Below are 57671 nucleotides of genomic sequence, written 5' to 3'. Positions count from 1 at the left end.
TGGTCAGAATGCTAAAATTTCTGTAGAATATCAAAAATCTTTCGATCAACCAAAACACATGGACGACATGATAACAATACAAGCAATGATATTATTATAAAAAAAACACAAGAATTAACACAAAAACACATTATTTATGAGCGAAACTGCTAACAAAAAAACAATCTGGAAAGTAATTGGTGCTTCCTCTATGGGAACGCTAATTGAATGGTATGACTTCTTTATTTTTGGAAGTTTAGCTGTTGTAATTTCTACTAAATTTTTTCCCGCTGATAATCCTACAGCAGCCTTTTTATCAACCTTAGCAACATTTGCTGCTGGATTTGTTGTACGTCCATTTGGCGCATTATTCTTTGGTCGATTAGGAGATATTATCGGTCGTAAATATACGTTTATGGCTACTTTAGTATTAATGGGGGGAGCAACTTTTTTGATCGGATGTATTCCATCTTACGAATCAATCGGGTTTATCGCACCTTTATTAGTATTAATCTTACGTTTATTACAAGGTTTAGCACTTGGAGGCGAATATGGAGGTGCTGCAACATATGTAGCAGAACACGCACCAAACGGAGAAAGAGGATATTGGACTTCTTGGATACAAACGACTGCTACAGTTGGTTTATTTGTTTCGTTATTGGTTATTTTATTAACGAAAACATTATTATCAGAAGAACAATTTGACCTATGGGGATGGCGAGTTCCATTTATTTTATCAATTTTGATGGTTTACGTCTCATATTTGATTCGTAAAAACATGGATGAATCGCCAGCTTTCAAAAAAGCAAAAGATGAAGGAACAACTTCTAAAAATCCTTTGAAAGAATCTTTCGGGAATCGTTACAACATGAAATTCGTTTTATTAGCACTTTTTGGAGCTGTAATGGGACAAGGAGTCGTGTGGTATACAGGTCAGTTTTACTCGATGAGCTACATGAAAACGGTGATGAATGTAGAATCTGATCAAGTAGATTCTTTGTTAGGAATTGCTTTATTATTTGGTACACCTTTCTTTGTATTCTTTGGATGGTTGAGTGATAAAGTTGGTCGAAAATGGGTGATGTTAATCGGAATGATTGTCGCAGTATTCTCGTATCGACCAATTTACGAATCAATGTATCAAACAACAAATCTTGAAAACAAGGAAGTGATTGCAGCACAAACAATTGAAAAAACTGAAATCAAAAATATTGACGAAAAATCTGATTCTATTTATACAATTCAAAAATCATTTACAGATGGTACAACTTACAAACAAGTTACAACGCGTCATTTAGAAAATGGTCAAGCAAAAATTGTGGCTGGAAAAGTAAGTGAAATTGTTAAAAAATCGACACATATTAATAGTGGTGATAAATGGAAATTAGTTGGTCTTATCTGGATTCAAATTATTTTTATCACAATGGTTTATGGTCCAATTGCTGCGTTCTTAGTAGAAATGTTCCCTGTTAAAATTAGATATACATCAATGTCTTTGCCTTACCACGTAGGAAACGGAATTTTTGGAGGTCTTTTACCTGCTGTTTCTACTTATTTGGTAACAAATGCCAAAAACAACGGAGATCCACAGTTTTACTTAGAGGGTCTTTGGTATCCTATCGGAATTGCGGCTGTTTGTTTTATCATCGGAGCAATTTATATCAGTAATAAAGACAGAAATGTTAACTAAAAAACTAATTAAAAATGGAAACAATTAAAAAAATATTAGGAATCGTTTGGATCGCATTATCACTTGTTTTAGCCTACTTTTGTATCATGGAATTTGGAATTCCAAAATTATCATCAGGTTCGCAAGATGATTTAGTATTCGGAATTATTATTCTATTTGTCCTTACACCAATTATTGTTATTGGAATGGCTCTCTTTGGCTATTATGCATTACTTGGTGAATACAGTGAAGAAAAAATGTAAAAAACTATACACGAAATCCTCAACACATGTTGAGGATTTTTTTATATAAATGTATTTTCAATAAACCTTTTTATTAAATCCATAAAAAACAAATCATAAAACGTTAATATCTTTTTAAGAGTTTTAGCATAGTTTATGTCAATTAATTTTAAAATCAACAAAGGTACTCGAAGTTAAACTGAAATATAATTCAAATACAAAAAGCCTTGCAAATACAAAGCTTTTCATTTATAATATAATTTCTAAAATTGTTTTATATCTGTTCTTTTTCCGTGATAGAAAAGTATTTTCCAATGTTCTGTTTTCGCATCAACTTCCCAACGCAAACGATCTTCCATCGCTTTTACACCATCTGCATCATTCTTGAAAGCGGCATGATATTTAAAATAATTTAATTGAGGTAGATTGTCAGCTCCATAAAATACAATTTCATCATTTTCTTTGATCCAAAAAACTTGTTGAAAAGGAACGTGTCCTCCTGTAACTTCGAATTTGATATTATCCGTTATATTTCCACTATCATCATTCATCCATACAATATTTTTGAATGATTTTAACTTTTCTAAACGTTCATAATTATAAGAATTATCTGTTTGAGCAACCGCATAATCATATTCGCGTTGTTGAATATAGATTTTTGCATCAGGAAAATTACATACAAACTGCTCTCCTACCCAACTTCCTATACTGTTGATATGATCTTTATGTAAATGCGAAATTAATACTTTCGTAATTTGATTTGGATTAATATTATGTTCGCGTAACTTTCTTAAAATAATTGGTTCGCAATCTATTTCAGTTCCGAAACCACAATCAATCAAAATATTTTCTTCTCCAACTTTTACCAAAAATGGACGAACAATCAAATTATATCCGTCAGCGGGATTTTTAACATCAATATCATCACCTAAATAATGAAACTCTTTTTTTGCATCAACATGAAAAACACCTTCTAAAAGAGGAATAACTTTCATTTACTTTTATTTTTTACAAAGGTAATTTGTTTAGATTTTTCCCACAAAAAAAGGCTTCCAAAATAGGAAGCCTTAGAGATTATATGATTCAAATTTTATTTTACAATTGTCATTTCATCAACGATGTGTTTTGCTCCAGCAAATTTATCAACAACCCATAAAACGTAACGAATATCTACAGATATCGTACGTTGTAATTTAGGATCGAAGATAACGTCACCAGCCATTGCTTCAATGTTTCCGTCGAATGCAATACCGATTAATTCACCTTTACCATTCATTACTGGAGAACCAGAGTTACCTCCTGTAATATCATTGTTTGATAAGAAATTTACGTGTAAATATCCATCTTTATCTCCATATTGTCCATAATCTTTTGCTTTCGCTAAATCTAATAAACGTTGTGGATTTTCGAATTCTTCGTCACCTGCAATGTGTTTTGCAACTGTACCTTCTAATGTTGTGAAATAGTTAGAAGCAACATCTGGTTGACGTTTTGGATTTGTACTTTTTGGTAAATTTTGAATAGAACCGTAAGTTAAACGTAACGTAGAATTTGCGTCTGGATATAAGATATTTCCAATTTTAGACTCACGTAAACCTTTTACCAATAAACGGAAGTTTTTAGAATAAACATCATTCAATTTTGCTTGTTCATCAGTTTGCTTAGAAGCTCTTTCTACTAAAGCATTTGACAAAACATATAAAGGATCTTTTTTCAAGACTTCTACATCTGGAGAAATTAAGAAATTCTCAACTTGTTTTTGATCAGCGAAAAAACTTCTTTCAACAGCATCATTTACATAAGCTGTAAAGTTCTTGTTATTTTGTTTCGCTAAATCAGCAACATAAGGCGCTAAACCAGCTTCGCTCGCTTTAGAAGCATACAGATTTAATTGAGCAGCCAATAAATCTTTTTCTAAAGGTAAATACATTTTTTCGTAATAAGCATTGATTGCATTCTGAATTTTCGGACGCATTTCATCACGTTTTGCATCATTCGCTGCTGCATAGTTTTCTAATGCTTTTCCAATAGAATATGGCGCACTTGCTAAAGTTGAGTAACGCAATAAAATGTTGATGTAATTGTTATGACGAGCATCTAAATTTGTTTTCGCATAATAATTATTCAAATTCGAAACAACATCACCAAATTCGGCTTTGTTTGCTCCTTTTTGAGCCCATTTATTGAATTTTTCTTCTTCTTTTGTTTTCTTCGCAACAGTTCCGTGAAGTTTTAAAGCTTCGATCATTCCATCACGATTTTTCCAATAGTTCGCAACTCCAGCATATTTAGAAGCATAATCAATATTTACTTTTTGATTTTGCTCCATATATTTTTTCATTTGATCCATTGTAACTTTAGAAGCTTCAACCCAAGCAGGATAAGCGTACTCTACATTTTGAGCAACACCTTGCGCTGGCATCCAACGATTTGTACGACCTGGGTAACCTAAAATCATAGCGAAATCATTTGGTTGATATCCTTTTAAAGAAACTGGTAAATGATGTTTTGGTTGCAACGGAACATTGCTTGTAGAATAAGCTGCAGGATTTCCATCTTTGTCACCATATACGCGGAACATAGAGAAATCTCCTGTGTGACGTGGCCATTCCCAGTTATCTGTATCTCCACCATATTTTCCAATAGAACTTGGAGGTGTTCCTACTAAACGTACATCTTCATAGTCTTGGTAAACAAAATAGTAATATTCATTTCCTTGAAAGAATGAACGAACAGAAACAACATATTTTCCGTTTTCACTGTTCTCTTTTTCAATTTTTGCAATCTCTTGGTTAATCGCTTTTTCACGATCTAACTCAGACATTTTATCATTTACAACCCCTAAAATACGTTTAGAAACATCATCCATGCGAACGAAGAAACGTACTTTTAAGCTTTTTGGTTTTAACTCAGCAGCTTTGTCTTTTGCCCAAAAACCATCTTTTAAGTAATCATGTTCTGGAGCAGATAATTCAGCAATAGCACCATAACCACAGTGGTGATTTGTCAAAACTAAACCTTGACCAGAAACTATTTCAGCAGTACATCCACCACCAAATTGTACAATAGCATCTTTTAAAGAGTTATTGTTGATACTATAAATTTCTTCTGAAGTTAATTGTAAACCTTGTTTTTGCATATCACGGTGATTCAGACGTTCGATGAACATCAAAAACCACATTCCTTCGTCAGCTTTCACTTTAAAAGGAAAAAGCATAACCACTAAAAGCGTGGATAATAAAATTTTTTTCATTAGTTGTTTGTCTTCAATTTTACGATTTGCTAAAATAATTGATTAATTGAAGTTCTCCTAATCTTTAAGTATTTAATAAAGTTTTACTGAGGTTTTATTGTTAAAAAAGATTATTTTTATTTAATTAACACAAAATTTGAATCGTGAAAGTAAAAATTAAAATCATTAATCTACTTTGGGTTATGATTGGTTTTATAGAACAAAAAAAGTCCGAGAAAATCTCGGACTTTTTACTTTATATCAAAACTTAATTAAGCTTCTTTATTATCTTGAGTTTTATCCTCTATTTTCTCAGCTGGTTTAGCAGGTTTTTCCGTTCTCTCTGGTTTTGGCAATAAAGCTTTACGAGATAATTTCATTTTCTTTTTATCATCGTAACCTAAGAATTTAACATCAATTTTATCACCGATGTTTACAGAATCTTCAACTTTTTCAAGACGTCTGTGCTCTAATTCAGAAATGTGAACTAAACCTTCAACTCCTTTTGCAATCTCTACAAACGCTCCAAATGGTTTGATAGATTTTACAACTGAATGATATGTTTCACCAACTTCTGGAACGAAAGCAATTTGTTTGATTCTTTCTACAACACGATCGATGTTTTCTTGAATCACACCATTGATTTCTACACGTCCTGTTGTCTCTAACTCAGTAATTGCAATAACTGTTTCAGTTTCTTTTTGCATTTCTTGAATTACTTTTCCTCCAGGTCCGATTACTGCTCCAATGAATTCTTTAGGAATTTCAATTACAACAACTTTTGGTGCATTTGGTTTCAATTGTGGACGAGGCGCTGGTAAAGTTTCTAATAATTTACCTAAAATGTGCTCACGACCTTCTTTTGCTTGTAACAAAGCTGTTTCCATGATTTCCATAGATAATCCTTGTACTTTAATATCCATTTGACAAGCTGTGATACCGTCTGCAGTTCCTGTTACTTTAAAGTCCATATCTCCTAAGTGATCTTCATCTCCTAAGATATCAGACAATACTGTAAATTTACCTGATTTAGTATCTGTGATTAATCCCATTGCAATACCTGAAACTGGTTTTTTCATTTGTAAACCTGAATCCATAATTGCTAATGTTCCTGCACAAACTGTTGCCATAGAAGAAGAACCGTTAGATTCTAATACTTCAGAAACGATACGAACTGTATAAGGACAATCGTCTGGTAACATTTGCGCTAAAGCACGTTGTGCTAAGTTTCCGTGACCAACTTCACGACGAGAAGTTCCTCTTAATGGACGAGCTTCACCTGTTGAGAATGGAGGGAAATTATAGTGTAAAAAGAATTTTTCGTCGAAGTTTGTTACAACTCCATCAACCATATTAGCATCTTTAGAAGAACCTAAAGTTACTGTAGCTAATGCTTGAGTTTCTCCACGTGTGAAGATTGCAGAACCATGAGTTGATGGTAAATAATCAACTTCTGTCCAAATTGGACGAATCGTTTTTGGATCACGTCCGTCTAAACGAATTCCTTCGTTTAAGATTAATTGACGTACAGCTTCTTTTTGTACATCGTGGAAGTAAATGTGAGCAAAAGGAGTTACACGAGCTAACTCTTCTTCATCTCCTTCGTATTGAGCTAAGAAATCTGCTTCAACTTGAGCAAATTTATCACCTCTTTCGTGTTTATCAGATGGATGTTTAGCGATATCATAAAATTTATCATATCCATAAGCCCATACTTTTTCGCGAATTTCTTCGTCGTGTGTTTCATGGCTATATTCACGTTTTGGTAAAGATTTACCTACTTTCGCTGCTAAACTTTCTTGTGCTTCAATTTGTTTTTTAATCTCAGCATGAGCAAATTCAATTGCGTCTAACATTTCACGTTCAGAAATTTCGCTCATCTCCCCTTCTACCATTACAACAGAATCTTTAGAAGCACCAACCATAATGTCGATATCAGCTTGATCTAACTGTTCTTTTGAAGGATTAATCATTAACTCACCATTTAAACGAATAACGCGAGCTTCTGAAATTAATGTGAAAGGAATATCTGTAATTGCAATGGCTGCTGATGCAGCTAAACCAGCTAAAGCTTCTGGCATTACATTTTTATCGTAAGAAATAAGTGAGATCATAACCTGAACCTCAGCATGGAAGTCTTCTGGAAACATTGGACGTAAAACACGGTCTACAAGACGCATTGTTAATACTTCATCGTCTGATGGTTTTGCTTCTCTTCTGAAGAAATTTCCTGGGATGCGTCCTGCAGCGTAAAATTTTTCTCTATAATCTACTGTTAAAGGTAAAAAATCTACACCTGGATTTGCTTCTTTGTTTGCTACAACTGTAGCTAATAACATGGTGTCGCCCATGCGTACAACCACAGATCCGTCAGCTTGTTTTGCTAATTTCCCTGTTTCGATTGTAATTTCTCTTCCGTCTGAAAGAGTAATTTTTTCTGTGATCGCCTGTGGAATCATTCGTCTTCTTAGTATTTAATTCGTCTAAAGTTAAAGCCGTTTGCTTTAACTGCATTATATAAAGATAAATATCTTATTTTAATTTATAACAAAAAAAAAGGCAATTTCTACGTAATTGCCCTTTTATATTGTGTTTAAAATTACTTACGTAATCCTAATTCAGCGATAATCGCACGGTATCTTGTGATATCTTTTTTCTTTAAGTAGTTTAATAACGCTTTACGCTTACCAACTAACATAACTAATGATCTTTCTGTATTAAAATCTTTGTGATTTTTTTTCAAGTGACCAGTTAAGTGGTTAATTCTGTAAGTGAATAATGCGATTTGCCCTTCTGCAGATCCTGTATCTGTAGCAGATTTACCATGCTTTGCGAATAATTCGCTTTTTACTTCTGATGTTAAGTACATGCCAATATTATTTAATAATTATTATGTAATGAGGTGCAAATGTACAACTATTAAATGAAATATTAAACTTTGTACAAAAATAAAAGTGACCGATTGGTTAATTCGGTCACTTTTTAAAAATTTGGTTTAGTTTGATTTAGATAGATAATAGAAAGTGATGTTTTAATTTTCTACTAAATCAAATAGGTTTATTTGTTGTAAAAGACTAGCTTTCACAATTGTTGGTTAATAGGTTAAAAGTCGGCTTGTTTCAATAATTAATCATAGGTTAGTTAATAATTATTAAAATAGGTTTAGGTAGTAAAGATTAATCTTCTATAATTCGTATTTTTTTATTTGTTATTATTTTAATCGTATAAACTACTTTTTCGTCCGCAGTTTGTATTGTCATACATATATTGTTAATAGCAATTATCACACCTTGTACATCATCTTCGATGATAATTCTTTGTCCAATTTCAAAATTTCTATTGGTATAAAAAGACAATAATAATCTGTAAATAACGTCTTTTGATCCTAATCCAAACGCAATTGCCAATGTCAAGAACACCGATCCTAAGATTAAGAATAAATTATTCGTAATTAAATCTGTATTAACTCCAGCTTGATTTAATGAAGTAATAATTGTAAATATCAAAATGATATAAAAAATGATATTACTAACCGGTAGTGCATTTGTATTAGATTGTATATAAAAGTTGTACAACCTAATACAAATGCACTACCGGTTTATATTATCTATTTATAGTTAACCTTCTTTATCTTTTTTGTTCGGTTTGTTAGTTGATTTTTTTCCGATTCCGAAGAAATTTCCAGTTGTGCTTGGATATTTTACTGAAAACAAATCGGCTACTTCCAACGATAATTTTATTAAAGCAACATCATCCATAACTTTTTGCTTTATTGTTTCTGGAAGCTTCTCATTGGCTAGCATAGTCTTAAAAGGGTTTTCCATTTTACAATGCCTTATAAATTTTTAATAAACGATTTTTTGCTCGATTCAATCTCATCTTAGTTGCACTTTCACCAATCTCTAAAGTTTCTGAAATTTCTTTGATTGAAAATTCATCTTGATATTTCATCAGTAATATAGATTTCTCTTCTACATCCAACTCCTTTAGGGAACGCATTAGTTTTTCGATTTTAATTCAAAAATTTCTTTGTCATCAATAATTTCGTCATTATAGTTATCAACCAAATCATCCATCACCGAATAATTTTTTCTTTCTTCTTTTATCTTTCGTTGCACATATTGACACAAAAATTATATGTAAAAGAATATAACCAAGTAGAGCTATTTGGTCACTCATTTTTTTATTTTTTTTAAAAAAATTTTTAAAATAATCTTAACTTAAACGAATATCTATTTAAAATACAATAATATACAAAAAAAAACCGACAAATAAAAATTTATCGGTTTTTTATGAATAATAATTAATTACGAATTATTTCTCCAAAACATCTAAGACATCTTGAAAACCTCCTCCATTAAAAATTTCGTCTACACCTTGCGCTTGCAAATATTGTGCAGCTTGACCTGAACGGTTACCGCTTCTACAAAAAACTACTATAGGTCTTGACATTGCTTTAAATTCCTCTACTCTTGTAGGAACTTCTCCTAATGGAATATTGATTGCATTTGGAACAAATCCATCTGTATCCAATTCAAAAGGCTCACGAACATCCACTAATGTTACATTAGCATTGTTTATTGCTTCAACTGTTGTCATTTTAATAATTCTATTTCTATTTTTTATCCAATCAATAATTTTGCCAAGCATCTTACCAAATTCTAATACGGTCTTTTGGTGCTTTGTACAATTTATCTCCTGGTTTTGTTTTAAACGCATCGTGGAACGCATCAATATTAACGATTGGTCCAAAAGAACGGTAATATCCAGGAGAATGTGGATCTGTTTTCACTTGATTTACTAAAGCTTCGTCAGTCGCTTTTGTTCTCCAAATAGTTGCCCAAGATAAGAAGAAACGTTGTTGCGGAGTATATCCATCTATGTTTCCGTAAGTTCCTTTATCTTTTAAATACATTTGCAAAGCATCAAAAGCAACAGAAGCTCCTCCTAAATCTCCAATATTTTCTCCAGATGTAAAAATTCCATTTACATGTGTTCCTGCTACTGGTTCGTAAGCATCATATTGTCTTGCTAAAGCACCTGTTGCTGCTTTAAATTTTTCTTCATCTTGAGGTGTCCACCAGTTCACTAAATTTCCATCTCCGTCAAATTTAGCTCCCGAATCATCAAATCCATGAGAAATTTCGTGACCAATAACTGCTCCAATTCCTCCAAAGTTTACAGCTGCATCTGCTCTATAATCATAGAATGGTGCTTGTAAAATTGCTGCTGGGAATACAATTTCGTTATTTGTTGGATTAAAATAAGCATTAACTGTTTGTGGAGACATTCCCCAACGTGTTTTATCTACTGGTTTTCCAAAATCTTTCAAATTATCTTGGAATCTCCATTGACTGTAAGCTAAATTATTTTCAATTAAAGATCCTCCATTTTTAATTGATTTAACTTTAAATCCTGAATAATCTTTCCATTTATCAGGGTAACCAATTTTAACCGTAAATTTATTTAACTTTTCAATTGCTTTTACTTTTGTATCCTTTGACATCCACTCTAAATTATTGATGTGCATATCAAACGATTTAAATAAATAACTAATCAATTCTTGCGCTTTTGCTTTTGCCTCTGGTGGAAAATTATCTTTCACATAAATTTGTCCTAATAACTCACCAACTGTTCCATTTACATAAGCCAAACCTCTTTTATCTAAAGCTCTTTGTTCTTTTTGACCAGATAATTTTTTACCATAGAAGTCAAAATTAATTTTTTCTAATTCAGTTGTAGAAGAATTAGAAAAAGAATCAATCAATTTGAATTTCAAATAATCTTTGATGATTGGTAAATTCTCTTGATTTATGATTTTATCTAAATTTTTGTAATAATCTAATTCACGGATGATTACTTTGTCAGGATTAATTCCGAAAGACTTTACAAACTTCACTACATCAACATTCTTAGAAAAAGCTCCTGCTTCCGATAATGTTACTAAATTATAAGATTTATTTGGATCACGGCTTTCTTCAACAGTTTTGATATATTTTGCCATCATTTTCTCGAAAGCAACAATTTTTGGTCCTTTTAAATCACGAGTTTTAGATCCTGTAAAAGGAAAAACTTGATCGATATATTGATTTAAGTTAGCTAAAGTTTCAGTATTTTTGGCATCCTCTTTTTGGTAATATGTTTTACCTAAAGTTAATCCAACACTTCCTAAATAAACAGCATTTTGCGTACTATTTTTCATATCAGTATAAACAGAAACACCATAAAATGGATTCTCTCCAATTGGAGTAACTTCTGTTAAATACGCTTGTAAATCTGTCAAATTTTTGATTGCATCAATTTGCTTAAAATATTTCTGAATTGGAGCAATTCCTGTTTTATTTCTAGCTTCCATGTTTGTGTAAGCTGAGTATAAGTCAGAAATTTTTTGTTCATTAGAATCTTGAGCATATTTATTATTCAATAAATCTTTTACCAATTTCAAAGAAACCTTATCTGTATTCTCTCTCAATTCATCGAAACTTCCCCATCTTGCTCTATCAGATGGAATTTCTGTAATTTTCATCCAATTACCATTTACATAATTATATAAATCATCTTGTGGACGAACAGACTTATCCATATAATTTGGATTAAAAGCCTGATATGATTCTTGCGCAATTGCTAAAACAGAAGTACATGCAAATGCAGCAACAAATAGTTGTTTTTTCATATTTCTACTAAGTATTTTTGATATGATATGTCGAAATTAATACGACCTTTGTTACAAATTTACTAAATAAAGTATTAATTATTCGTGCAATTTTTGACACTTTTGAAGAGGAAGATTAACATTTTTAAAACTTTCAAACCAAAACTCTTTATCATTTAAGATATTTTATATTGTAAAAAGCTTATTAAAACAGAAAATTTTTCTATATATATCATTCCATATTTATATATTTAACAAAAAACAATCGATTTCTTTATTAATATCTAAATATTATTTTACTATATCCATATTCAATAGAAAATCTTTAAATTTGGAACCAAACAAAAGTAACTTTTTAAGATGGAAACCAATACGATTTTGATCACCGGCGCTTTAGGACAAATTGGTTCTGAATTGGCTGAGAAATTAAAAACCATTCATGGAAAAAATAATGTAATTATTTCTGATATACGTGATCCTAAAGATGTTGATTACGACGGAATTTACGAAGTAATTGACGTAATGGATGCTGATCGAATAAAAGAAGTCATTGCAAAACACAATATTAAAACTGTTTATCATTTAGCGGCTCTACTTTCTGGTACAGCTGAAAAAAATCCAATGTTTGGTTGGAAATTAAACATGGACACTTTGCTTACTTTCCTTGAATTAGCGAAAGATAAAGTAATCGATAAAATCTTTTGGCCTTCTTCTATTGGTGTTTTTGGTCCAGATACACCAAAAGACAATACACCACAAAATACAATTCAAACTCCTTCTACAGTTTATGGCATTTCCAAATTGTCAGGAGAATATTGGTGCAAATGGTACCAACAAAATCATAATGTAGACGTTCGTTCTGTTCGCTTTCCTGGTCTTATTTCTTGGAAAACTCCTGCTGGAGGTGGAACTACAGATTATGCAGTTGATATTTATTACAAAGCAATTGAAGATGGAAAATATACTTCTTTCTTGAAAGAAGGAACTTATTTACCAATGTTGTATATGGATGATGCAATAAATGCCATTATTGAATTAATGTCTGCTGATCCAAAACAATTAGGTGAATTTAAATCTTATAATTTAGGAGGTTTAAGCTTCGCACCAGAACATTTAGCAGCAGAAATCAAAAAACATATTCCAAATTTCACAATCGATTATGCACCAGATTTCCGTCAAGCTATTGCAGATTCTTGGCCGTCTTCTATCGATGATTCTGTTGCAAAAGCAGATTGGGGATTTGAACCAAAATTTGATATCGATAAAATGACAACTACAATGTTAGACAATTTGAAAATAAAATTAGGTAAAGCTTAATTTTTTCTTACAATACAATATTTTAGGAATGCTCTTTGATAATTTTTGGTTAAAAAACCACAAAATATGTCAGGAGCATTTTCTAATTTAAAAAATATCGTCCATCTACTAAAATCTGTTAATTTAGAGCAATTAAATAAAATTTCTCAAAAAGTAGATTTACCTCTTTTAATGGAAAACTTTTCTAAACTTGATGATAAACAACTTCAAGGAATGATGAAAATGTTAAATCCAAATAAAAAACACAAAGAACTTCCTCCAATTGATGGTGATTTCTACGATGTTTTTCACACTTTAACTCCAGAACAGCGTGAATTACAATTAAAAGTAAGAGCTTTTATGGAAAAAGAAGTTAAACCAATTGTTAATGATTATTGGCTTCGCGATCAATTTCCTTTTGAATTAATTCCAAAATTTAAAGAACTCAACATTTGTGGCGTCACTTATGATGGTTATGGTTGTCCAAATTTACCTTTTATTATGGAAGGCGTTTTGGCTATGGAAATGGCTCGTGTAGATGCTTCGATTGCAACTTTTTTTGGCGTACAATCTGGTTTGTCTATGGGATCAATTTATATGTGTGGATCGGAAGAACAAAAAGCAAAATGGTTACCACAAATGCAAAAATTTGATAAAGTTGGAGCTTTTGGATTAACTGAACCCGAAGTTGGTTCTGGTGCGGCAGGAGGTTTAACAACAACGTGTAAAAAAACAGAAGAAGGTTGGATTTTAAACGGTCAAAAGAAATGGATTGGAAATGCGACTTTTGCAGATTTAGTGATTATTTGGGCAAGGGATTTAGATGATGGTGAAGTAAAAGGTTTTATTGTCGAGAATAATAATCCTGGCTTTTCTGTAGAAAAAATTAAAGGAAAAATGGCTTTACGAATTGTTCAGAATGGCTTGATTACTCTGAAAGATTGTTTAATTACAGAAGAAAATCGTTTACAAAATGCTAATTCATTTAAAGACACGGCAAAAGTATTGCGAATGATGAGAGCTGGAGTTGCTTGGATGGCAACTGGATGCGCTCGTGGAGCATATGAAAGCGCTTTGGATTACACTCGAAATCGAAAACAATTTGGAAAACCAATTGCTTCTTTTCAAATGATACAAGGACATTTGGTAGAAATGTTATCTAATTTAACAGCAATGCAAACTTTAGTTTTTCGCTTATCTGAAATGCAAGACGAGGGAATTTTACTAGACGAACACGCATCTTTAGCTAAAGTTTTTTGTACAATGAGAACACGCGATGTCGTTTCACGAGCACGAGAAGTAATGGGCGGAAATGGAATATTATTAGAGCATGACGTCGCTCGTTTTGTTGCCGACTCCGAAGCCATTTACAGCTACGAAGGCACAAAAGAAATCAATTCGCTTATTGTAGGTCGATCTATCACAGGATTTAGCGCGTTTGTATAAATAAAATTTAAAAATCCCAATAAATTAATTTATTGGGATTTTTTATCTACTTTTTGTTCTCCAAAAAAGTTTCAAAAGCTTTTTCGAATTCTTCTAATGTGATTAAATGTGTCATTTCAGCATCAAAAATCTGTTCGATATTTCCGTTTTGTTTTTGAAGATTTTCTACAAATTCAATCTGAAATTTTGGTTCGATCACATCATCTTTTAAACCTGTAAAAATTAAATTTGATTGTGTTGGAATTCCTTTTAATAATTGTTCTGGCAAAAATGGTTTTAAACGTTCTACTGCAATTACAGCAGGATTAAACATCAAAACTGGAACATTTAATAGTAATCCCAAATAATAACTTATCATTCCGCCTAAACTTGTTCCTGCAATAAATTCGATTGGTTCTTTTGTAAAATATTCTACCAAATCTTGAATCAAAGTTGGTGCATTATCGTAATCAATTGTTGGTGCGTAACATTCTCCCAAAGAATCTAAATATTCTCTCTTTTCATCTGTTACAAAACCTTGGTAGCCGTGTAAGTATGCAAATTTCATTTGTTTAAAATTTTAATAATTTGATACTGAAAACTTTCAGTAGTTAATGTAAAAATACTAAAAAACCCTTTCCGAAAATTTCAGAAAGGGTTAAAGTTATATAAAAAATCTTTTTAGTTTACTGATTCAGTTTCCTCTACAGATTCTTCTTTTTGAGTATTTGGTAATTCTCCTTTGAACAAGAACGAAATAATTTCTTTGTTCACTGTGTCTAACATTCTTTGGAAGATATGGAAAGATTCTTGTTTGTAAACAACCAACGGATCTTTTTGTTCATAAACCGCATTTTGAGACGTTTTACGTAAATCATCAACATCACGTAAGTGCTCTTTCCAGTTATCATCAATCAAGCTTAATACAACTGATTTTTCGAAATCTTTGATTAAAGTTTTTCCTTGAGATTCGTATGCTTCTTTCAAATCACAAACAACTGTCATTTGACGAATTCCGTCTGTAAATGGCACTTGAATACGAGAGAACATATGTCCTTGATTTTCGAAAACATTCGAAATTACTGGGAAAGCTGTTTCTGCAACATATTTCATACGTGCTTTGTAATCTTCAATTGCTGCGTCGTACGTAATATTTGTTAAATCTTTGATTGATTTAGATCTAAATTCATCTTCTGTAACAGGAGTTCCCATTGTAAAGAATTTAATTAAATCTAATTCATATTGACCAAAATCTTCGAAATCTTTGTTAGATTTTACAACAGAAGCTGCAACATCATAAATCATGTTTGCAATATCAACTTCCAAACGATCTCCGAACAATGCATTGTGACGACGTTTATAAATTACTTCACGTTGTTTGTTCATTACATCATCATACTCTAACAAACGTTTACGAATACCGAAGTTGTTTTCCTCCACTTTTTTCTGTGCACGCTCGATAGATTTTGTAATCATAGAATGTTCAATCACATCACCATCTTTATGTCCCATACGGTCCATTAATTTTGCAATTCTTTCTGAACCGAATAAACGCATTAATGAATCTTCTAATGAAACGAAGAATTGAGATGATCCTGGATCTCCTTGACGACCAGCACGACCACGTAACTGACGGTCTACACGACGAGAATCGTGACGTTCTGTACCAATAATTGCTAAACCTCCAGATTCTTTTACTTCTTTCGTCAATTTAATATCGGTACCACGACCAGCCATATTGGTTGCAATAGTTACAGCTCCTGGTTTACCAGCTTCTGTTACAATATCAGCCTCGCTTTTATGTAATTTCGCATTTAATACGTTGTGATTAATTCCACGTAATTTTAAAGCTTTTGATAATAATTCAGAAATCTCAACATTGGTTGTACCAACTAAAACTGGACGTTTGTCGTCTTGAGATAAACGAACAATTTCCTCGATTACTGCTTTATATTTTTCACGATTTGTTTTGAAAACAATATCATTTTTGTCGTTACGTAAAATTGGGCGGTTTGTTGGAATAGAAACAACATCTAATTTATAAATTTCCCAGAACTCACCTGCCTCAGTTTCCGCTGTACCGGTCATACCTCCTAACTTGTTGTACATACGGAAGTAGTTTTGTAATGTAATTGTTGCAAACGTTTGTGTCGCTGCTTCAATTTTTACATTCTCTTTCGCTTCAATTGCTTGGTGCAATCCATCAGAATAACGACGACCATCCATAATACGACCTGTCGATTCGTCAACGATTTTTACTTCACCTTCCACCACAACATACTCGATATCTTTTTCGAATAATGTATATGCTTTTAACAATTGGCTTAATGTATGAATACGCTCAGATTTGATTGAGAAGTCACGGAAAAATTCTTCTTTCATTTGAAGAATTTCTTCTTTCGTTTTTCCTGAATTTTCAATCGCTCCAATATTTGTCGAAACATCTGGTAAAATGAAGAAATTTTCATCTTCCATACCTTTAGACAAATACTCAATTCCTTTATCTGTTAAATCTGATTGATTTTGTTTTTCATCAATAACAAAGTATAAATGCTCATCAACTTTTGGCATTTCACGGTTATTATCCTGAATAAAATGCGCTTCTGTTTTTTGTAATTGAGCACGAATACCATCTTGAGATAAGAATTTGATTAATGGTTTGTATTTTGGTAAACCACGGTAAACTTGGTATAATTTGAAACCACCTTCTTTTAAATCTCCTTGTTTGAATAATGTTTTTGCTTCGTTCAATGTTTTTCCTAACATCTCACGTTGCATTTGATATAAACGATCAATTTTTGGTCTTAATACATCAAATTCGTGACGATCTCCTTGTGGAACTGGACCAGAAATAATCAATGGTGTACGAGCATCATCAATTAAAACTGAATCGACCTCATCGACAATCGCAAAATTTAATTCACGTTGTACCAAAGCATCTGGAGTGTTTGCCATATTGTCACGTAAATAATCGAAACCAAATTCATTATTTGTTCCATAAACAATATCAGATGCATACGCATTGCGACGACCTGGAGAGTTTGGTTGGTGATTATCGATACAATCTACTGATAAACCATGGAAAGAGAAAATTGGACGCATCCACGCCATATCACGTTTTGCCAAGTAATCATTCACCGTTACTAAGTGAACTCCACGACCAGTTAATGCATTTAAGTAAATTGGTAAAGTTGCAACCAACGTTTTACCTTCCCCTGTTTGCATCTCCGCAATACGACCTAAGTGTAAAGCCGTACCACCAATAAACTGAACATCGTAATGAGACATATCCCATGTTACTTGACGACCAGCTGCATCCCAAGAGTTTTTCCAGATTGCAGTGTTATCATCTTTAAGAGAAACGAAATCGTGTCCACGATTTACCAAAACTTTATCAAACTCAGAAGCTGTCACTTCTAACGTTTCGTTTTCAGTAAAACGTTTTCCTGTTTCGCGCATTACAGCAAAAGCATCTGGCAAGATTTCTAATAAAATCTTCTCTTCGACTTCGTATGCTTCTTTATTGATTTTATCTATTTTAGCGTATAAATCTTCTTTTACACCAAAATCTTCTGTTTCCTCAACTTGTTTTTTTAACTCTTCAATTTGAGTTTTGAAATCTTTAGTCGCATCAGCTAATTTAGCTTTAAACTCTAAAGTTTGCCCTCTTAATTCATCAATTGATAATGAACTAAGCTTTTGACCAGCTTCATTCGCTAAGTCAACATATTTTCGTAATTCTTTTACATCTTTGGCATTCTTATCACCTAAGAAACCTTGTAAAATTTTGTTTAAAATATTCATATTTTTCTGCGTTCTTCGTCAAAATTAGCCACAATATATTTGAGACTAATTAAGATGCAAATATACGTTAACTATGTTAGTTATAGATTATAGAATCGAAAAAAGCCCCAATTTGGGCTTTTTTATTTTTAATATTCGTCCTCGTTCCAAAGGAAATCGTCGTCCGTTGGATAGTCAGCCCAAATTTCTTCAATGCTTTCGTAAGAATCTCCTTCATCCTCAATAGATTGTAAGTTTTCTACAACTTCCAAAGGTGCACCAGTACGAATTGCGTAATCAATTAATTCATCTTTTGTTGCTGGCCAAGGTGCATCACTTAAATAAGATGCTAATTCTAAAGTCCAATACATAGCTTATATTTTTTATTATTAGTAGAGACAATTAAACTCTAATTTATTTTCTAAAATTTGATTTTTTGCAAATCAAATAATCTGCCAAAGTCAAACTGTCAGTATTTATGTTAAAATTAAATTTTTTCGTTCTCTATATTTATTTAATTTTATGCCTAAATATAACGAAAATGGACACGAATATAACAAAATTATTTGCAATAAAATATCCAATTATTCAAGGTGGTATGATTTGGAATAGTGGTTGGCGATTAGCGTCAGCTGTAAGTAATGCTGGAGGACTAGGTTTAATAGGTGCTGGAAGCATGTATCCTGATGTTTTACGCGAGCATATAAAGAAGTGTAAAGCTGCTACAAATCATTCTTTTGGCGTTAATGTTCCAATGCTTTATCCGAATATTGAAGAAATTATGCAAATTATTGTGGAGGAAGGTGTAAAAGTTGTTTTTACTTCTGCCGGAAATCCAAAAACGTGGACAGAAACTTTAAAAAAAGAAGGAATAACTGTTGCACATGTTGTCAGTAGTGCCAAATTTGCATTAAAATCTCAAGATGCAGGAGTGGATGCTGTCGTGGCAGAAGGTTTTGAAGCTGGCGGACATAATGGCAGAGAAGAAACCACTACACTTTGTCTTATTCCGAATGTGAAACGTCAAATCGATATTCCATTAATTGCTGCTGGAGGAATTGGAACAGGTTCTCAAATTTTAGCAGCATTTGCATTAGGTGCAGATGGAGTACAAATTGGTTCTCGTTTTGCTGCAACTCAGGAATCTTCTGCTAATCAAGCTTTCAAAGATGTGATTGTAAATGCGCAAGAAGGTGACACGCAACTTACATTGAAAGAATTGGCTCCTGTTCGATTGATTAAAAATGAGTTTTATAATCAAGTTCAAGAAAAATATCAACAAGGCACAACCGCAGAAGATTTGAAAGAACTTTTGGGTAGAGGACGTTCTAAGAAAGGAATGTTTGAAGGCGATTTGGTAAATGGAGAATTAGAAATTGGTCAAGTTTCGTCATTAATCGATTCTATTCCGACAGTTGCAGAAGTTTTCGACGATTTATTAGTAGATTATCAAGTTGCAAAAGATAAATTAATTCGATTATAATCATCGTTCAGTTTTAAACACTATAAAAAAGCTGTCAAAAATTTTTGACAGCTTTTCGTTTTATAATCTTCCTTGTTCTTTTAATTTCCAATAACGCATTAGTCCATTAACAGACATCCAGCATGGATTGGCATATTCATACACCTGAATTTGATCTTCTGTTAAACCTAAGTCTTTATAGTTTTTTGTGACATAATCGACAAAAACAGGGACAATTTCTTCGGTCGGAATTTTATCATCATACATCGGTTTGATATAATTTGACCAATCATCTAAAGCTTTTTCTAATTGATCAAAATGATTTTCTAAATCTTCGTGATAGCCATAATGCGTCGGATAAATTCCTTTTGCATTAATTTTTCTCAATTTAGCAATCGATTCTTTCCACAATTCAATATTAATATCTGGCGGCGGACAAGGAGGCGAAACAGGTCCATTTTCTATCTTCACCCCCGCTACATCACCTGTAAAAATAACATCGTCCAACACATAAGCATTGTGATGAACAGCATGTCCAGGCGTATAAACAGTCTGAAAAACAGCATCACCAAACTCCACACTTTGTCCATCTGCCAAACCAACCAAATATTCTTCGTCAATTGGTTTCATTTCTCCCCACAAACGATCCATATCGTCACCATAAATCATTTTTGCAGATTCCCACAATTTCTCAGGATTTTTCAGATGCGGTAAACCAATCGGATTTAAAAAAATTGTTGCGCCATGTTCTGTAAATTTCCATGCAGCACCAGCGTGATCAAAATGAATATGTGTAATTAATATGTTTTCAATATCGATTACCCGCCAACCTAAAGCTTCTATTCCTGTTTTCAGATTTTCGAAAGTGGAGTATGGGCCCGGATCGACTAAAACCGGTCCCTGTTCTGTTTCGATTAAATAAGTTGCGATAGCTTCCTTTTCATTTTGAAAATTCAGGTCTATTGTATGTATTTTTGGCATGCTATAATATTTCTTCTATGGTATATTTTATTCCATTAAATTCTATTTTATCGCCGGCTCGTTTTCCAACCAACGCTTCAAAAATAGGTGCTTGTGTACTAATTCCTACAAACTTTTTATTTTCCCATTCGAAATCTTTGAAAGATAAACCAATGACAAAATTAACTTTGTCAGTCAAAACAACATTTCCTTCCGTTATTTCATCAATCAACTCAGGGCGAAGTACTCTGAAGTTATTTAAATCTTCTGTTGCTTGATTAATTCTTATTTGTAAATTTCTGGCGGAATCTGTCGACTGACTTTGTTGTGCAAAATCATCAAGCTCTAAACTCGATTCTTCATCTAAATCAGCACTTTCAGTATAAATTCGCTCCGATTCTTTTAAGGCGTTTATTTCATCTTGTTTAAGTTGAATAAGATGCTGAATGACATCTTTTCTGATATGTTTTTTATTCATTTTTGTAGTTTTAAGTTTAGATAAACTTACAAAAAATAAAAAACTCCTGAACTATTCATTCAAGAGTTTTTTACTACTATATTTAATTATCCTGATGTTATTGAGCGAAGCTATAGCGTGCACCTCCCGGACTGAAAATAGATAACATTCTACTTTTTTGTCCTTCAGAGAACATATATAATCCTCTATCGTCACTATAATCCATATAATTCATGGTCATTTCGACAGGAGATCCTGAACATGTACTATAATGAGGGTATGCAGGGACACCATAGTTTGGTGCATTATGATAAGGCGTATCGTTCACATAATCTGTTAGACATCCACCACCATCTCCCCAAATGTGACGTAAATTCATCCAGTGCCCAACTTCATGAGTAGCTGTTCTCCCTAAATTGAACGGGTAAGTTGCTGTTCCTGTATTTCCAAAATATCTTGAATCAATTACCACTCCGTCTGTTGCATAACTACCCCCGGGAAATTGTGCATAACCCAGAATACCACTTCCGATTGTACAAACCCATAAATTAAGTTTTGTTGTAGGGGAAGTTGGCAGAATTCCTGTACTTTTCTTCATGGCATCATTTGTTCCCCAAGAAGTTTTTGTTGTTTGTTTTCTGTTCACCGTTTCTAATTCAAATTTAATCCCAACATTTGCTTTTACATTTGAAAACAAAGCGGGTACCTGTGAAAAATCAGCATTCTGTGCATTGAAATCTTTATTTAAAACATCAATTTGAGATTGAATCTGAGCTAAAGAAATATTTTCAGCGGCCGTTTTATACAAAACATTTACAACAACAGGGATAACAATAGTTCCATTGACTAGTTTTCCTTGCATTTTTTCAAAGTTTTGGGCATGGGCTTCAATATCTGCCATTTTTGAGGCCAGATTAGGATTTTCTGATAGCTGTAATTTTAAAACTTCATCAGAAGCGCACGTTCGACTTGCAACTTTTTGATTAGCAGATTCTGCTTGAGGATCCATTTCGTTTTTAGTGTCATCACTACAAGCTGTGAATACAGCAAGTGTAGCTAATGTAAAGATAAGTTTGTTCATATTATTGTTATTTAATTAGTGTTATTTAATTAGTGTCTACTAAAAATACAATAATATTTATTAAAAACATGAATAAAATCATATTTTAACAATAGAAACAATTACAGGTACATAATAGTTTGCAAGAATGGAAGTTAAATTGAAAAAATATCACATCTGATTTTATGGAAGAATTTCATTGATTTCATCCTCCAGTTCATATTTGGTCATGGCTTGATCATGAAAAACAACTTTTTCTCCTTTATTGTAAATAATTGTAACAGGAATATTTCCACCCCACTTGGAATCGAAAGAAGGAATCCATTCATTCATCCGCTTGGTGTCATCCAGTAAAACAACTTCTGTATTGATGTGATAATCTGTTATAAATTTCTTTACTTTATCCAATACTTTTGGTCGATCCAAAGATACCAACAGCATTTTGAAATTGGGATTGTCTTTGTATTTTTCATTAATTTCCATAAATGCAGGAATTTCTTCAACGCAAGGAGCACACCATGTTGCCCAAAAATTAACGACAACAACTTGATCTTTATAAGTTGTGATTTTTTCGTGTAAAGCTTCATATTTTACAGTTTCCACAGATTGTGCATTTACAGTAGAAAAAGCCAAAATTCCCATTAAACCAAGGAAAGAAAATAGTTTCATATTTACTTTTTAAAAATATTTGTTCAAATGTAATAGAACAAGAATCAATCCAAGCTATTTTTCTCGAAATTTTGTTGAATAGAATATTAAACCGATTTTTGTAAAAAAATAATCAATTTGTTTTCAAAAGAAGATGCTTATCGCATAAAAAAGGATTTTTGGATTTCGTATGGAACGTATATGAAATTGCAGATGAATGCCGAAGGAACGCGTATTAATTGGATAAATTACAAAACGGATATAAAAGGTGTTTATTTTAGAACGGATGTCGAACGCAAGTTTTCAGAGGTTTCGATTGAAATTTCGCATCCAGATCCGTCAGTTCAACTGATGATCTATGAACAGTTTGAGGAATATGAAAATGTTTTGGAAAATTATCTTGGCGAAAAATGGATTTGGACAAAAGAAGATTATGACGAAGACGGAAAAATGATTTCGACAATAAAAATACGTTTAGAAAACATTAGTATTTTTAGAGAAACCGATTGGCCGCAAATTATTCCGTTCCTAAAAGATCGAATGATTAATTTGGATGAATTTTGGTGCGATCACAAAGATAGTTTTGAGATTTTTAAAGAATTATAAAGCAAAAGAAGCTCAATATTGAGCTTCTTTTTTATTTCATTTTAAGCAATTTCGCACGTAAAATTCTCGATTTCTAACAATTCATTCGTTTCTTCCAAAACTTCGTTTCGTTGTTCTTGAGACAAATTTAATGAATCTAAAAACTTATTATTTTGTTTTAAATCTTTCACCAAAATACATTCTTTTGACAAAAGAACTTTTTCTTGCTCTGGCGTCAAAGTCGTTAAACATGTAATTGGATACAAAGCCGCATTATCAACCAAATATTTGATACTATTTGTTTCTGGATAATCCCAAGAAATTAATCCAATTCCATAATAATTTGCAAAATCTATACTATCAGTTGTCAAATAAGCATTTGTTACCAAGAAACCTTTTGTTGGTTTCATATCTCGTCCAAAAAAATGATACGTATGACCTTCTACATCTTTCATTCGTGATAAAAAATACATCGGTGTTGTCACCGAAATTTTGGCATCTTCGTCATTTCTAAATTTACATTCGCAAAAAAGTAACTGATCACCTTTAGAAGCCACCACATCTATTTCGTGCGTTACCGCATTTCCTTGTACAATTTCTGAATGCAAAGATTGATATCCTGCCGCTTGCATCACTTTTCCAATCCACTTTTCGAAATAGTATCCTTCTGGTCCCAAATCTCGCAAAGCTCTTTTCAAGCTATAACGCGCCGCATACGAATTTCTATAATTTTTGAGATGGGCAAAAGCAATTTTATACAATTCTCTTGTCGGAATACCCTCGTAAAGATCTTTCGAAACTAATTCGAAAACTTCTTCAACTTCCTCTTTTTTTGCGCCAGATTTCGTTAATGAACGTTTTAAAGCTTTTGGATTATATGGAATTAACTCACCTGAGTTTTTCTTTACTAACATATTTTAAGGTTGAATTTTATTCTTAACGAATTTAAATAATTCTGATTAAAAATCCTTAAAAGTTTAAATTCTAAATAAAGGTTATCTTTGCAAAGCTTTAAAATCAACATATGAAATTAGAAACATTTTTACAAGAAAGAAGTGGCAACCAATGTGAGTTGACAGGATTTACAGAGGATTTAGCTATTTATGAAGTGAATCCTGATGCAAGTAGTAATCCTGATCGAAATGTTTACATTACACAAAAATGTATCAACCAAATTGAAAAGAAAGAGGAATTAGATGCTTCTTTTTGGGAATCATTTTTACTTTCTTCTATGTGGAGCGAAGTTCCTGCCGTACAAGTGCTTTCTTGGCGAATGCTAAATCGCTTTAGAAACGAATCTTGGGCTGCTGATGCTTTAGACATGATGTATTTAGATGACGAAAATATGGAGTGGGCAAAAGCTTCTGGCGATCACGAAGGTGACGGAAGTGTGGATTTGCACAAAGATAGCAATGGAAATATTTTGGTGAATGGAGATACGGTGACATTGATTAAAGATTTGGATGTAAAAGGTTCTTCTATCAATGCAAAAATTGGAACTGCTGTTCGAAACATTCGTTTAGTTCATGATAATACCGAACAAATTGAAGGAAAAGTTGACGGACAATTAATCGTTATTTTAACGAAATTCGTGAAAAAACAAGCATAAAAAAATCCACTCAGTTGAGTGGATTTTTTGTTTTTATCTAAAATTTACTTTTCTATTTCTTTCAAGTTTTCCATTTTCTTTGTTGCAAGAAAACCTTTGATATCTTCGAAATGTTCTTTGACACGTTTATTTCCAAATTCGAAAACTTTCTCTGCCAATCCATCTAGGAAATCACGATCGTGAGAAACTAAAATTACTGTTCCTTCAAATTCTTTCAACGCATCTTTGATAATATCCTTTGTTTTCATATCCAAGTGATTTGTTGGCTCATCTAAAATCAAGACATTATAAGGTTCTAACAACAATTTTACCATTGCCAAACGTGTTTTTTCTCCTCCAGAAAGCACTTTTACTTTCTTATCGATATCATCACCTTTGAACATGAATGCACCCAAAATATTTTTAATTTGTGTTCTGATATCACCTTCTGCAATGCGATCTACAGTTTCGAAAATAGTTAAATCTTCATCTAATAAAGCAGCTTGATTTTGAGCAAAATATCCGATTTGTGCATTATGACCAATTTCTAATTTTCCTTCAAAATCAATTTCATTCATAATCGCTTTAATCATTGTTGATTTTCCTTCACCATTTTTCCCAACCAACGCCACTTTTTGTCCTCGTTCGATGACCATATTTGCATCCTTAAACACAATATGATCACCATACGATTTATCTAAATTTTCGACTACAACAGGATATTGCCCAGAACGTGCAGCCGCAGGGAATTTCAATTTCAAAGCTGAAGTATCAACCTCATCAACCTCGATAATATCTAACTTTTCTAACATACGAACGCGTGATTGTACTTGTTCTGTTTTAGAGAAAGTTCCGCGAAAACGTTCGATAAATAATTTATTTTCGGCTATGAATTTTTGTTGCTCATCATAAGCTTTTTGCTGATGAATTCTACGATCTTGACGCAACACTAAATAGTCAGAATATTTGGCTTTGTAATCATAAATTCGTCCCATTGTAACTTCAATAGTGCGATTTGTAATATTATCGACAAACGTGCGGTCGTGCGAAATCACCATAACAGCTTTGGCTTGATTTTTCAAGAAATCCTCTAACCATTGAATTGATTCGATATCCAAGTGGTTTGTAGGCTCATCTAATAAAATCAAATCAGGTTTACGCAAAAGAATTTTAGCCAATTCGATTCGCATACGCCAACCTCCCGAAAACTCAGAAGTTGATCGATCCAAATCTTCTTGCGCAAATCCCATTCCTTTCAAAACCTTTTCCACTTCGGCTTCGTAATTTACTTCTTCTATCGAATAAAATTTTTCACTGACTTCCGAAACGCGTTCGATTAGCTTCATATAATCATCACTTTCGTAATCAGTTCGTACAGTTAATTGCTCATTTAATTCATCAATTTCATTCTTCATTGATAAATATTCAGCAAAAGCTTTTGACGTTTCTTCGCGAACAGAACAATTATCTTCGGTTAACAAATGTTGCGGCAAATATGCAATTACCGCATCTTTTGGTGCTGAAATATTTCCCAAAGAAGGTTTATTGATTCCTGCAACAATCTTAAGTAAAGTAGATTTTCCTGCACCATTTTTACCCATTAAGGCAATTTTGTCATTTTCATTTATCACAAAACTAACTCCACTAAACAACGTTGAAGAACCGAATTGAACGGCAATATCATTAACTGTAATCATAAATTTTATCGAATAATTGCGGCAAAGATAATCTTTTTCAACCGAGATCAAATCAATAAAAAAGCTTGAGATTATCTCGAGCTTTTATATATTGTAAAGAATTTCTTAAACCGTTAAATCTTCGCCAATTTCTAATAAAATCAATTGAATATGACGCGAAAAGAAAATAGATTTCGCTTCTGCTTTATCAATTTTAATTGGTGGAAAAGTATCATAATGATAACCCAAAACCTTAGTTGCTTGCACATATTCTGCCGCAATAGAAGCACTTTTTGCCCCCATCGTAAAATTATCTCCGATTGGTAAAATTGCTAAATCAAGTTGTCCAATTGTATCCGGAATCAACTTCATTTCGTATGTCAAAGCTGTATCACCAGCGATGTAAACTCGCTTTCCTTCACTTTCGATAATGTAACCATTTGGATCTCCTCCATATGTTCCATCAGCAAATGAACTCGAATGAAATGCAATTGTAGATTGAATCGAACCAAAATCAAAACTAAATTTACCACCTGTATTCATTCCGTGTGCTTTTAAACCTCTTTCCGAATAATAAGAAGCAATTTCTGCATTCGAAATAATCAAAGCTCCTGTACGTTTTGCCAATTCTTCCACATCATACACATGATCTTGATGCGCATGCGTAATAACAATATAATCCGCTTTTAAACTTTCGAAATCGATATTCTTTGCTAATTCATTTGGTGTAATAAATGGATCAACAATAATGTGTTTACCGTTTGCTTCAATCGCAAGCGAGGCATGTCCTAAATATTGAATTTTCATTATATATTTTTTTGTGATTAACGAATTAAAGTATCAATAAAATCGAAACCGATTAAACTATATCCTAATAATACAGCGAAAAATAAAGCTAACATTGCTACTTGTTTCAAGAATGGATCGAAATCTTTAGGATCTTTTACTGCAAAAATTTGACGACGAATGGCGTTCGCAAAAAAGATTAAAATTAAAAATACAAAACCAGATAATTTACCTTGTTTAAGTGGTGACATCGTTACATATAATGCGCTTAATGCGAACGGAATCGTCATTAAAGCCATTTGGTAATATTTACTTTTTTGAAAACCTAATTTTGATGCAACAGTAATTTTATTGTTTTTGACATCATTTTTCACATCTCGCATATTGTTCAAATTTAGCACTGCTACACTCCAACATCCCATCGAAGCTGCAGGTAATAAAATTTGCCATTGAAAAACTTTAGAATATAAAAATTCTCCACCAGCAACAGCTAAAATCCCAAAGAATAAGAACACAAAAACATCACCTAAACCAATATATCCGTATGGTTTTTTTCCCATTGTATAAGCCATTGCTGCAAAAATAGACGCAACTCCCAGTCCAAGAAAAATGTAAATATATTTCATATCATTTGGATAAAAAGATACATACAACAATGCTGAAACGCAAGCTAAAGAAATTGCAACCATAATTCCAATAGCTATTTTCATTTGGTTTTGAGTTATCAATCCAGATGCTACAGCACGCTGCTCTCCTACTCTATTTGCGTCCGTTCCTTTTACCGCATCGCCATAATCATTCGCGAAATTTGATAAAATTTGGAAAGCCAAAGTTGTTAAAAGAGATAAGAAAAATATATCATTTCGAAAAATTCCTTCTGATTTTGCAATAAATCCAGCCAATAATAATCCACTCAAAGAAAGTGGTAATGTGCGAAGCCTTGCGGCTAATATCCATTTTTTCATACTGAACAAAGATAATGAAGATTTTACTTTTTTTATCATCTAAAATTGAAGTAATATTGCATAGAATTTATCTATTTCAACTACTAAAATGCCTCGTAAAAAGAAAACACAACAATCTATTTTTAGTACATTAAAAAAAATCAAACTTTCGACTTATGTGATTAGTTTACTGATTTTGTGCGTTGTTTATTTTACATATCGTTATCGTCATGGTATTCATTACTATTTTTCGGTTGTAGAAAAATCGTTGAAAGGCGAAAAATTGGTTGATGGTAAAGTCACAAAATTTGATATCCGAAATATTGAGGTGATGGATAAATATTATCTCAAAACTTTTGGTGTTGATGTTTCGCATTATCAAGGAAAAATTGATTGGACGAAAATGCATACGATTTACAATTTATATCCGATAAATTTTGCTTTTATCCGTTCTACAATGGGAACTTCGTCTATTGATGAGACTTTTGAGGATAATTGGGAAGGTGCAAAAGAAAATAATATTTTGCGTGGTGCTTATCATTTTTATCGTCCAGATGAAAACTCTACTTTACAAGCACAAAATTTTATTGCAAAAGTAAAATTAGAAAATGGTGATTTGCCTCCAGTTTTGGATATTGAAACCTTACCGAAAACACAATCCATGGATCGTTTAGTCGAAGGAATCAAGAATTGGTGCAAAATTGTTGAAGAGCATTACGATATCAAACCGATTATTTATACATCAGATAAATATTTTGAAGATTATTTACAAGATCATTTTGATGGTTATATTATTTGGATTGCCAATTACAATTTTTGGGTCCAAGAAATGAAAGGGCATTGGGATTTTTGGCAATTTACCGAAAAAGCAACCATAGATGGTGTAAAACGTTATAAAGTTGATGTGAATATCTACAACGGGACCATTGATGATTTAGAAGGTTTGACGCTTTAGAAAATTAATGAATCAATTTTACAGCTCCTTTTTCATCATAAATCAATGTATCTTTTCTTATCATTAAAATAGTATTTTCTTCAATTATAGGGTAAAAATAACAATACTCGCAATCTTCATCAGGTATCATTATACTGTCTGAGTATGATTTATTTTTATTAATTTCTACCTGTTGTGCATTTTGATTAATAAAGAATAAAGTTGTTCATTTGATTGAAAATCAGTAAATTGTTTTAACTACAAAACATTTACAATGAACAACTTACTTGCAAATTACGAAAGAATATTGGAAGTTCTACGAAAAATATCAACTGATACACTTTTAATTTATCAACGTAGAAGACCTAAACTTTTTGATTTAGAACTCATAAGTCTTGTCTTAACTGCTGAATTTATGGGTATTGATAGTGAAAATCATTTATTTCGAAATCTTCCTAATGCGTTAAGTTGTAAAATTGAACGTAGTATTTATAATCGTAGAAAACGTAGATTATCAGAACAAATTAATAGTATTCGCCTCAAATTAGCAAAAGAATTTAATGAATTTGAAAATTGTTTCATAGTTGATAGTATGCCGTTGGAAGTGTGTAAAATAGCAAGAATTAATCGCTCGAAAATTTGTAAGGAACATCAATATAGTACGCCAAATAGAGGTTTTTGTGCTTCTCAGCAAATGTCTTTTATGGCTATAAACTTCATGCTATTTGTTCTTTAAATGGTGTTTTCCAGAGTATTGATATCAGTCCCGCATCTGTTCATGACATTCATTTTTTGAAAGATGTTAAAACTCAAATGTATGATTGTTTGCTACTTGGAGACAAAGGATATTTGTCACAAACAATTCAAATTGACTTATTTAATGAAGCCAATATTCGATTAGAAACACCGAAAAGATCCAATCAAAAAGAGTATAAACCTCAGTTTTATCCATTCAAAAAGTATCGAAAAAGAATTGAAACTTTATTTTCTCAACTATGTGATCAGTTTATGATTAGACGAAATTATGCAAAGACTTTCGAAGGGTTTAAAACCAGAATTATAGCTAAAATTACTGCACTTACTGTGGTTCAGTACATTAATAAAACATACTTTAATCGAAATATTAATAATCTAAAAACCCAAATTATTTAAAATGCACAACGGGTATTGTAATCTTCCCTAAAAAACGGAACGTTTAAAAATATAGTTTATTAACTTAGGGATAATTATGAAACAAAGCAATTTTACAGAAGTTCAGATCGTCAAGATCTTATCAAAACAAAATCAAGGCAAAACAGTCAATGAAATTTGTCGTGAACATGGAATAAGCCAACCCACTTTTTATAAATGGAAGAGTAAATATGGCGGAATGGAAGCCCATCAATTAGCTCAATTAAAGGAACTAGAGAAGCAATTGTCCCGATATAAAAAAATTGTAGCAGAGCTTACTTTAGAAAACGTAGTTTTAAAAGATGTTATCGAAAAAAAGCTATAACGCCTTGTGAAAAACGAGAATTGGTGTTGTATTCAAAAGCAAAACATCAACTAAGTTCTCGCAGGGCTTGTCGTCTATTTAGCTTAAGAACATCCGTTTTTTATTATCAAAAAGTACGTAAAGATGAGGATGATAAAATACGTTTTCAATTGATAGCACTATCTAACGAGCATCAAACTTGGGGCTTTTGGATGATGCATTATCGTTTACGAAATTTAGGCTTTACTTGGAACCATAAACGAGTTTATCGAATTTATACTTCGATGAAACTTAACCTACGTAATAAACGTAAAAAAAGACTTCCTGCAAGTATTAAAGAGCCGCTTTTACGTCCGATTTATCCAAATGTAACGTGGAGTATGGATTTTATGCATGATAGTTTAGAAAACGGAAAAAGCGTGAGAAGTTTGAATATTATAGACGATTTTAATCGAGAAATTTTGAGTATTTGTATCGACACAAGTTTACCTTCAGCTAAAGTAATTTCTGAACTAGAAAAACTAATCGAATGGCGAGGGAAACCTGAGAAAATTAGAGTAGATAATGGTACAGAATTTATTGCTGAAAAACTAAAACTATTTTGTCAAAAAAAGCCATTGAATTATATTATATTCAACCTGGGAAACCTACGCAAAACTCTTTGATTGAAAGATTTAATAGAACTTTTAGAACAGATTTTTTAAATGCTTATTTATTTGAAAATATCAAAGAAATGAAAAATTATACAGAAATTTGGATGTGGATGTATAACAATGAAAGACCACATAGTTCTTTGCAATATCTTTCTCCTAGAAACTTTTTATTGAAATATGGTAAGGTCAAAAATCCTAATGATTTTCCTACATTTCAAATTAATCAAAATAATAATACAATAATATTAAATAAAAACTCTACTTTTAAGTGTTCTTAACAAGGGGAAGATTACAGTATCTGTTTATAAAATCTAAGATGTAAAAATCTTTATAGATATTATTAATAGGACTACTTCCTTCATAACATAAATAATTATGTTTAGGTTTTAAAAAGCGAATTGATTCTTTTTCGAAGTTATTCTTGATTGTAAAGTGTATCATATTATTTTCGACTTTATCAACCTTTATTTTAATTTCATCCTTATTACAACTCAACAAACCAAATCCTAAAAGTAAAAAGTAAACAATAGATTTCATTGATAATTATTTTCTTAAAGATAACAAAAAAGCGAATCAATTGATTCGCTTTACTTTATTTTAAAACCTTTACTTCTTTTTATCTTAATATTTTATTCTAAGGTTACTTTTCGAATAGGTTTGATGAAAAATGCAATTAAAATTACGGTTAAAATTGTCATTGTTCCACCAAAAATAATTCCTGGAACTAACCCTAAAAATGTTGCAGCAATTCCACTTTCTAAAGCTCCTAATTCGTTAGAAGAACTCACAAATATTGAATTGACAGATGAAACACGACCTTTCAAATTTTCGGGCGTTTTAATTTGTAAAATACTTTGACGAATTACCATCGAAATTGCATCAAAAGCACCTCCAAACATCAAAATCACAAAACATAAATACAGATTTTGACTAAATCCGAAAGATATAATGCAAATACCAAACATTGCGACTGCTCCCAATAATTTTGGTCCAACATTTCCTTTTAATAAACTTGGAATCATCGACAAGAAAAACATCATTATAATCGATCCAATTCCATGTGCTGAACGTAATAATCCAAAAGCTTCAGAACCTTGATTCAATACTTTTTCAACGAAAGCTGGTAACAACGATTCTGCTCCACCAAAGAAAACCGCAAACATATCCAAACTCAAAACAGCTAATATAATTGGCGTTCCCCAAATAAATCTCAAACCTTCTTTGATACGTATCATTGGCGATTCTGTCGATTCTGATTCTGATATTTCTGCTGGTTTTTTAGAAATTAATAATATCATCACCATCGAAATACACATAATTGTAAAAGCGGTTATCAAAGCGGCTTCAATACCAAATTTTGCTAAAATAACTCCTCCTGCCAAAGGTCCTAAAACTGATCCAATCATAAATGCAGACGAAGAAACTGGAATTGCTTTTGTGTAGTTTTCTTTACGGACAACTAAGGCTAAAAGTGCAAATAAAGCTGGTCCGCTAAAGGATCTTGTCAATCCTAAAATGAAAAATGCAAAATAACAGATTCCCAAATAAACAGGAATTCCGATTGCTTGGCGAACTGACGGAAAGTTAACAATCATCAAGACAAAAGAAGCGGTCATAAAACAACCAATACTTCGTACCAAGATCATCCGTTTATCCAATTTATCGACCAATTGTCCCGCATAAAAAGCAGTTAAAAGAATTGGTAAAAACTCGGCTAAACCAATTAATCCAAGAAAAATTTCTTTCTGAGTGACTTTAAAAATTTCGTACGCAACAGACGTACTCTGAATGAATAAAGCAAAGATTAAGGAAAACCTTAAAAATATGAATGGAATAAATTCTTTATTTTTCCAAACGGATGGAACTTTCTCCTCTGATGTCATTTTGTAATTTGAATTTTAAGTTTTTAAATGTACATTGATTTTATTCAAAATTACCTTGATTTTGGATAATAAATTTTGTATAAAATCAAAAAAAATCTTCGTGTATTTCTACCCGAAGATTTTTGAAAGTTTATGATGTATTTTATTGTTTAATTTAAGCGAATTCTAATTGTTTTTTCTCCTCTAATTGAAGACGATATTCGTAAATATCCTCAATTGTCAAAACAGTCATTTCATGTTTTTCGGCAAAATCTATAATTTGCGGAACTTTCGCCATTGTACCATCAACATTTGTCAATTCGCACAAAACTGCTTCATTTCCTAAACCTGCTAATTTCACAATATCAATACTTCCTTCTGTATGTCCTCGACGTTCCATAACGCCTTTTGGACGAGCAATTAAAGGAAAAACATGTCCAGGTCGATTAAGGTCAGTCGGTTTTGCAATTGGATTAATTGCTGTTTTTATCGTTTGTATACGATCGGCTGCAGAAACACCAGTTGTTACACCTTCTTTTGCTTCAATAGTTACTGTAAATGCAGTATGAAAACGTGAGTTATTGTTTTCGACCATAGGATTTAGCTCCAATTCATCTGCTTTTTCTTGTGTAAGACACAGACAAACAATACCGCTACATTCACGAATCAATAAAGCCATATCAGGCGCAGTAATTGTGGAAGCAGGAAAAATGATATCACCCTCGTTTTCACGATTTTCATCATCAATTAATAAAATTCCTTTTCCGTTTTGTAGATCTTTTATTGCATTTGCAATTCTTTCATTGGCTGTTGAGCCAAATTGTGTGATTGTTTTCATTTGATTTTTGTTTTATCATGAAACATCACTTCAGGGCGAAACACATTGTTAAGTAATAAGCTCAAAGTTGTGCGTCATGAGTTTTTCACTCAGAACTTAACACTTATCACTCATGACTTTCAGTTGTGTTCAATTTTCTTCTCTCATCCAGACTATACTGTCGGTTTTGGAGTTTCACCAAATCAGTCCAATAACAGTTGTTAAAGGAGTCGCGGACTATAACCGCCGGTAAGGAATTTCGCCTTGCCCCGAAGAAAATTTCGTTTGTTAATACTAATTTTTTATTTGAAAAATTACCATAAACTTTCGCGAACAAAGTTACAAAACCAAAATGAGTTATTTATAATGAATAAAGATTATTTTGTTTACTATCAATAAAAACCATATCTTCATTAAAACACTAATAAAATGAAAAACAAAGCATTAAGAATAATTCTGAAAATTGGTTATTACGCTTTATGCGGATATTTAGTTGGATTATTAATTTCTTAGATCTCACCAACTGGAACAAGCCAAAACGCACCATTTACATGTATAGCTGGATCAATGACTTTTTTATTTTTTAAAGATTATATCATTCCATATTACAGAAGTCAAATTCAACAAAAATAGATTTTACAAATATTTCTCTACAATCGGTTTGATTTGATTTGCGATAAATTGATATCCTTTTTCATTTGGATGAATACCATCTTTTGAAAGAAATTCTTCTTTAGTTGAATTAAAACGTGAGAAAATATCAATAAATTCTATTTGATTTTGAAGTGCTAATTCTTTTAGCTTTTGATTGTATAATTCAATTTTTTGAGTCGTACGAAATTTACGTTTAGGAACTTTTATTCCATCAACCGTTTTAGAGATTGGTAAAATACTTATCACATAAATGTTAACTGTAAATTCTTTTGCTTGAGAAATTACTTCAAAAAGATTTGATTCAAAATTAACAAGAGAAACCAATTCTAAATCATTTCTTTCAGCTAAATCATTTGCGCCATAAAAAAAGAAAATTAGATTTTCGTCAGGAGAAAAGCGCGCTTTTGTCTCAACTTCAAATCGTTTCATTAAACCTTCTGTTGTCTCTCCTCCTATTCCGAGATTAAAACAATTGACTTCGTTTGCATTGTTATTATAAAACTCAGCATGGCAATAACGTTTCAAAATTTCTACATAACCTCCCAAAACCCCGTCATATTCGCCGTAGGTAATACTATCTCCAAAAAATAAGCAATTTGTCATCATCATCTAAAACAACACTTTATCCTCTTTTCTCAATTCTTCTAAATAAGCAGCTTTTTCGTCACGATAAAATAAATTCATTGTTTCGAATGGAATTAATTTCAAATCTTTGTTGACGATATGTACGCAAGACTTTTTAACAGCACGAACATCAAAATCATGTGCATCCATAAAATTCATAATGATTATTCGGAACAAATTATCGTAATCTAAATCCAATTCGGGCGCACAAACTTCTGGTAAACAACAAAGTAATTGATTCATTTTTGGTTGCACTTTATCAACCGAAATTCCTGTACTAAAAATGTCTAATAATTGTACTTTCAATTGTTCATCTTGTTCGTAAACAATTGTATTTTTCGATTCGTTATTCAACAAATCCGCTGGAATTATATAACGTGTAAGCGGAATTACCTCATCATTCAATTTCAGCATATAACCCATTGCTAAAGCATCCGGATTACAAGGAACTGGAATAATATCATCTGAATTTAAAAGTGGATATTGATCAATAATTTCTTGACGAACTTCCGTTAAGGTAATTTTTTCATGAATAGAGTCTTCTCTGTTTCGGCCTGCAATTTCTACAGGTTGAAAAGTAACTCCACGTACACATTTTTGTTTTAAAGCAAAATCGATGATTTTTCCAATTTCATCCGTATTTTTATCTTTTTGAAGAACAACAACCAAAGTTGTAGAAAGATTTAATTCATTCAATTTTTCTAAAGCTTTCATTCGAACATCTGTCAAATCTTTTCCTCGAAAATCTTCTAAAACTTCTTTTTTAAATGAATCAAATTGTAAATAAACTTCAAATTCTGGTGCATAAGTTGCTAATTTTTCTGCAAAACCTGGATCATTCGCAATTCTAATTCCGTTTGTATTCAACATCAAATGTTTAATTGGTTTTGATTTTGCAATTTCCATAATCTCAAAAAATTGTGGATGAATTGTTGGCTCTCCGCCACTAATTTGAACCACATCGGGTTCGCCTTCATTTTTAACAATGGTATCAAACATCGCTTCTATTTGCTCTAAACTACGATGAGAACCGTAATGTGGCGATGACATGGCGTAACAAGTAGGGCACGTTAAATTGCATCGATCCGTCACCTCAACAATTGATAAACACGAATGTTGCTCGTGATCGACACACAAACCACAATCGTACGGACAACCATATTCTACATCTGTCTCAAAATGCAAAGGCATTTCTGATGCTTTATTGTAATTTCTTATGTTTTTATAATAATCGACATCCGTTGCTATTTTTGTTTTGAAGAAACCATGATCTGGACAACGTTTTGTCATAAAAACATTCTCGTCCTCGATAATAATTTTTGCACCAACACGTTTTAAACATTCTGGACAAAGTGAAATTGTATAATCGTAATACGTGTAATTTCTAACCGGCATAATATAAGTTTTAAGTAGATTTAAGTTTTAATGAAAGGTACGATGTTTACATAGATCCACAAACCATTCCTGAAATAATAAGTGTAACCAATGCACACATTCCAAAAATCATTAAATAGTATTTTGAAGATTTACTTTTTCCAGAAATAGAATTTATGATTAGCGAAATTACTGTTCCAACAGCGCCTCCAATAAGTGCAATTACTGCTAAAATTGCTATAATAACATAAATAAAATCGTTTCCAAATCCTCCTTCTGCAAATATTACTGAATATATCATATTAGTTTCCAATTAAAATTAAGCCACAAATTGAACACGAAGCAAGTAAAATCCCTATTCCCCAAACCATTAGTTTTAGAGACATTTCTACACTTTCTATCTCATTTTTATTCTTTGTAAATAAGTACAAAATAAAACCTGCTACAGAAAGTACAGAACCAATAAGAAGTAAAATAAAAACAATTGTAAATAAAGATTCCATTAGTTAGATTTAAGTTGTGATAACTTAAAGATATAATAAAAAATAACACCAACACAAGTAATTTGAATAGAACTTAATCCTAAAAAAATGGGATGTATTGGTTTGATAAAATCTAAACAGAAACGAAACACAAAATAAGCCAGCATAAAGATTTGAAACAAATATCCAGAAGGATAAATATATTTTTTCTGAACGATTTTTAAAACTATCCAAAGCAAAATAAGGTAAACAATTTCGTACAAAGCAACTGGATGACGTAACAATCCATCGCCTAAATCCATTCCGAAAATAGATGTTGTTTCTATTCCATATGTTTGTTCATAAACGCCTGTTAAAAAGCAACCAATTCGTCCAATTATCATCGCTAAAATCAAAGGAAAAGTAATCAAATCGCCTGTACTTTCTTTGTATCTAATTATCTTTTTTGTGAGTTCTACACCAATTAAACCAAAGGTTAAACCACCTATGATTGTGTTACTTGTCCAGAAAAAGAGAAAAGGATTTTCTGCATCCAAAAGAGCTTGCGGATTTTCTAATGTTCCAATTATTTTAGAGCCCAAAAGCGCTCCAATTAATGCGCCTATAATTATACTAAACGATTGTGTTGTCGATAAACTTGATTTGTTTCGTTTTCGTAGAAATGCATAATAACGCATCGCAATAAAAATTCCGAGCGATTCGAGAATAGGATGAACTAAGACTGAGTGTCCAAAAATTTCAATGGATACAGGAAAATCTATTATCACAAATTAATTAGGTTTTGAGTAAAAGTAATTGATTTTATAGAAATAAAAAAAGCGATGTTAAACATCGCTTTTCGTTTATATTTTGAAAATTTTCTTATCTAAATTTTGAAAAATCTCTTGGACGTTTTTCTAAGAATGCATTACGACCTTCTACAGCCTCTTCTGTACCATATGCAAAACGTGTGGTTTCTCCTGCAAAAATTTGTTGTCCAACTAAACCATCATCTACCAAATTGAATGCATATTTCAACATTTTAATTGCTGTTGGCGATTTTGTTAAAATCTCTTGTGCCCAATCAAAAGCAACTTGTTCTAACTCGTCATGCGGAACAACTAAATTTACCATTCCCATATCGTAAGCCTCTTGTGCAGAGTAATTCAATCCTAAGAAAAAGATTTCACGGGCACGTTTTTGACCAACTTGTTTTGCCAAATAAGCCGAACCGTAACCACCATCAAATGAAGCTACATCTGCATCAGTTTGTTTGAAAATCGCATGTTCTTTAGAAGCCAATGTCATGTCACAAACCACGTGCAAAGAATGTCCTCCTCCTACTGCCCAACCATTTACAACGGCTACAACAACTTTTGTCGAAAAACGAATTAAACGCTGAACTTCTAAAATATTCAAACGTCCAACACCATCTTGTCCTTCATAACCTTTTGCACCACGAACGCGTTGATCACCTCCAGAACAAAAAGCCCAACCACCATCTTTTGCAGATGGTCCTTCTCCTGTCAATAAAATTACACCAACTTCACGATCTTCTTCTGCTAATTGAAAAGCATCTAATAATTCGAAAACAGTTTTTGGGCGAAATGCATTACGAACTTCAGGACGATTAAATGCTATACGCATTACTCCATCACATTTCTTGAACGTGATATCTTCGTACTCCTTTACCGTTTGCCAATTGATTGTTGCCATTATATATTTTGTTTTTTGATTAAAAATTTCTCAAAAATAAGATTTATTCATTTTTAAAAAGAATTTTCAGTTATTAATCTCAAGTTTTTCTACGCAATTCTAGCATACGCTGATCTATAATCTCTTGATACTCTTCTTTAATTACCTTATTTTTTGCGCTAAGAGGTTTTATTCATCATAGTGGTATAAAAAAAGACAATCCGAAAAATACGAATTGCCTTTTAATTTGAAAAATATTTAAAAGAATTGTTATTTAAAATCTGCGTCAGAAACGTTTTTATTAATTTCTACTGATTCAATTACTATTTTAGCTGTTTGAGGTCCAGCTTCTGTTAAAATTTCTGTTGGCATTAAAATACCTTCAAAAGTTTTATATCCTTTGTTTATCGTCGTCGCAATCATTTCTCCTTGTGGAGATTTCATTTTTTGTTCAGACTTCATTAACAAGCCAGTTTTTACATCATAATAATCTGTACGAGAAATATCAGCAGCAACAACTTTGTAATATTCAACTCCGTTTTCAGAAACGATTCCTTCTACTTTAGCCGTTTTATAACCTTCTGATAATGGTACAAACAAAGAATTTGTTTTCTTTAAAGGTGCTGTCAATTCAGCTGGTAAGTCAAATTTTTGTCCTTGTATAACAAATCCTTTTTCACCATCAAAAGCTTGTGTAACATTCATTCCACCTATACTCATAACCGTAATAGACTTGTTTGGAGCTAAATCCTTTTTTGTATAAGTTCCAGACATTCCCATCATCTCAATTTTTCCTTTTTGAGCAATCGATTTTACAGCTTTCACTTTGTCCGTACCACCAATAGCTTTGAAAAAATTATCTGTAATTTGAGCAACTGAAACAGTTGTAGTTTTTGCACCAGAAGTTGGTTTATCAGTTTTATTTCCGAAAGAATCGTAGTAATTAACTGAGTAACCTAGCTTTTCTAAAGCTGGAGCAATTTGCTCTAATTTCCCTGTTACATTGATTTTTGCTTGATCTGGACGGAAATATTTTTTCGAAACGCGTAATACATCATCAATTGTTACAGCATTAATATTTTTGATGTAATCTGCATAAAAACTATCTGATAATTGATTTGTCTTTTTCATTAAAGCTTGGTTAGCAACCGTAGAAGGACTTTCTAAAGTCAAGATAAAGTTTCCTAAGAATTTTGCTTTTACATCATTCAACGTTTGTTGATCAATTTTGTTTAACGTCATTCCTTTAATTTCTTTCATCGTCTCAACGATAGCAGAATCCGTCACTTCGTTACGAACAGTTGCATTAGTATTGAAACGTCCAATGTAACGAGAATCAGAAACTCCACCACGTGCACCATATGTCCAACCATGCGCTTCACGAAGATTCATATTCAATTTCGAATTAAAATCGCCTCCCAAAATAGACGACGCAATTAACGCTGCATAATAATCTGGATCTTTCTTTGTCAACTGAACTGGATACGAAACTGAGACCACAGATTGCACTGCGTTAGGCATATTAATCGCATTTAATTCCGTTTTTGTAACTTCTTCTACTTTTGGAAATGCTGGAATATTTAATTTTCCTGTTTGCCAAGAATCAAAGTTTTTCTCCGCCAATGCTTTTACATCTTTTGTCGAAATATCTCCAACAACAATCAAATAAGCATTGTTTGGTTTGTAGTAGGTATTGTAGTAATCCTTCACATCTTGCAATGTAATTTTCTCAATTTGGGCTGGTGTATCAAATTCTGAGAAAGGATTATTTTTTCCATAAACTAATATATTCGAAACGCGAGATGCTGCTGCTTCTACAGATTTTTCATTCGACTTTAAACCTTCGATGTAACGTTTTTTAACATCAGCAAATTCACTTTCAGTAAAGTTTGGATTCATAGCTCCATCTGCCATATAACCAAAAATCTCGTTGAAATACTTAGTTAAAGAACTTGCAGAAGCTCCTTCTTCCCAAAAATTAACGCGAGCTCCTAAAAACTCAATACGTTTATTGAAATCATCTTTAGATTTTGTTTTTGTTCCTGTTCCCAACATTTCGCCCAACAAAGACTCTGCTCCTTTTTTTGCACCTAATGCATATGGAGGATTATCGATTGTTAATGTAGCAGAAACTCGTGGTAATTTATGATTTTCAACAACGATAACTGTTAAACCATTTTTTAATTTGAATTCGTTCGATTTTCCTAAATTAACCGTCGGTGCTGGACCTGGTTTTGGCATTGGAATCGCCACTTGCGCATTTAAGCTAACTGCCATAAAAGCGATTGCAAGAGATAATATTTTTGTTTTCATAATTCGGTTGTTTTTTATTTTGCAGCTTTTTTAGATTCTGGTAAATAATGAATAATTACACGTTGGTTTATGTTTAGATACTTTTTAGCAACATTGCGAATATCTTCTCTTGTTACAGATTGATAAACCTTCAATTCTTCGTTGATTTTATTTGTATCTCCGCCCAACATATAAGCATCCGCTAAAGCATGTGCAATGTTTTGAACACCCGATTTTGAAGCCACAAAACTATTTTCAATTCCATTTAAGATTTTTTGGTAATCTTCTTCAGAAATCAAATTTGTTTGAACTTTTTCTATATCTTGTTGTAAATCTCCTTCTAATTTATCCAAAGAAACTTCTCCTTGAGGTAAAATTCCGATTGAATAAATTCCGTAATCTTCCATTTGACGATTGAAAGCAAATATTTGTAATGCTTCTTTTTTCTCGTCAACATATTTTTTATATAAAACTGATGATTTTCCACCTGTTAAATAGCTTGATAACATTTCTAATGCATAAGCATCTTTTGATTTGTTATCTGGCGTACGATAATTAATCGCCAATAAAGGAATCTGAATATTTGCATCATATTCTGTTCCACGAATTTCTGATGTAATTGGATCTTCCTTCACAACAGTTTTCACAACATCTTTTCCTCTTGGAATTACACCAAAATATTTCTCAATTAATTTCTTTGCTTCGTCTTTATTAAAATCACCCGCAACAACTAATACAGCATTATTTGGCACATAAAAAGTTTGACTAAAGTGTTTGAAATCGTCTAATTTTGCATTACTCAAATCCTCAAAAGAACCAATTACACTCCAACGGTAAGGATGTTTTTTGAAAACATGAGGATTAACCGCTTCTCCGTACGAAAATTTACCATAAGGTTGATTGTCTAAACGAGAACGTTTTTCTTCTTTTACAACTTCTTTTTGTGTATCGACGCCAATTTGATTGATGATTGGTTGACGCAAACGATCAGATTCCATCCATAATCCTAATTCTAAATTATTTGATGGAAAAGTTTCGTAATAATATGTTCTGTCCGTTGTTGTATTCGCATTGTTAGAACCTCCATGAGAAGAAACAATTTTGAACCATTCACCTCTCTTAATATTCTCTGTTCCTTCAAATAATAAATGCTCAAAAAAGTGTGCAAAACCTGTTTTACCAACTTGCTCATCTTTCGAACCTACGTGATACATAACACCTGTTGTAATAACTGGAGCAGAATTATCTTGATGAAGGATAACATGCAATCCGTTTGCTAGAGTATACTCATCAAATTTTATTTGCTGACCAAATAATGCTGATCCTGCAAATAAGATAGACATAAAAATTTTCTTCATTTAGTATTTTTTAAGTTTTTATCTATTATGCTTATGTAACATTAGTAGCAGTTTTTTTGAAAATGTTACACCAAATTTGCATAATAATTAAAAAAAGTAAAATAATATACGTCTATTGATTTAGTAGGCATTTGTATTAATTTACAACAATATTTCATAATATACCTATAGTAATTGTTATTGTATTTGCTATAGATTTGTAAAAATCGAGAGAAAAAAATGGATTTTATAGAGTTTTTTGGTTTTGTAGGTGCCTTCTTCATCGGACTAATTATGGGAGTTCTTGGTGGTGGTGGATCTATTTTAGCCGTTCCTATTTTAGCGTATATTTTTCATTTCGACGAAAAAATTGCTACTGCTTATTCATTATGCATCGTTGGATCGACAGGATTGATTGGAGGAATAAAGCAAGCTTCGCAAAAAATGGTTGATTGGAAAGTCGTTTTTCAATTTGGATTACCAGCTGTTGTTGGAATTACATTGGTTCGTGCATTTTTAATTCCTGCCCTGCCAAGTAATTTATTTTCTATAGGCGATTTTATCGTCACACGTCGAATGGCAATGTTTGGTTTATTCGCTATTCTGATGGTTTTCGCAGCTATTTCTATGTTAAAAGGGAAGAAAGAAGAACAAATTAATCAGAAAAATGATAAGCTAAATCCTCTTTTATTAATTCAAGGATTTTTAATCGGAGGATTAACAGGAATGGTTGGTGCTGGCGGTGGTTTTTTGATTGTTCCGGCATTAATGATGGTTGCAAAATTAGATATGAAAAGAGCTTCGGCAACTTCGTTGGTAATTATTGCCATCAATTCACTTATCGGATTTTTTATTGGTGATGCTTTACACATCAAAATTGATTGGAGTTTTTTGAGTGTTTTCATTGGAATTTCTATGGTTGGAATTCTTGTCGGAACCTACATCAACAAATTTTTACCAGTACAATTTCTAAAACGAACATTTGCAATCTTCATTATTTTAATGGCAATTTTTATGTTCATCGAAGAATTTATAATTCAATAATTTAAAGTATGGAACTGAACGAAAATTTTTGGAACGATAAATACATCACAAATCAAACTGGTTGGGATTTAAAAGCTCCTTCTACTCCACTAAAAGAGTATATCGATCAATTGGAAGATAAAAATATCAGAATTCTGATTCCAGGTTGTGGAAATGCTTACGAAGCAGAATATCTTTTGGAACAAGGTTTTACGAATATTACATTGATTGATATTTCGGAAATTGTAGTTGAAAAAATCAAAGAAAAATTTAAACATAATCCCAATATCAAAGTTCTTCATCAAGATTTTTTTGAGTTAGATGGTGAATTTGATTTGATTTTAGAACAAACTTTTTTCTGTGCGTTAGATCCAAAATTACGTCAAAGTTATAGCATCAAAATGAACGAACTGTTAGCCGAAAACGGAAAATTAGTTGGTGTATTATTCAACAGAGAATTCGGAAATAACACGCCACCTTTTGGAGGTGATAAAACTGAATATCAGACGTATTTCAACGATTATTTTGATTTCAAAGTCATGGAAAATTGTTACAATTCTATTCCGCCAAGAGCAAAAACTGAATTATTTATTAATCTAAAAAAGATTGCCAAATAACCTATGATTTCATTCATAAATTTTAGGCTAACTATCAATCTTATTTGAGTTTAAATAGAAGAAAAGTATCAGAATTCATCCATCAGAGGAAAATTCTAAATTTAAATATTTGTATTTTTACACACTAAATCATTCTTATGAAAATTGAACAAATTTACACCGGATGTCTTGCGCAAGGTGCTTATTATATAGAAAGCAATGGTGAAGTTGCAATTATTGATCCGTTGAGAGAAATACAATCTTATATCGATCAAGCGACAAAAGACAATGCAAAAATCAAATACATTTTCGAAACGCATTTTCATGCAGATTTCGTTTCAGGACATGTAGATTTGGCGCAAAAAACTGGTGCTACAATTATTTATGGTCCAACTGCGGAACCAAATTTTGATACACATATCGCAACTGATGGCGAAGTTTTTTCTTTAGGAAATATAACTATTACAGCTTTACACACACCAGGTCATACCATGGAGAGTACAACGTATTTATTGAAAGATGAAAACGGTAAAGATTATGCAATTTTTACAGGAGATACTTTATTTATTGGTGATGTTGGTCGTCCAGATTTAGCTCAAAAATTAAATACAGACTTAACGCAAGAAAAATTAGCTGGTTATTTATTTGATTCTTTACGAAACAAAATTATGCCTTTAGCTAATGATATTATCGTATATCCTGCACACGGAGCGGGTTCTGCTTGTGGAAAAAACATGAGTAAAGAAACTTTTGATTCGCTAGGACATCAAAAAGAAGTGAATTATGCTTTGAATCCTTCTATGACAAAAGAGGAATTTATTACTGAATTAACTTCAGGATTAATGCCTCCTCCATTCTATTTTCCAGAAAATGTAATGATGAACAAATTGGGTGTTGAATCTTTGGATGTAGTGAAAGAACGTGCGAATAAAGCTTTATTTCCAGACGAATTTATGCAAGTTGCGGAAGATACAAATGCGTTAATTTTAGATGTTCGCGATCCTCAAACTTTTGCAGCTGGATTTATTCCAAACTCCATCAATATTGGAATTAGAGGAAATTTTGCACCTTGGGTTGGTACATTAATCACAGATATCAAACAACCAATTTTGTTAATTGCAGAAATTGGTGAAGAAGAGGAAGCGGTAACACGTTTGGCTCGTGTCGGATATGACAATGTAATCGGATTTTTGAACAATGGTTTCCAAGCTTGGGTTGAGGCTGAAAAAGATTTCGATGAAATTGTTTCGGTTTCTCCAGAAGAGTTTGTAGAGTTAGTTGATGAAACTGAATTAAAAGTTTTGGACGTTCGTAAGCCAGGTGAATATGAAACTTCTCACGTAGAAGGTGCAATTACAGCTCCTTTAGATTTCATCAATGAATCTATGAAATTAATCGATCCTGAAGAAACCTATTTAGTACATTGTGCAGGAGGATATCGTTCAATGATTTTCTCTTCAATTTTACGCGCTCGTGGTTACGAAAATTTGATTGACGTTGCTGGAGGTTTTGGTAAAATAAAAGAAGTTGAAGGTGTTAAAATTGTAGAAGGAACTTCGCCTTGTCAATCAGGAAATAATTCTTGTTCAACGAAATAAACAATTTATTTTAAATAATAACGTTATAGCCTTGGGATAATCAAGGCTTTTTTTATATTCGTCATCTAAATTCATCCAATGAAAAAATTGTTATTCATCGCCTCTCTTTTTACATGTATTACCGCTTTTGCTCAACAGAAAATACATGGAGCTGAATCGTTTGCGTTAACTATTCCAAAAGATTTTCAACGTACAGTTGGGTTAAATGATTATGCAACTATTCAATTTGAAAGTCTTGCTCCAAAGCCGAATTCGTATGGATTTGTGATTTTTGAACACAAAGATGAATTAAAATTGGCAGATTCTAATTTGGATATGATTGATTATACGCTAAATTCTATCGAGCCATATAAAACACAAAAAGGGTTTAATTATATCAAAAAACCTTATGTTGCCTACGAACAGGGATTCAATTATGCTTATACCGAATTTGAAACAAATGATCCCGAATCTGGACATATTTATTTCTTGCAAACTGTAATCGAAACGAAAGAATTTGTCTATCAGATTTTACAATATTGCAGTTTCGAAAATCAAGAAATAATGAAAAGCGATTTTGTCAAAATTGTAAATAGCTTCAAAGTAGAATAATCAACAAAAACCACCCTATTTCGAAAGGTTTTTGTTTTTCTGTTCAATCCAAAGTGACATATATTTTGTACTTTGATGATGATGATGTTGCAAAATTTGACCAATAAAATTTTGATTTCGATGTTGGATTAAATTTGCTTCAATCGATTTAATTTTCTCTAAAAAATCAGCTTCAAATTTATTTTTATTGTAATTCTCGTTCAGAATTTTGATTCCATTTTGTTGAGCAATTTCCCACTCTTTCTCATTATTGTAAAGCAAAATAGCTTTCTCCACAAACGCTTCAAAATCATCTTCTACAAAACCATTCCAATCAAAATTATCTTTCATTGCTTCTGCTCCAATCGTAGTCGTAACCGAAGGAGTTCCAGTTTGCATTGCATCCACAAACTTTCCTTTTACACCAGCGCCAAAATTAATCGGCGCCAACAAAACTTTGTAATTTGACATCGTTTCTTGCGCATTTTCTGCTCTACTTTTGATCAAAAATCGTTCGGAAGGATTATTTAATTGCAAAACTTTTTGCGTTGCATAAGCACCATAAATATGTAATTCAGCTTTCGGAAGTTTCTTTCTCAAAATTGGCCAAATTTCTTTTTTTAAGGTCTGAACACAATTAAAATTAGGTTCATGAATAAAATTTCCGATAAACATAAAATATTCTCTTTCTTCAAAACTTTTCCAAGAATTAATTTTTTCTTCTGTAATTTCATTTTCTAAAAAAGGCAAATAATACAAGATTTTTTCATCAATTTTAAATTGATTTTGTAGAATTTCTATTTCCTTTTTCGAAATCATCAACGATAAATCACAGCGTAAAATAGACGCTATTTCTCGTTTTGCTAAATCAGAAAACAATAAATCTTCTGTAAATTCTATTCCTTTTTTAGCTGCTTCTTGTCGCGCATTTCGTAGAAAATGTAAATCTTCTGTGTCCAAAATTTTCAATGCATTTGGACATTCTTTCGAAACTCGCCAACCATATTGTTCTTCAATCATAAAACGATCAAAAAGAACAATTTCAGGATTTAATTGTTTAATAAAATTATCAAAACTTTCATCATTTAACTGAATTACAACTTCTTTTATTCCTTTCAAAATCAAATCAAAACTATAAACAGATTTTGAAGCAGCGCAGGCAAAAGTTATCTCAAATTCAGCTTTTTGGAAACAATCAATTAACTGAATCATTCGAGTTCCTGCCGCAGAAGAAGTTGGTTCTGGCCAAACTTGACCAATGATTAAAAGTTTTTTCATCCCACAAAATTACACTTTCTGTTTCTTAATTGGAAGATTAAATATTATACACCCAATTTGGCTTATTTTAATGTAAATTTGCAGCTAAAATTATATAAAATGTCTTATCAAACTGTTTTTGAAGAATTTTTCGGGCAAGTAAAATCAAGTATCAAAGAAGGAACTTTTGCAAAACTTACAATGGCCAAAACTATTGGAGATACTGATCTTAAAAATATATTTGTTCGTTTACATCTTTTAGAAAATAATGAGTACAATTTTGCCTTCACATTTCGTTATAAAACCGAAGAAGTTGAGCAATTTCATAGTGTTGAACAGACTTTTTTAATTTTGAGTTCTTACATCAAAAATCCATTTACAAATGCTTTATTATTTACAACTGAAAAAGATTTGATTTTTAAAGTGAACAAAAAAAATGCAGCAAGTTTGACGGAACAAGCACCAACTTTCAAACATGCATCGGATGTGATATTAGAAATGATTGAAAAGAAAATCATTTAATAGACGATTTTTCACATTCAATCTTTAAACAATATAATTTCGTAAATTTGGACTTAATATTTTTCGAAAAATGCTTGGATTAAAACTTTTGACAGACCCACGTTGGGCTGATATTGCGGAAAGAAATTTAGAAGAAATTTTAACAGATCATGCGTGGTGTGAACAAAAAGCGGCGACAAACGCGATTACCATGATTGCGTATAATTCTGAACATGACGAATTTATTCAGGAAATGTCGGATATTGCAATCGAAGAAATGCAACATTTCAAAATGGTTGTAGAAATTATCGAGCGTCGTGGATACAAATTAGGTCGCGAGCGAAAAGATGATTATGTTGGTCAATTGATGAAATTTTGTAAAAAAGATGGTTCTCGAAATATGGCTTTTGTTGATCGTCTATTATTTGCAGCGATGATTGAAGCAAGAAGTTGTGAGCGTTTCAGAACATTATCTCAAAATATAAACGACGAAGAATTAGCAAAGTTTTACTATGATTTGATGGTTTCGGAAGCGAATCATTACACAACTTTCTTAAATTTTGCTCGAAAACTTTCAACTGATGTTGATGTGGACAAACGTTGGAAAGAATGGTTGGATTTTGAAGGAAATTTGATTCAATCTTACGGAAATAAAGAAGCTATACACGGATAGAATTTAGATAATAAAAAAGTGAAATCAAGATTTGATTTCACTTTTTTATTCGACATAAATCAATCGACAAGGAACGTCCAAATCTTCCGTCAAATAATAACTACAACACAAGCGATGATAACCATCTGCAATGATTAATTCGTTCGCAGATCTTACCAACAAAATTGGAGAAAGCTTTTTATTTGCTTTTATTTTTTTGAAATTCTCTTGAACATGTCTATTTTCCAAAGGAAGCAAACTCAATTTACTCGCTCTAAAAATATCTTTGGATTTCTTGATGATTGTTTCGGCTTTCGATAATTTATTTGTAAGTGAAGTAGCTATATCAGGCTTAAAAATTAATTCCAAATAATCTTGCGCAGCAGGAAAATCGTGATCTTCCGGTTCATCTAACCAAATATTTTTGTCATCTGTTAGGTTTTTCATGCTAATTAAAATTGATAGGTTTTTATAATTTTATCATCTAATAATTGCTTCATCAACATTTTATGTTGTTTACTTTTACCTCTAACCAACCAAGTTGTAGAAACATTTCCATCTGTAGCATGTTGCTTAGCAACCGAAAATTTTAAATCAAATTTTTTAAATAATGTTTGACAATATTCATATTCCTCTTTCGACTTTGTCAGAATTGTATAATATTTAATTTTATGGTAATCATCAATATAATTTTGAAGATAAGTTAATCCAACCAAAATAATCAAAACGATAACACTTCCCAATAAACCTAAATAAACATACCCCGCTCCAATACACATTCCCAACGATGCAGTCGCCCAAATAGTAGTTGCGGTCGTAATCCCTGCAACTTTATTATCGTCCTTAAAAATTACTCCGGCTCCTAAAAATCCAATTCCCGTAATGATATTTGCAGCCAATCGATCAGGATTTCCTACTCCAATTCGGATCGAAAGAATTGTAAACAAACAGGAACCAAAACTAACTAAAATGAATGTTCGTAAACCGGCAGATTTGTTGCGATATTCTCTTTCCGTACCGATCAAAACGCCAATTATAATCGATATACAAATTAAAATCAATTCATTTTGAATCGATTTCGCTAAAAATTCTTCCATAACAGAATATATAACATTAAATATACAAATTTGATCTTTTATTAACTATCCTATATCAATTTAAATCTAAAATTCTATACGTAAATTTGACTAAATCTAAAATAGTATGGAATTAGGAATAGGAATGTTTGGCGATCTACATATTGATCCTAAAACTGGTTATACACAAACTCCTCAACAACGTATGAGTGAGATTATAGAAGAAGTAAAATTAATGGACGAAATTGGATTAGATTTCTTTGGAATTGGAGAACATCATCGTCCTGATTACGCAGTTTCTTCTCCAGAAATTATTTTGGCTGCTTTGTCTACAGTTACAAAAAATATTAAGTTGGGAAGTGCCGTTTCTGTCATCAGTTCTACAGATCCCGTAAAGTTGTATCAAGATTTTGCTAGTGTTGACAATTTATCGAATGGTCGTGCTGAAATTATGGCTGGACGCGGTTCATTCATCGAATCTTTTCCTCTTTTCGGTTATGATTTAAACGATTACGATGCTCTTTTTGATGAAAAACTTCGTTTACTTTTAGATTTAAATAAAAACGAAGTAATCAATTGGCGCGGAAAATTTAGAATGCCAATTATTAATCAAAGTGTTTATCCAAAGCCTGTGCAAGAAAAACTACCTATTTGGATTGCTGTTGGCGGAACAAAATCATCAATTGTACGTGCTGCAACATTAGGTTTACCTATTATTTTCGCGATTATTGGAGGCAATCCTGCTGATTTTAACTATCTGTTCGAAATTTATAAACAAGTTTATATCGAAAATGGTCATGATATTAAAACGATGCAAATTGGCGTTCACATGCACTCTTTTTTTGGAGAAGATAGCGAAAAAATTGCAGAAGAATATTTTCCAATTTATGGTGCACAAATGAATAGAATTGGAGCAAGTAGAGGTTGGCCAAAATATACAAAACCACAGTTTGACTATGGACGTTCTACAAATGGACATTTGATTGTTGGAGACGCTTCTTTAGCGGTTGATCGTATTTTGAAATATCAGGAAATGTTTGGTTTAACTCGTTTTTCTGCACACATGGACGTGGGAGCGCCAAATCACTTGGATATGATGAAATCTATCGAAATTTTTGGAAAAGATATTCTACCAAAAGTGAAAATGTAACAAAATAAATTTAATTTATAATGACAAAAGACACGATTCGTTTTCGTGTCTTTTTTTATTTTTCGTTAAAATTGAATGAATGAAGAAAATATTAGCCTGTTTTATTGTTTTAGCCAACTTCGGTGTGCATGCACAAGAAAGTAATTTTAGAACTTGGAATACCTTAAATATCAATCAAAAAATCAATAAAGATTTTAATTTTCAGTCGGATATACAATATCGTTCGTACGAAGATTTAGATCAGTTACAACAACTTTTGATTCGTGGAGGAATTGGTTACAACTTAACCGAAAATAACAATACAATTTTAGCTGGTTACGCCTACATTCAAAACAGAACTCCTACTGCTACAGACGATTATGCTCATAGTCACGAACATCGTTTGTATCAACAATTCAATACAAAACATGCTTTACAACGTTTTAATTTCGCGCATCGCTTTCGTGTCGAAGAACGCTTTTTAGAAAATGATACACAATTTAGATTTCGTTATCAATTGACTGCAACTGTTCCGCTAAATAATGCCAAATTAATCGAAAACACGTGGTATTTGAAAGCGTATGATGAGATTTTTCTACAAGCTGTAAAAGATAAAACGTTTGATAGAAATCGACTTGGTTTAAGCTTTGGTTACGTTATTTCGCCAACTTTTAGTTTAGAAGCTGGTTATATGTTACAAAGTCTTAAAGCATCTCATACCGATCATTTGATGATTGGATTGACAGTTAATAATCTGATAAAATAGTCTTATCTTGGTTAGGATAATTTACACTTGATTATATGAAAGTCAAGCTAAATGGAAAAACAAAAGTAAAATGCACTATTTTTATTAATTACTAATATAATTAATCTAATCAATAATTTTAATTACTTCATAAAAAAATAAGACCTCTTTAGTCGAAACTAAAGAGGTCTTATTTAAAAATATTTTTTCTAAGCAAAACTTATCAAATCTTCGTAGGCTTTTTTTGCCCCTTCAAAAACTTGTTGTTGCTCTTCTTCAGTTGTAAATTCTTGATTAATATAACCAATAAAAGTTTTCCAGATTTGACCAAGGTTTTCGCCGTAATGTCCAAAATAATTGAAACTTTTATTCTCTAAAAAAGGATACTTTTTCAGTGTTTTTGCAATTACATTTCCGCCAAGCATAGAACCTTCTATCACATACAAAGCTCCAATTGCTTCGGCTCTATTTCGAAGATCGAATTGTTTTGGTACATTCAATTCTTCTAAACCCAACTCATTGATATCTTGTTCAATCAAAGACAATTTGTTCAATTTTGTCAACGTTAAATTTTTTAAATCTTTGTCATTCAAAAATTGTTTGATAGAATCTTCATAAGATTTTAGAAAAATATGATTAACCTGCAACATTTTATAGTAATTTTTATCTGTAAATGTGCTGTTAAACAATTTATTCGACTCTAATTTATCTTCAATTTCTTTGTGATAAACCGCTGTTTTTTCTTTTAAATAATCAGATAGCATTCGTTAGATTTTTTTAAATGTTAATATAAAAGTTGTTCCTTCTCCTACTCTACTTTCAAAAGATATATCACCATTCATTCTGTCCATCATTCTATGCGCAATCGAAAGTCCAACTCCGTTTCCAGAAATGTTTCCAGTGTTAGACATTCTGCTAAATAGCTTGAACATTTTATGATAATCTTCTTCTTTTATGCCAATTCCGTTATCTTTTATTTTGAAGATAACTTCTTTATTATTGATTTCAGATGATATTTCAACCTTTGGGTGTTTTGCTTGAGATGAATATTTTATAGCATTACCAATAATATTCAGAAAAACCTCATAAAACATTGTTTTATCCCCCAAAACATTATGTATTTCTTTTACAACAACTTCAGTATTGTTAATCTTATAATACAACAAAACATCGTGTATAATCTTTTCTATGATTGGTTTTGTTTCGATTGTAGACAATACAATTTCTGATTTTTTAGCTTTACTCAACGCCAAAAGATCCTGCATCATTTGTGTCATTCGATCAATTTCTTCAATAACACTTCTTAATCGATCATTTTTAATTTCATCATCTTTCAAACTTCGTTGAAGCATCTGACAATTCAATTTCATCACCGATAATGGTGTGCGTAAATCATGAGAAACTGTATAGGTAAACGAGTCTAATTCGTCATTTATTTCTTTTAACTGTTCATATAAACTCTGAATTTTGAACGACTGTAAATGAAGTGTTTCTATAATTAACTTAATCACTTCTTTCGCTACATATTTCTCCTTATCTAACCAAATAAACGATTTACTCTTAATGTTCTCTTGCCAAATCTTGAAAGAAGTTCGAGGAGAAAAACTATGTATTTCATTGCCATTTATAACATCTACATTTTTAATTTTACTTGGTTCTCCAGCCCAATTTAAGGTTTGAATTTGTTCTTTTTTGAACCAAATTATAAAATGTTCATAAGTTTGATTTAGAAAACAAAACATTACACCAGCCGAATTTGTACTAAGCTTAAGCTCTTGTCCATAATCTAGATTAAAAGTATTCGACGTGAATAAACCTGCTGATTTTCTTTTAAATGCCCATTCTTTTATTCTCAAAATTTCTTCTTTATCTGGCGTTTCGCCTTCTACAAAAACATCGTCAAAATTAACCAATGCAATTCCATCTGCCTTTGTAAGATTAAGTACCTCTTTTAGATTATTATTAATTGATTGCTGAAGATTTTCTTCTGTTAAAAGATTTTCTTTGAGTTTAATCGCTGTTTCATTAAAATAATTTTGAAACTTTAATCGTTCAGTTGTTTTAAAATTTACATAAGTCAATCTTGCTTGACGCGTTAATAATTCGGTTTGCAAACGAACTTGATTTGGAATAAATTTTGGCTTAGAATTCTGACACGCTACAATTCCCCATAATTTCTCGTTAATTACAATAGAAATAGAAAAACTTGCTTCACAATTAGCATTACGCAAATACTGTAGATGTATCGGAGAAAGTGCTCTAACAGAAGAGTACTTCAAGTTAATTTTGTGATAATTTACATTACAAATTAAAATGATTCTTTTACTGTTAACATCTGCAACCAAACGGCTTTTTTTCTCTAAATACAGTTGACGTGCTTGTTTAGGAATATCAAATTCTGGATAACGCAAACCCATATAAGAATCTAATCCCTTATCAATTTCTTCCGCTATAACAACGCCGCTGCCATCTTCCAAAAATTTATATAGCATTACTCTCTCGTAATGAATCAAACTCTTTATAGATGAAATTAACAAATTCCAAGTTGAGCTTATAGACTTTGAGTACAAGATTTGTTCAGAAAAATTATAATAGGCTAATCTGTTTTCTAAAATAATTAATTCTTCTAACTCCAAATAAATCAATTCCTCAAAATGATAGACTGTTAAATGATAAATTTTCGAATTAACTTTTGTATTAGTTCGGTAAAAATCACCTTGTTCTAAATTCAAAACCTCGTCAAAATCAAGCTCAAAATCATGAAGTTGATTAATATGTTGGCTTAATATCTTTTCGGTAGAAATTTCAAATAATTCATCAATATTTTGAGAAAAAAATTCAATTTGATGCGAATTTTTATGAATTCCTATCAAATATCCAAAAGGTTGAATTTCGTTGAGAAACTGAATTTCTTCGTCTTCACAATTTTTGATGATTTGGTTGGTCATATAAATGGTTTAGGAGTAATTATGAATCTAAGTTAAAATTTATTTTTTAATCTTCTTGCCTTTTAATTTTCAGAATATAATTTTCCAACTCTAATTCATCGGTATCCACTAATTCGAAATCACTAAAATGAGTTAAACTTTTCTCAAAAAATGCTGTAACTTTTTCTTTTTCTAACGATGGGTGAACCTTGATTCCGTTGAATTTTATGTTCTTCATATAGACATAAAAATCGTAATCAAAATCGGTTTCTCCTAAATACGTATTAGCAATTTTCCCTTTCCATTTGATATCAAAAACACCAAATTCTTCTGTATCTAGAAACGTAATTTCGTGCTGTGCAACCGTGTCATTTCCTAACATCGAAATACCAAAAGCAAGGTTTTCAGGTTCGTCCAAATTCACTGGAAGTGAATCAATTTCGAATGTTTTTCTATTCAGTTGATTAAAATCTAATTGTGCTTCGTTTTCAATCTTTATTCCTTTGTTGTTCCAATATGTACTCGAGATGATTGCGTGATCATAATTAATCCAAAGTTGCTTTTCGGCATTCTCTTGAGAAATGTCATCTATTTCATCCAAATCATCTTTATATTCTTCTTCTTCGTCATAATTATCTGACTCTAAATGAAGATCCATCCAAAGGTCAAAATTTTCATCAAGGCGAGCACTCCAAACAAAATCTATTACTTTGTGTCCGTTTGTAAATGGGCTATTCGAAAAATATATTTTGTTATTATCCTTACTCATAAATTGGGTTTTGACTTATGTTTTTGAATTTACAACGATTATTCTACTCTACAAAATTTAAAAAAATAATTGGTTCGTTTATTAGATATTGTCATTGATTTTCAAAGAAATAAAAAAAGTGCAATTTCTATAGAAATTGCACTTTTAAATTATAGTTATGATTTATAAATCAATTGAATTACAAGGTTTCTTTTAACCATTTGAAAAATTCTGTATGCCAAATCACAGAATTTTGTGGTTTTAATACCCAGTGATTTTCTTCAGGGAAATAAATAAAACGAGATTTGATTCCTTTCAATTGTAAAATTTGATAAGCCTCTTGCCCTTGTCCCATTGGCACACGATAATCATGACCTCCAACATAAATTAACATTGGCGTATTCCATTTATTTACTAATTCTGTACTACTTGGATCAAATTTAGAGTACGTTTTTTGCGCAGCTTTGTTATTTGTTTCCCACCAAGCGCCACCAGCGTCCCAGTTTGTAAAGAAAATTTCTTCTGTAGTTCCGTACATCGATTTCAAATCGAAAACACCATTATGTGCAATAAAAGATTTGAAACGACCTTCGTGAATACCTGCTAAATAATAAACAGAATATCCTCCGTAAGATGCACCAACAGCACCACGACGATCTTTATCTACATAATATTCCTTCGAGATATCATCAATCGCAGCCAAATAATCTTGCATTACTTGTCCTCCCCAATCTTTAGAAATTTGCTCATTCCACTCTACTCCATGACCTGGCATTCCACGACGGTTTGGCGCAATTACAATATACCCTTGTGCTGCCATTAATTGGAAATTCCAACGAGGAGAATAAAATTGAGTTAAAGCAGATTGTGGTCCACCTTGACAATACAATAAAGTTGGGTATTTTTTATTCGGATCGAAATTTGGCGGATAAATTACCCATGCAAACATTTCTTTTCCGTCTGTTGTTTTAATTTTACGTGCTTTTACATCACTCAACGCAATATTATCGAAGATATCTTTGTTTTCGTTTGTTAATTGAGTTAATGCTCCAGATTTCAAATCAACTACATAAATTTCTGCAGCGTGATTGATATCTGTTTTTGTAACAATTGCTTTATTACCAACAATTTCTTTGATGTCTGCAATGTCAAAATCACCTTTTGTAATTTGTTTGATAAAAGGCATTTTTCTCATTTTGAAGTTTACATCAACCTCAAATAATTGAATTGTTCCTCCTACTGGTGCATTGAAATAAATTTTGTTACCATCATTGCTCCATTTATAACCTTGTACGGTTCCGTCCCAATGTTTTGTAATATTCATTTCGATATCACCACGACGAACGATTAAGTCATTTTTATCTGCCTCGTAACCATCGCGCTCCATGCTCAAAAACGCAAAATCTCCTTGAGAAGAAAAACTTGGTGTATTGTCATAACCCATTTTTCCTTCCGTGATATTTTTCGTCGTTTTCGTTGCTAAATCGTATTGATAAATATCTGTATTTGTGCTTAATGCGTAATCTGTTCCGAATTTCTTCTTAGAAACATACAAAACTTTTGTTCCATCTGGCGTCCAAACAAATTCTGAAACAGAATATGGTTCGTCTTTTAAAACATCAATTTTAGTTGAACCTTCTTTATTTTCTGACACAAATAAATGATCGTAATTTCCATCATTCCAAGTATCCCAATGTCTGTAATTTAATTCATTATAAATCTGCACATTCGATTTGTCCATTTCTGGATAATAATCAGAACCAAAAACCTTTTGTAATTTAACTTTATCAGTTTCTGCTTTATATTGTTGAGATTTATTCAACGATTCATCAGCCAAAAGCGTTTTATAATCTTCGATTTCCGAAGCTTTTCCTCCTGCCAACGAAATCATATATGTTTTCGATGTGTCTTCTTGTGTTTTTACGTTAGTAGAAGTTACTTTATAAATCAGATTTTTTTGATCTTTCGTTACTCCAACTGGAGCTACTTTTTTTACTTGCCAAAGAAGTTCTGGCGTCATTACTTTTTGTCCCATTGCTGTTGTCGATATCAAGATACTTGCGACTAATACAGAAAATCTATTCATGTTAATTTCAAATCTAAATAATTGTAAAAGTAACAATTCTTTATGGAGAAAGGTAAAATTTATAATTAAAAAAAGACATCATCCAGTACAAATTGTACTTAAATGATGTCTCCGCTAATAATTTTTTTCAAATCGTCTAATC

57 protein-coding genes, 1 pseudogene and 1 riboswitch (1 of these 59 only partly in view) are annotated in these 57671 nt (G+C 31.8%); of the genes and pseudogenes, 21 read left to right on the top strand and 37 right to left on the bottom strand.

From position 1 onward, the window contains the following. The 3 genes in view from ACTS9J_RS07130 to ACTS9J_RS07120 are tightly spaced (at most 36 nt apart) and all read left to right on the top strand, a layout consistent with a single transcriptional unit that may run on beyond the window. Positions 1-100, top strand: the final stretch of a protein-coding gene (locus tag ACTS9J_RS07130; RefSeq protein ID WP_291091685.1) for a hypothetical protein. Its footprint begins 1133 nt before the window's first position; the window shows 100 of its 1233 coding nt (coding positions 1134-1233); its start codon lies beyond the left edge, outside the window; it ends in the stop codon at positions 98-100. A gap of 36 nt (positions 101-136) precedes the next feature. Continuing rightward, positions 137-1669 carry an MFS transporter gene (locus ACTS9J_RS07125; protein WP_221855797.1) on the top strand — a complete coding sequence of 511 codons (1533 nt, stop codon included), beginning with the start codon at positions 137-139 and terminating at the stop codon, positions 1667-1669. Positions 1670-1683: 14 nt separating this feature from the next. Next, complete coding sequence (locus tag ACTS9J_RS07120) at positions 1684-1911, top strand: DUF6814 family protein (protein ID WP_125350389.1); 228 nt, start codon at positions 1684-1686, stop codon at positions 1909-1911. A gap of 242 nt (positions 1912-2153) precedes the next feature. Here the strand turns inward: ACTS9J_RS07120 and ACTS9J_RS07115 are convergent, their stop codons facing one another. The 9 genes from ACTS9J_RS07115 to ACTS9J_RS07075 all read right to left on the bottom strand — a co-directional run bounded on the left by ACTS9J_RS07115 (position 2154) and on the right by ACTS9J_RS07075 (position 11795). Then, complete coding sequence (locus ACTS9J_RS07115; protein ID WP_416410010.1) at positions 2154-2885, bottom strand: MBL fold metallo-hydrolase; 732 nt, start codon at positions 2883-2885, stop codon at positions 2154-2156. A 95-nt stretch (positions 2886-2980) separates the two neighbouring features. Beyond that, positions 2981-5143 carry a S46 family peptidase gene (locus tag ACTS9J_RS07110; RefSeq protein ID WP_448353076.1) on the bottom strand — a complete coding sequence of 721 codons (2163 nt, stop codon included), beginning with the start codon at positions 5141-5143 and terminating at the stop codon, positions 2981-2983. A gap of 251 nt (positions 5144-5394) precedes the next feature. Further along, complete coding sequence (locus ACTS9J_RS07105; RefSeq protein ID WP_448353075.1) at positions 5395-7581, bottom strand: polyribonucleotide nucleotidyltransferase; 2187 nt, start codon at positions 7579-7581, stop codon at positions 5395-5397. Between the two features lie 140 nt (positions 7582-7721). Further along, a complete protein-coding gene (gene rpsO / locus ACTS9J_RS07100) occupies positions 7722-7991 on the bottom strand; it encodes a 30S ribosomal protein S15 (protein ID WP_038333654.1) in 270 nt (89 codons plus the stop codon). Between the two features lie 307 nt (positions 7992-8298). Continuing rightward, on the bottom strand, positions 8299-8628 hold the full coding sequence (locus ACTS9J_RS07095) for a hypothetical protein (protein WP_448353074.1): 330 nt from the start codon (positions 8626-8628) through the stop codon (positions 8299-8301). Positions 8629-8739: 111 nt separating this feature from the next. Further along, on the bottom strand, positions 8740-8946 hold the full coding sequence (locus ACTS9J_RS07090) for a hypothetical protein (RefSeq protein WP_291063407.1): 207 nt from the start codon (positions 8944-8946) through the stop codon (positions 8740-8742). Between the two features lies 1 nt (position 8947). Further along, on the bottom strand, positions 8948-9121 hold the full coding sequence (locus tag ACTS9J_RS07085) for an RNA polymerase sigma factor (RefSeq protein ID WP_291063405.1): 174 nt from the start codon (positions 9119-9121) through the stop codon (positions 8948-8950). Positions 9122-9436: 315 nt separating this feature from the next. After that, entirely contained in the window at positions 9437-9721 is a 285-nt protein-coding gene (locus tag ACTS9J_RS07080; RefSeq protein ID WP_038333764.1) for a rhodanese-like domain-containing protein, read from the bottom strand. A 52-nt stretch (positions 9722-9773) separates the two neighbouring features. Then, positions 9774-11795 (bottom strand): M13 family metallopeptidase, encoded by a 2022-nt coding sequence (locus tag ACTS9J_RS07075; protein ID WP_286496203.1) that lies wholly within the window; start codon positions 11793-11795, stop codon positions 9774-9776. A gap of 339 nt (positions 11796-12134) precedes the next feature. Here ACTS9J_RS07075 and ACTS9J_RS07070 point away from each other — a divergent pair, with 339 nt between their 5' ends. Both ACTS9J_RS07070 and ACTS9J_RS07065 read left to right on the top strand, forming a co-directional pair. Continuing rightward, a complete protein-coding gene (locus tag ACTS9J_RS07070) occupies positions 12135-13091 on the top strand; it encodes an NAD-dependent epimerase/dehydratase family protein (RefSeq protein ID WP_219035143.1) in 957 nt (318 codons plus the stop codon). A gap of 66 nt (positions 13092-13157) precedes the next feature. Continuing rightward, positions 13158-14516: an acyl-CoA dehydrogenase family protein gene (locus ACTS9J_RS07065; protein ID WP_416410015.1), complete on the top strand. Its 1359-nt coding sequence runs from the start codon at positions 13158-13160 to the stop codon at positions 14514-14516. A gap of 46 nt (positions 14517-14562) precedes the next feature. Here ACTS9J_RS07065 and ACTS9J_RS07060 read toward each other — a convergent pair whose 3' ends face one another. The 3 genes from ACTS9J_RS07060 to ACTS9J_RS07050 all read right to left on the bottom strand — a co-directional run bounded on the left by ACTS9J_RS07060 (position 14563) and on the right by ACTS9J_RS07050 (position 18649). After that, positions 14563-15063, bottom strand: coding sequence for a YqiA/YcfP family alpha/beta fold hydrolase (locus ACTS9J_RS07060; RefSeq protein WP_448353073.1), 501 nt, complete (start codon positions 15061-15063; stop codon positions 14563-14565). A 113-nt stretch (positions 15064-15176) separates the two neighbouring features. Further along, positions 15177-18299 (bottom strand): preprotein translocase subunit SecA, encoded by a 3123-nt coding sequence (gene secA, locus ACTS9J_RS07055; protein ID WP_291089066.1) that lies wholly within the window; start codon positions 18297-18299, stop codon positions 15177-15179. A 128-nt stretch (positions 18300-18427) separates the two neighbouring features. Then, the gene (locus tag ACTS9J_RS07050) at positions 18428-18649 is read right to left on the bottom strand and encodes a DUF2795 domain-containing protein (RefSeq protein WP_019976296.1); all 222 of its coding nucleotides are present in this window, start codon (positions 18647-18649) and stop codon (positions 18428-18430) included. A gap of 170 nt (positions 18650-18819) precedes the next feature. Here ACTS9J_RS07050 and ACTS9J_RS07045 point away from each other — a divergent pair, with 170 nt between their 5' ends. Beyond that, positions 18820-19761, top strand: a complete 942-nt coding sequence (locus ACTS9J_RS07045) for an NAD(P)H-dependent flavin oxidoreductase (RefSeq protein WP_219035146.1) — start codon at positions 18820-18822, stop codon at positions 19759-19761. A gap of 60 nt (positions 19762-19821) precedes the next feature. Here ACTS9J_RS07045 and ACTS9J_RS07040 read toward each other — a convergent pair whose 3' ends face one another. The 4 genes from ACTS9J_RS07040 to ACTS9J_RS07025 all read right to left on the bottom strand — a co-directional run bounded on the left by ACTS9J_RS07040 (position 19822) and on the right by ACTS9J_RS07025 (position 22886). Further along, complete coding sequence (locus ACTS9J_RS07040) at positions 19822-20721, bottom strand: MBL fold metallo-hydrolase (protein ID WP_219035147.1); 900 nt, start codon at positions 20719-20721, stop codon at positions 19822-19824. Between the two features lies 1 nt (position 20722). After that, positions 20723-21178 (bottom strand): GreA/GreB family elongation factor, encoded by a 456-nt coding sequence (locus ACTS9J_RS07035; RefSeq protein ID WP_219035148.1) that lies wholly within the window; start codon positions 21176-21178, stop codon positions 20723-20725. A 97-nt stretch (positions 21179-21275) separates the two neighbouring features. Further along, positions 21276-22238 (bottom strand): zinc metalloprotease, encoded by a 963-nt coding sequence (locus ACTS9J_RS07030; protein WP_448353072.1) that lies wholly within the window; start codon positions 22236-22238, stop codon positions 21276-21278. A 162-nt stretch (positions 22239-22400) separates the two neighbouring features. Next, complete coding sequence (locus ACTS9J_RS07025; protein ID WP_280037360.1) at positions 22401-22886, bottom strand: TlpA family protein disulfide reductase; 486 nt, start codon at positions 22884-22886, stop codon at positions 22401-22403. Between the two features lie 117 nt (positions 22887-23003). On the opposite strand from ACTS9J_RS07025, the gene ACTS9J_RS07020 reads away from it, so the two are divergent. After that, a complete protein-coding gene (locus tag ACTS9J_RS07020) occupies positions 23004-23471 on the top strand; it encodes a DUF4268 domain-containing protein (RefSeq protein WP_416410016.1) in 468 nt (155 codons plus the stop codon). Positions 23472-23512: 41 nt separating this feature from the next. On the opposite strand, the gene ACTS9J_RS07015 is transcribed toward ACTS9J_RS07020, so the two are convergent. Continuing rightward, positions 23513-24364: an ATP cone domain-containing protein gene (locus ACTS9J_RS07015; RefSeq protein ID WP_125350186.1), complete on the bottom strand. Its 852-nt coding sequence runs from the start codon at positions 24362-24364 to the stop codon at positions 23513-23515. A gap of 110 nt (positions 24365-24474) precedes the next feature. On the opposite strand from ACTS9J_RS07015, the gene ACTS9J_RS07010 reads away from it, so the two are divergent. After that, positions 24475-25059: a PhnA domain-containing protein gene (locus ACTS9J_RS07010; protein ID WP_291047092.1), complete on the top strand. Its 585-nt coding sequence runs from the start codon at positions 24475-24477 to the stop codon at positions 25057-25059. Positions 25060-25103: 44 nt separating this feature from the next. Here ACTS9J_RS07010 and ACTS9J_RS07005 read toward each other — a convergent pair whose 3' ends face one another. The 3 genes from ACTS9J_RS07005 to menA form a co-directional block, all read right to left on the bottom strand. Then, entirely contained in the window at positions 25104-26735 is a 1632-nt protein-coding gene (locus ACTS9J_RS07005) for an ABC-F family ATP-binding cassette domain-containing protein (protein ID WP_291047093.1), read from the bottom strand. A gap of 105 nt (positions 26736-26840) precedes the next feature. Beyond that, entirely contained in the window at positions 26841-27521 is a 681-nt protein-coding gene (locus ACTS9J_RS07000; RefSeq protein WP_038332212.1) for a metal-dependent hydrolase, read from the bottom strand. Positions 27522-27538: 17 nt separating this feature from the next. Further along, entirely contained in the window at positions 27539-28465 is a 927-nt protein-coding gene (gene menA, locus ACTS9J_RS06995) for a 1,4-dihydroxy-2-naphthoate octaprenyltransferase (RefSeq protein ID WP_114999711.1), read from the bottom strand. 88 nt (positions 28466-28553) lie between these two features. Between menA and ACTS9J_RS06990 the strand changes: the two genes are divergently transcribed. The 5 genes and pseudogenes from ACTS9J_RS06990 to ACTS9J_RS06970 all read left to right on the top strand — a co-directional run bounded on the left by ACTS9J_RS06990 (position 28554) and on the right by ACTS9J_RS06970 (position 31783). Further along, positions 28554-29399, top strand: a complete 846-nt coding sequence (locus ACTS9J_RS06990) for a glycoside hydrolase family 25 protein (protein ID WP_114999709.1) — start codon at positions 28554-28556, stop codon at positions 29397-29399. Positions 29400-29652: 253 nt separating this feature from the next. Further along, positions 29653-30530: pseudogene (locus tag ACTS9J_RS06985) on the top strand (IS982 family transposase). A gap of 76 nt (positions 30531-30606) precedes the next feature. After that, positions 30607-30873: a transposase gene (locus ACTS9J_RS06980; protein ID WP_219033924.1), complete on the top strand. Its 267-nt coding sequence runs from the start codon at positions 30607-30609 to the stop codon at positions 30871-30873. A 23-nt stretch (positions 30874-30896) separates the two neighbouring features. After that, complete coding sequence (locus ACTS9J_RS06975) at positions 30897-31517, top strand: DDE-type integrase/transposase/recombinase (protein ID WP_448353071.1); 621 nt, start codon at positions 30897-30899, stop codon at positions 31515-31517. Then, complete coding sequence (locus ACTS9J_RS06970) at positions 31454-31783, top strand: integrase core domain-containing protein (RefSeq protein WP_448353070.1); 330 nt, start codon at positions 31454-31456, stop codon at positions 31781-31783. Before ACTS9J_RS06975 ends, ACTS9J_RS06970 begins: the two co-directional genes overlap by 64 nt. A 351-nt stretch (positions 31784-32134) precedes the next feature. Here the strand turns inward: ACTS9J_RS06970 and ACTS9J_RS06965 are convergent, their stop codons facing one another. From ACTS9J_RS06965 to ACTS9J_RS06920, 10 genes are all read right to left on the bottom strand, one after another. Beyond that, on the bottom strand, positions 32135-33388 hold the full coding sequence (locus tag ACTS9J_RS06965; RefSeq protein WP_286496264.1) for an MFS transporter: 1254 nt from the start codon (positions 33386-33388) through the stop codon (positions 32135-32137). Between the two features lie 154 nt (positions 33389-33542). After that, positions 33543-34205: a 3,4-dihydroxy-2-butanone-4-phosphate synthase gene (ribB, locus tag ACTS9J_RS06960; RefSeq protein WP_114999705.1), complete on the bottom strand. Its 663-nt coding sequence runs from the start codon at positions 34203-34205 to the stop codon at positions 33543-33545. Between the two features lie 131 nt (positions 34206-34336). Next, positions 34337-34465, bottom strand: a riboswitch (FMN riboswitch). 355 nt (positions 34466-34820) lie between these two features. Continuing rightward, positions 34821-35441: an SGNH/GDSL hydrolase family protein gene (locus tag ACTS9J_RS06955; protein WP_115002005.1), complete on the bottom strand. Its 621-nt coding sequence runs from the start codon at positions 35439-35441 to the stop codon at positions 34821-34823. A 6-nt stretch (positions 35442-35447) separates the two neighbouring features. Beyond that, positions 35448-36857 (bottom strand): radical SAM protein, encoded by a 1410-nt coding sequence (locus tag ACTS9J_RS06950; RefSeq protein WP_416410019.1) that lies wholly within the window; start codon positions 36855-36857, stop codon positions 35448-35450. 46 nt (positions 36858-36903) lie between these two features. Beyond that, positions 36904-37137, bottom strand: coding sequence for a hypothetical protein (locus ACTS9J_RS06945; RefSeq protein ID WP_114999703.1), 234 nt, complete (start codon positions 37135-37137; stop codon positions 36904-36906). A 1-nt stretch (position 37138) separates the two neighbouring features. Further along, positions 37139-37339 (bottom strand): hypothetical protein, encoded by a 201-nt coding sequence (locus ACTS9J_RS06940; RefSeq protein ID WP_416410020.1) that lies wholly within the window; start codon positions 37337-37339, stop codon positions 37139-37141. Next, positions 37339-38085, bottom strand: coding sequence for a prolipoprotein diacylglyceryl transferase (locus tag ACTS9J_RS06935; protein WP_416410021.1), 747 nt, complete (start codon positions 38083-38085; stop codon positions 37339-37341). Before ACTS9J_RS06935 ends, ACTS9J_RS06940 begins: the two co-directional genes overlap by 1 nt. A gap of 94 nt (positions 38086-38179) precedes the next feature. Further along, positions 38180-39013, bottom strand: a complete 834-nt coding sequence (locus tag ACTS9J_RS06930) for a 1,4-dihydroxy-2-naphthoyl-CoA synthase (protein WP_114999699.1) — start codon at positions 39011-39013, stop codon at positions 38180-38182. Between the two features lie 249 nt (positions 39014-39262). After that, positions 39263-41305, bottom strand: a complete 2043-nt coding sequence (locus ACTS9J_RS06925; protein ID WP_448353069.1) for a M16 family metallopeptidase — start codon at positions 41303-41305, stop codon at positions 39263-39265. Positions 41306-41319: 14 nt separating this feature from the next. After that, positions 41320-42642, bottom strand: a complete 1323-nt coding sequence (locus tag ACTS9J_RS06920) for a M16 family metallopeptidase (protein WP_313254077.1) — start codon at positions 42640-42642, stop codon at positions 41320-41322. A gap of 219 nt (positions 42643-42861) precedes the next feature. Here ACTS9J_RS06920 and ACTS9J_RS06915 point away from each other — a divergent pair, with 219 nt between their 5' ends. The 4 genes from ACTS9J_RS06915 (at position 42862) to ACTS9J_RS06900 (ending at position 46429) form a co-directional block, all read left to right on the top strand. Then, entirely contained in the window at positions 42862-43665 is an 804-nt protein-coding gene (locus ACTS9J_RS06915) for a sulfite exporter TauE/SafE family protein (RefSeq protein WP_219035008.1), read from the top strand. An 8-nt stretch (positions 43666-43673) separates the two neighbouring features. Next, a complete protein-coding gene (locus tag ACTS9J_RS06910) occupies positions 43674-44261 on the top strand; it encodes a methyltransferase domain-containing protein (protein ID WP_291077758.1) in 588 nt (195 codons plus the stop codon). Between the two features lie 137 nt (positions 44262-44398). Beyond that, positions 44399-45838, top strand: coding sequence for an MBL fold metallo-hydrolase (locus tag ACTS9J_RS06905; protein ID WP_291077756.1), 1440 nt, complete (start codon positions 44399-44401; stop codon positions 45836-45838). A gap of 78 nt (positions 45839-45916) precedes the next feature. Then, complete coding sequence (locus tag ACTS9J_RS06900) at positions 45917-46429, top strand: hypothetical protein (protein ID WP_180906231.1); 513 nt, start codon at positions 45917-45919, stop codon at positions 46427-46429. Between the two features lie 15 nt (positions 46430-46444). Here the strand turns inward: ACTS9J_RS06900 and ACTS9J_RS06895 are convergent, their stop codons facing one another. Further along, positions 46445-47686: a glycosyltransferase gene (locus tag ACTS9J_RS06895; RefSeq protein WP_448353068.1), complete on the bottom strand. Its 1242-nt coding sequence runs from the start codon at positions 47684-47686 to the stop codon at positions 46445-46447. Between the two features lie 99 nt (positions 47687-47785). Here ACTS9J_RS06895 and ACTS9J_RS06890 point away from each other — a divergent pair, with 99 nt between their 5' ends. Both ACTS9J_RS06890 and miaE read left to right on the top strand, forming a co-directional pair. Continuing rightward, on the top strand, positions 47786-48187 hold the full coding sequence (locus ACTS9J_RS06890; protein WP_219035005.1) for a hypothetical protein: 402 nt from the start codon (positions 47786-47788) through the stop codon (positions 48185-48187). 70 nt (positions 48188-48257) lie between these two features. Beyond that, on the top strand, positions 48258-48839 hold the full coding sequence (gene miaE / locus ACTS9J_RS06885) for a tRNA-(ms[2]io[6]A)-hydroxylase (RefSeq protein WP_115001228.1): 582 nt from the start codon (positions 48258-48260) through the stop codon (positions 48837-48839). Between the two features lie 45 nt (positions 48840-48884). On the opposite strand, the gene ACTS9J_RS06880 is transcribed toward miaE, so the two are convergent. Continuing rightward, complete coding sequence (locus tag ACTS9J_RS06880) at positions 48885-49265, bottom strand: hypothetical protein (RefSeq protein WP_448353067.1); 381 nt, start codon at positions 49263-49265, stop codon at positions 48885-48887. Between the two features lie 5 nt (positions 49266-49270). After that, complete coding sequence (locus ACTS9J_RS06875; protein ID WP_280037384.1) at positions 49271-49915, bottom strand: MgtC/SapB family protein; 645 nt, start codon at positions 49913-49915, stop codon at positions 49271-49273. Positions 49916-50021: 106 nt separating this feature from the next. Here ACTS9J_RS06875 and ACTS9J_RS06870 point away from each other — a divergent pair, with 106 nt between their 5' ends. Continuing rightward, positions 50022-51044, top strand: a complete 1023-nt coding sequence (locus ACTS9J_RS06870) for an LLM class flavin-dependent oxidoreductase (protein WP_219035004.1) — start codon at positions 50022-50024, stop codon at positions 51042-51044. Positions 51045-51123: 79 nt separating this feature from the next. Further along, positions 51124-51789, top strand: coding sequence for a DUF2490 domain-containing protein (locus ACTS9J_RS06865; protein ID WP_286496271.1), 666 nt, complete (start codon positions 51124-51126; stop codon positions 51787-51789). A 188-nt stretch (positions 51790-51977) separates the two neighbouring features. Here the strand turns inward: ACTS9J_RS06865 and ACTS9J_RS06860 are convergent, their stop codons facing one another. The 4 genes from ACTS9J_RS06860 to ACTS9J_RS06845 all read right to left on the bottom strand — a co-directional run bounded on the left by ACTS9J_RS06860 (position 51978) and on the right by ACTS9J_RS06845 (position 57529). Next, positions 51978-52532, bottom strand: a complete 555-nt coding sequence (locus ACTS9J_RS06860; protein ID WP_416410023.1) for a biliverdin-producing heme oxygenase — start codon at positions 52530-52532, stop codon at positions 51978-51980. Positions 52533-52535: 3 nt separating this feature from the next. Beyond that, positions 52536-54716 carry an ATP-binding protein gene (locus ACTS9J_RS06855; RefSeq protein WP_416410024.1) on the bottom strand — a complete coding sequence of 727 codons (2181 nt, stop codon included), beginning with the start codon at positions 54714-54716 and terminating at the stop codon, positions 52536-52538. 46 nt (positions 54717-54762) lie between these two features. Continuing rightward, the gene (locus ACTS9J_RS06850) at positions 54763-55464 is read right to left on the bottom strand and encodes a hypothetical protein (RefSeq protein WP_291052680.1); all 702 of its coding nucleotides are present in this window, start codon (positions 55462-55464) and stop codon (positions 54763-54765) included. Between the two features lie 178 nt (positions 55465-55642). Further along, the gene (locus tag ACTS9J_RS06845) at positions 55643-57529 is read right to left on the bottom strand and encodes a S9 family peptidase (protein WP_291048113.1); all 1887 of its coding nucleotides are present in this window, start codon (positions 57527-57529) and stop codon (positions 55643-55645) included. Between the last annotated feature and the right edge of the window lie 142 nt (positions 57530-57671).

The organism is Empedobacter sp. ULE_I140, assembly GCF_053482575.1.
The sequence above is the reverse complement of the archived record's forward strand: the minus strand, read 5'-3'. Positions and strand labels throughout refer to the sequence as shown.

What these genes read in the sequence shown, in the direction of transcription:
- ACTS9J_RS07125 (WP_221855797.1), top strand. Translation starts at nt 137, where the DNA reads ATGAGCGAAACTGCTAACAAAAAAACAATCTGGAAAGTAATTGGTGCT.
- ACTS9J_RS07120 (WP_125350389.1), top strand. Translation starts at nt 1,684, where the DNA reads ATGGAAACAATTAAAAAAATATTAGGAATCGTTTGGATCGCATTATCA.
- ACTS9J_RS07115 (WP_416410010.1), bottom strand. Translation starts at nt 2,885, where the DNA reads ATGAAAGTTATTCCTCTTTTAGAAGGTGTTTTTCATGTTGATGCAAAA.
- ACTS9J_RS07110 (WP_448353076.1), bottom strand. Translation starts at nt 5,143, where the DNA reads ATGAAAAAAATTTTATTATCCACGCTTTTAGTGGTTATGCTTTTTCCT.
- ACTS9J_RS07105 (WP_448353075.1), bottom strand. Translation starts at nt 7,581, where the DNA reads ATGATTCCACAGGCGATCACAGAAAAAATTACTCTTTCAGACGGAAGA.
- rpsO (WP_038333654.1), bottom strand. Translation starts at nt 7,991, where the DNA reads ATGTACTTAACATCAGAAGTAAAAAGCGAATTATTCGCAAAGCATGGT.
- ACTS9J_RS07090 (WP_291063407.1), bottom strand. Translation starts at nt 8,946, where the DNA reads ATGGAAAACCCTTTTAAGACTATGCTAGCCAATGAGAAGCTTCCAGAA.
- ACTS9J_RS07085 (WP_291063405.1), bottom strand. Translation starts at nt 9,121, where the DNA reads ATGCGTTCCCTAAAGGAGTTGGATGTAGAAGAGAAATCTATATTACTG.
- ACTS9J_RS07080 (WP_038333764.1), bottom strand. Translation starts at nt 9,721, where the DNA reads ATGACAACAGTTGAAGCAATAAACAATGCTAATGTAACATTAGTGGAT.
- ACTS9J_RS07075 (WP_286496203.1), bottom strand. Translation starts at nt 11,795, where the DNA reads ATGAAAAAACAACTATTTGTTGCTGCATTTGCATGTACTTCTGTTTTA.
- ACTS9J_RS07070 (WP_219035143.1), top strand. Translation starts at nt 12,135, where the DNA reads ATGGAAACCAATACGATTTTGATCACCGGCGCTTTAGGACAAATTGGT.
- ACTS9J_RS07065 (WP_416410015.1), top strand. Translation starts at nt 13,158, where the DNA reads ATGTCAGGAGCATTTTCTAATTTAAAAAATATCGTCCATCTACTAAAA.
- ACTS9J_RS07060 (WP_448353073.1), bottom strand. Translation starts at nt 15,063, where the DNA reads ATGAAATTTGCATACTTACACGGCTACCAAGGTTTTGTAACAGATGAA.
- secA (WP_291089066.1), bottom strand. Translation starts at nt 18,299, where the DNA reads ATGAATATTTTAAACAAAATTTTACAAGGTTTCTTAGGTGATAAGAAT.
- ACTS9J_RS07050 (WP_019976296.1), bottom strand. Translation starts at nt 18,649, where the DNA reads ATGTATTGGACTTTAGAATTAGCATCTTATTTAAGTGATGCACCTTGG.
- ACTS9J_RS07045 (WP_219035146.1), top strand. Translation starts at nt 18,820, where the DNA reads ATGGACACGAATATAACAAAATTATTTGCAATAAAATATCCAATTATT.
- ACTS9J_RS07040 (WP_219035147.1), bottom strand. Translation starts at nt 20,721, where the DNA reads ATGCCAAAAATACATACAATAGACCTGAATTTTCAAAATGAAAAGGAA.
- ACTS9J_RS07035 (WP_219035148.1), bottom strand. Translation starts at nt 21,178, where the DNA reads ATGAATAAAAAACATATCAGAAAAGATGTCATTCAGCATCTTATTCAA.
- ACTS9J_RS07030 (WP_448353072.1), bottom strand. Translation starts at nt 22,238, where the DNA reads ATGAACAAACTTATCTTTACATTAGCTACACTTGCTGTATTCACAGCT.
- ACTS9J_RS07025 (WP_280037360.1), bottom strand. Translation starts at nt 22,886, where the DNA reads ATGAAACTATTTTCTTTCCTTGGTTTAATGGGAATTTTGGCTTTTTCT.
- ACTS9J_RS07015 (WP_125350186.1), bottom strand. Translation starts at nt 24,364, where the DNA reads ATGTTAGTAAAGAAAAACTCAGGTGAGTTAATTCCATATAATCCAAAA.
- ACTS9J_RS07010 (WP_291047092.1), top strand. Translation starts at nt 24,475, where the DNA reads ATGAAATTAGAAACATTTTTACAAGAAAGAAGTGGCAACCAATGTGAG.
- ACTS9J_RS07005 (WP_291047093.1), bottom strand. Translation starts at nt 26,735, where the DNA reads ATGATTACAGTTAATGATATTGCCGTTCAATTCGGTTCTTCAACGTTG.
- ACTS9J_RS07000 (WP_038332212.1), bottom strand. Translation starts at nt 27,521, where the DNA reads ATGAAAATTCAATATTTAGGACATGCCTCGCTTGCGATTGAAGCAAAC.
- menA (WP_114999711.1), bottom strand. Translation starts at nt 28,465, where the DNA reads ATGAAAAAATGGATATTAGCCGCAAGGCTTCGCACATTACCACTTTCT.
- ACTS9J_RS06990 (WP_114999709.1), top strand. Translation starts at nt 28,554, where the DNA reads ATGCCTCGTAAAAAGAAAACACAACAATCTATTTTTAGTACATTAAAA.
- ACTS9J_RS06980 (WP_219033924.1), top strand. Translation starts at nt 30,607, where the DNA reads ATGAAACAAAGCAATTTTACAGAAGTTCAGATCGTCAAGATCTTATCA.
- ACTS9J_RS06965 (WP_286496264.1), bottom strand. Translation starts at nt 33,388, where the DNA reads ATGACATCAGAGGAGAAAGTTCCATCCGTTTGGAAAAATAAAGAATTT.
- ribB (WP_114999705.1), bottom strand. Translation starts at nt 34,205, where the DNA reads ATGAAAACAATCACACAATTTGGCTCAACAGCCAATGAAAGAATTGCA.
- ACTS9J_RS06955 (WP_115002005.1), bottom strand. Translation starts at nt 35,441, where the DNA reads ATGACAAATTGCTTATTTTTTGGAGATAGTATTACCTACGGCGAATAT.
- ACTS9J_RS06950 (WP_416410019.1), bottom strand. Translation starts at nt 36,857, where the DNA reads ATGCCGGTTAGAAATTACACGTATTACGATTATACAATTTCACTTTGT.
- ACTS9J_RS06945 (WP_114999703.1), bottom strand. Translation starts at nt 37,137, where the DNA reads ATGATATATTCAGTAATATTTGCAGAAGGAGGATTTGGAAACGATTTT.
- ACTS9J_RS06940 (WP_416410020.1), bottom strand. Translation starts at nt 37,339, where the DNA reads ATGGAATCTTTATTTACAATTGTTTTTATTTTACTTCTTATTGGTTCT.
- ACTS9J_RS06930 (WP_114999699.1), bottom strand. Translation starts at nt 39,013, where the DNA reads ATGGCAACAATCAATTGGCAAACGGTAAAGGAGTACGAAGATATCACG.
- ACTS9J_RS06925 (WP_448353069.1), bottom strand. Translation starts at nt 41,305, where the DNA reads ATGAAAACAAAAATATTATCTCTTGCAATCGCTTTTATGGCAGTTAGC.
- ACTS9J_RS06920 (WP_313254077.1), bottom strand. Translation starts at nt 42,642, where the DNA reads ATGAAGAAAATTTTTATGTCTATCTTATTTGCAGGATCAGCATTATTT.
- ACTS9J_RS06915 (WP_219035008.1), top strand. Translation starts at nt 42,862, where the DNA reads ATGGATTTTATAGAGTTTTTTGGTTTTGTAGGTGCCTTCTTCATCGGA.
- ACTS9J_RS06910 (WP_291077758.1), top strand. Translation starts at nt 43,674, where the DNA reads ATGGAACTGAACGAAAATTTTTGGAACGATAAATACATCACAAATCAA.
- ACTS9J_RS06905 (WP_291077756.1), top strand. Translation starts at nt 44,399, where the DNA reads ATGAAAATTGAACAAATTTACACCGGATGTCTTGCGCAAGGTGCTTAT.
- ACTS9J_RS06900 (WP_180906231.1), top strand. Translation starts at nt 45,917, where the DNA reads ATGAAAAAATTGTTATTCATCGCCTCTCTTTTTACATGTATTACCGCT.
- ACTS9J_RS06895 (WP_448353068.1), bottom strand. Translation starts at nt 47,686, where the DNA reads ATGAAAAAACTTTTAATCATTGGTCAAGTTTGGCCAGAACCAACTTCT.
- ACTS9J_RS06890 (WP_219035005.1), top strand. Translation starts at nt 47,786, where the DNA reads ATGTCTTATCAAACTGTTTTTGAAGAATTTTTCGGGCAAGTAAAATCA.
- miaE (WP_115001228.1), top strand. Translation starts at nt 48,258, where the DNA reads ATGCTTGGATTAAAACTTTTGACAGACCCACGTTGGGCTGATATTGCG.
- ACTS9J_RS06880 (WP_448353067.1), bottom strand. Translation starts at nt 49,265, where the DNA reads ATGAAAAACCTAACAGATGACAAAAATATTTGGTTAGATGAACCGGAA.
- ACTS9J_RS06875 (WP_280037384.1), bottom strand. Translation starts at nt 49,915, where the DNA reads ATGGAAGAATTTTTAGCGAAATCGATTCAAAATGAATTGATTTTAATT.
- ACTS9J_RS06870 (WP_219035004.1), top strand. Translation starts at nt 50,022, where the DNA reads ATGGAATTAGGAATAGGAATGTTTGGCGATCTACATATTGATCCTAAA.
- ACTS9J_RS06865 (WP_286496271.1), top strand. Translation starts at nt 51,124, where the DNA reads ATGAAGAAAATATTAGCCTGTTTTATTGTTTTAGCCAACTTCGGTGTG.
- ACTS9J_RS06860 (WP_416410023.1), bottom strand. Translation starts at nt 52,532, where the DNA reads ATGCTATCTGATTATTTAAAAGAAAAAACAGCGGTTTATCACAAAGAA.
- ACTS9J_RS06855 (WP_416410024.1), bottom strand. Translation starts at nt 54,716, where the DNA reads ATGACCAACCAAATCATCAAAAATTGTGAAGACGAAGAAATTCAGTTT.
- ACTS9J_RS06850 (WP_291052680.1), bottom strand. Translation starts at nt 55,464, where the DNA reads ATGAGTAAGGATAATAACAAAATATATTTTTCGAATAGCCCATTTACA.
- ACTS9J_RS06845 (WP_291048113.1), bottom strand. Translation starts at nt 57,529, where the DNA reads ATGAATAGATTTTCTGTATTAGTCGCAAGTATCTTGATATCGACAACA.